51 protein-coding genes and 2 tRNA genes (2 of these 53 only partly in view) are annotated in these 57,206 nt (G+C 70.8%); 34 read left to right on the top strand and 19 right to left on the bottom strand.

The window, feature by feature from the left end; translation table 11 throughout:
- Nucleotides 1-1,311: the 5' portion of an aminopeptidase N gene (gene pepN, locus ACWCPM_RS01005; protein WP_450974090.1), read on the bottom strand. Its footprint begins 1,266 nt before the window's first position; 1,311 of the gene's 2,577 nt are visible here — the first part of the coding sequence; its start codon is at nt 1,309-1,311; its stop codon lies off the left edge, out of view.
- Nucleotides 1,312-1,474: 163 nt separating this feature from the next.
- Here pepN and ACWCPM_RS01000 point away from each other — a divergent pair, with 163 nt between their 5' ends.
- A complete protein-coding gene (locus ACWCPM_RS01000; protein ID WP_450973989.1) occupies nt 1,475-2,113 on the top strand; it encodes a mycothiol-dependent nitroreductase Rv2466c family protein in 639 nt (212 codons plus the stop codon).
- Nucleotides 2,114-2,378: 265 nt separating this feature from the next.
- On the opposite strand, the gene ACWCPM_RS00995 is transcribed toward ACWCPM_RS01000, so the two are convergent.
- Entirely contained in the window at nt 2,379-3,758 is a 1,380-nt protein-coding gene (locus ACWCPM_RS00995) for an amino acid permease (protein ID WP_450973988.1), read from the bottom strand.
- Between the two features lie 307 nt (nt 3,759-4,065).
- Between ACWCPM_RS00995 and ACWCPM_RS00990 the strand changes: the two genes are divergently transcribed.
- Nucleotides 4,066-4,650 carry a biotin transporter BioY gene (locus tag ACWCPM_RS00990; RefSeq protein WP_450973987.1) on the top strand — a complete coding sequence of 195 codons (585 nt, stop codon included), beginning with the start codon at nt 4,066-4,068 and terminating at the stop codon, nt 4,648-4,650.
- A gap of 75 nt (nt 4,651-4,725) precedes the next feature.
- Here ACWCPM_RS00990 and ACWCPM_RS00985 read toward each other — a convergent pair whose 3' ends face one another.
- Nucleotides 4,726-5,436, bottom strand: coding sequence for a hypothetical protein (locus tag ACWCPM_RS00985; protein WP_450973986.1), 711 nt, complete (start codon nt 5,434-5,436; stop codon nt 4,726-4,728).
- A gap of 211 nt (nt 5,437-5,647) precedes the next feature.
- On the opposite strand from ACWCPM_RS00985, the gene ACWCPM_RS00980 reads away from it, so the two are divergent.
- A complete protein-coding gene (locus ACWCPM_RS00980) occupies nt 5,648-7,237 on the top strand; it encodes a protein kinase domain-containing protein (protein ID WP_450974089.1) in 1,590 nt (529 codons plus the stop codon).
- 39 nt (nt 7,238-7,276) lie between these two features.
- Here ACWCPM_RS00980 and ACWCPM_RS00975 read toward each other — a convergent pair whose 3' ends face one another.
- The gene (locus ACWCPM_RS00975; protein WP_450973985.1) at nt 7,277-8,755 is read right to left on the bottom strand and encodes an amino acid permease; all 1,479 of its coding nucleotides are present in this window, start codon (nt 8,753-8,755) and stop codon (nt 7,277-7,279) included.
- A 227-nt stretch (nt 8,756-8,982) separates the two neighbouring features.
- Here ACWCPM_RS00975 and ACWCPM_RS00970 point away from each other — a divergent pair, with 227 nt between their 5' ends.
- Together ACWCPM_RS00970 and ACWCPM_RS00965 are read left to right on the top strand one after the other, a co-directional pair.
- Nucleotides 8,983-9,471, top strand: a complete 489-nt coding sequence (locus tag ACWCPM_RS00970) for a ribose-5-phosphate isomerase (protein ID WP_450973984.1) — start codon at nt 8,983-8,985, stop codon at nt 9,469-9,471.
- Nucleotides 9,472-9,534: 63 nt separating this feature from the next.
- Entirely contained in the window at nt 9,535-10,344 is an 810-nt protein-coding gene (locus ACWCPM_RS00965) for an Fpg/Nei family DNA glycosylase (protein WP_450973983.1), read from the top strand.
- Between the two features lie 28 nt (nt 10,345-10,372).
- Here the strand turns inward: ACWCPM_RS00965 and ACWCPM_RS00960 are convergent, their stop codons facing one another.
- The gene (locus tag ACWCPM_RS00960; RefSeq protein ID WP_450973982.1) at nt 10,373-11,626 is read right to left on the bottom strand and encodes a GNAT family N-acetyltransferase; all 1,254 of its coding nucleotides are present in this window, start codon (nt 11,624-11,626) and stop codon (nt 10,373-10,375) included.
- A gap of 174 nt (nt 11,627-11,800) precedes the next feature.
- Here ACWCPM_RS00960 and ACWCPM_RS00955 point away from each other — a divergent pair, with 174 nt between their 5' ends.
- The 7 genes from ACWCPM_RS00955 (at nt 11,801) to ACWCPM_RS00925 (ending at nt 22,564) form a co-directional block, all read left to right on the top strand.
- Entirely contained in the window at nt 11,801-12,985 is a 1,185-nt protein-coding gene (locus ACWCPM_RS00955) for a PP2C family protein-serine/threonine phosphatase (RefSeq protein ID WP_450973981.1), read from the top strand.
- Between the two features lie 417 nt (nt 12,986-13,402).
- A complete protein-coding gene (locus ACWCPM_RS00950) occupies nt 13,403-13,858 on the top strand; it encodes an HD domain-containing protein (protein WP_450973980.1) in 456 nt (151 codons plus the stop codon).
- An 85-nt stretch (nt 13,859-13,943) separates the two neighbouring features.
- Nucleotides 13,944-14,243 carry a hypothetical protein gene (locus ACWCPM_RS00945; protein WP_450973979.1) on the top strand — a complete coding sequence of 100 codons (300 nt, stop codon included), beginning with the start codon at nt 13,944-13,946 and terminating at the stop codon, nt 14,241-14,243.
- 76 nt (nt 14,244-14,319) lie between these two features.
- Nucleotides 14,320-15,675 (top strand): type VII secretion integral membrane protein EccD, encoded by a 1,356-nt coding sequence (gene eccD, locus ACWCPM_RS00940; RefSeq protein ID WP_450973978.1) that lies wholly within the window; start codon nt 14,320-14,322, stop codon nt 15,673-15,675.
- An 80-nt stretch (nt 15,676-15,755) separates the two neighbouring features.
- Entirely contained in the window at nt 15,756-17,120 is a 1,365-nt protein-coding gene (locus ACWCPM_RS00935) for a nucleotide-binding protein (RefSeq protein WP_450973977.1), read from the top strand.
- A gap of 34 nt (nt 17,121-17,154) precedes the next feature.
- Complete coding sequence (gene eccCa / locus ACWCPM_RS00930; protein ID WP_450973976.1) at nt 17,155-21,135, top strand: type VII secretion protein EccCa; 3,981 nt, start codon at nt 17,155-17,157, stop codon at nt 21,133-21,135.
- A 4-nt stretch (nt 21,136-21,139) separates the two neighbouring features.
- Nucleotides 21,140-22,564 carry a DUF6177 family protein gene (locus tag ACWCPM_RS00925; RefSeq protein WP_450973975.1) on the top strand — a complete coding sequence of 475 codons (1,425 nt, stop codon included), beginning with the start codon at nt 21,140-21,142 and terminating at the stop codon, nt 22,562-22,564.
- A gap of 71 nt (nt 22,565-22,635) precedes the next feature.
- Here the strand turns inward: ACWCPM_RS00925 and ACWCPM_RS00920 are convergent, their stop codons facing one another.
- Complete coding sequence (locus tag ACWCPM_RS00920; RefSeq protein WP_450973974.1) at nt 22,636-23,739, bottom strand: acyltransferase family protein; 1,104 nt, start codon at nt 23,737-23,739, stop codon at nt 22,636-22,638.
- A 398-nt stretch (nt 23,740-24,137) separates the two neighbouring features.
- On the opposite strand from ACWCPM_RS00920, the gene ACWCPM_RS00915 reads away from it, so the two are divergent.
- On the top strand, nt 24,138-24,332 hold the full coding sequence (locus tag ACWCPM_RS00915) for a hypothetical protein (protein ID WP_450973973.1): 195 nt from the start codon (nt 24,138-24,140) through the stop codon (nt 24,330-24,332).
- A 174-nt stretch (nt 24,333-24,506) separates the two neighbouring features.
- Here ACWCPM_RS00915 and ACWCPM_RS00910 read toward each other — a convergent pair.
- Nucleotides 24,507-24,577: transfer RNA gene (locus ACWCPM_RS00910), tRNA-Gly, on the bottom strand.
- 164 nt (nt 24,578-24,741) lie between these two features.
- Between ACWCPM_RS00910 and ACWCPM_RS00905 the strand changes: the two genes are divergently transcribed.
- The 5 genes from ACWCPM_RS00905 (at nt 24,742) to clpX (ending at nt 29,432) form a co-directional block, all read left to right on the top strand.
- Nucleotides 24,742-24,818: transfer RNA gene (locus ACWCPM_RS00905), tRNA-Pro, on the top strand.
- A gap of 170 nt (nt 24,819-24,988) precedes the next feature.
- The gene (gene tig, locus ACWCPM_RS00900) at nt 24,989-26,371 is read left to right on the top strand and encodes a trigger factor (RefSeq protein WP_450973972.1); all 1,383 of its coding nucleotides are present in this window, start codon (nt 24,989-24,991) and stop codon (nt 26,369-26,371) included.
- 220 nt (nt 26,372-26,591) lie between these two features.
- Complete coding sequence (locus ACWCPM_RS00895) at nt 26,592-27,200, top strand: ATP-dependent Clp protease proteolytic subunit (RefSeq protein ID WP_450974088.1); 609 nt, start codon at nt 26,592-26,594, stop codon at nt 27,198-27,200.
- Between the two features lie 77 nt (nt 27,201-27,277).
- Nucleotides 27,278-27,958 (top strand): ATP-dependent Clp protease proteolytic subunit, encoded by a 681-nt coding sequence (locus ACWCPM_RS00890; RefSeq protein ID WP_450973971.1) that lies wholly within the window; start codon nt 27,278-27,280, stop codon nt 27,956-27,958.
- 187 nt (nt 27,959-28,145) lie between these two features.
- On the top strand, nt 28,146-29,432 hold the full coding sequence (gene clpX / locus ACWCPM_RS00885; RefSeq protein WP_450973970.1) for an ATP-dependent Clp protease ATP-binding subunit ClpX: 1,287 nt from the start codon (nt 28,146-28,148) through the stop codon (nt 29,430-29,432).
- Between the two features lie 67 nt (nt 29,433-29,499).
- Here clpX and ACWCPM_RS00880 read toward each other — a convergent pair whose 3' ends face one another.
- A complete protein-coding gene (locus ACWCPM_RS00880) occupies nt 29,500-30,441 on the bottom strand; it encodes a hypothetical protein (protein WP_450973969.1) in 942 nt (313 codons plus the stop codon).
- A 136-nt stretch (nt 30,442-30,577) separates the two neighbouring features.
- Here ACWCPM_RS00880 and ACWCPM_RS00875 point away from each other — a divergent pair, with 136 nt between their 5' ends.
- The 11 genes from ACWCPM_RS00875 to ACWCPM_RS00825 all read left to right on the top strand — a co-directional run bounded on the left by ACWCPM_RS00875 (nt 30,578) and on the right by ACWCPM_RS00825 (nt 46,532).
- A complete protein-coding gene (locus tag ACWCPM_RS00875; protein ID WP_450973968.1) occupies nt 30,578-33,202 on the top strand; it encodes a valine--tRNA ligase in 2,625 nt (874 codons plus the stop codon).
- Between the two features lie 505 nt (nt 33,203-33,707).
- Nucleotides 33,708-35,228, top strand: coding sequence for a bifunctional tetrahydrofolate synthase/dihydrofolate synthase (folC, locus tag ACWCPM_RS00870; protein WP_450973967.1), 1,521 nt, complete (start codon nt 33,708-33,710; stop codon nt 35,226-35,228).
- 6 nt (nt 35,229-35,234) lie between these two features.
- Complete coding sequence (locus ACWCPM_RS00865) at nt 35,235-35,576, top strand: DUF4233 domain-containing protein (RefSeq protein ID WP_450973966.1); 342 nt, start codon at nt 35,235-35,237, stop codon at nt 35,574-35,576.
- A gap of 68 nt (nt 35,577-35,644) precedes the next feature.
- Entirely contained in the window at nt 35,645-36,058 is a 414-nt protein-coding gene (gene ndk / locus ACWCPM_RS00860; protein WP_450973965.1) for a nucleoside-diphosphate kinase, read from the top strand.
- Nucleotides 36,059-36,381: 323 nt separating this feature from the next.
- Nucleotides 36,382-37,401, top strand: coding sequence for a rod shape-determining protein (locus ACWCPM_RS00855; RefSeq protein ID WP_365452312.1), 1,020 nt, complete (start codon nt 36,382-36,384; stop codon nt 37,399-37,401).
- Between the two features lie 166 nt (nt 37,402-37,567).
- Nucleotides 37,568-38,602, top strand: a complete 1,035-nt coding sequence (gene mreC / locus ACWCPM_RS00850; RefSeq protein ID WP_450973964.1) for a rod shape-determining protein MreC — start codon at nt 37,568-37,570, stop codon at nt 38,600-38,602.
- 14 nt (nt 38,603-38,616) lie between these two features.
- Entirely contained in the window at nt 38,617-39,297 is a 681-nt protein-coding gene (gene mreD, locus ACWCPM_RS00845; RefSeq protein WP_450973963.1) for a rod shape-determining protein MreD, read from the top strand.
- Nucleotides 39,298-39,413: 116 nt separating this feature from the next.
- Nucleotides 39,414-41,690, top strand: a complete 2,277-nt coding sequence (gene mrdA / locus ACWCPM_RS00840; RefSeq protein ID WP_450973962.1) for a penicillin-binding protein 2 — start codon at nt 39,414-39,416, stop codon at nt 41,688-41,690.
- Nucleotides 41,687-42,886: a rod shape-determining protein RodA gene (rodA, locus tag ACWCPM_RS00835; RefSeq protein WP_450973961.1), complete on the top strand. Its 1,200-nt coding sequence runs from the start codon at nt 41,687-41,689 to the stop codon at nt 42,884-42,886. Before mrdA ends, rodA begins: the two co-directional genes overlap by 4 nt.
- Before the next feature lie 83 nt (nt 42,887-42,969).
- Complete coding sequence (locus ACWCPM_RS00830; protein ID WP_450973960.1) at nt 42,970-44,472, top strand: CYTH and CHAD domain-containing protein; 1,503 nt, start codon at nt 42,970-42,972, stop codon at nt 44,470-44,472.
- Between the two features lie 98 nt (nt 44,473-44,570).
- Nucleotides 44,571-46,532, top strand: a complete 1,962-nt coding sequence (locus tag ACWCPM_RS00825; protein ID WP_450973959.1) for a TIGR03960 family B12-binding radical SAM protein — start codon at nt 44,571-44,573, stop codon at nt 46,530-46,532.
- Between the two features lie 73 nt (nt 46,533-46,605).
- On the opposite strand, the gene arsM is transcribed toward ACWCPM_RS00825, so the two are convergent.
- The gene (gene arsM / locus ACWCPM_RS00820) at nt 46,606-47,382 is read right to left on the bottom strand and encodes an arsenite methyltransferase (RefSeq protein ID WP_450973958.1); all 777 of its coding nucleotides are present in this window, start codon (nt 47,380-47,382) and stop codon (nt 46,606-46,608) included.
- Between the two features lie 104 nt (nt 47,383-47,486).
- Between arsM and ACWCPM_RS00815 the strand changes: the two genes are divergently transcribed.
- The 5 genes from ACWCPM_RS00815 to ACWCPM_RS00795 all read left to right on the top strand — a co-directional run bounded on the left by ACWCPM_RS00815 (nt 47,487) and on the right by ACWCPM_RS00795 (nt 50,609).
- Nucleotides 47,487-47,864 (top strand): ArsR/SmtB family transcription factor, encoded by a 378-nt coding sequence (locus ACWCPM_RS00815; RefSeq protein WP_450973957.1) that lies wholly within the window; start codon nt 47,487-47,489, stop codon nt 47,862-47,864.
- Nucleotides 47,861-48,601 carry an aquaporin gene (locus tag ACWCPM_RS00810; protein ID WP_450973956.1) on the top strand — a complete coding sequence of 247 codons (741 nt, stop codon included), beginning with the start codon at nt 47,861-47,863 and terminating at the stop codon, nt 48,599-48,601. Before ACWCPM_RS00815 ends, ACWCPM_RS00810 begins: the two co-directional genes overlap by 4 nt.
- A 24-nt stretch (nt 48,602-48,625) precedes the next feature.
- A complete protein-coding gene (locus ACWCPM_RS00805; protein ID WP_450973955.1) occupies nt 48,626-49,048 on the top strand; it encodes an arsenate reductase ArsC in 423 nt (140 codons plus the stop codon).
- Between the two features lie 230 nt (nt 49,049-49,278).
- Complete coding sequence (gene ribB / locus ACWCPM_RS00800) at nt 49,279-49,917, top strand: 3,4-dihydroxy-2-butanone-4-phosphate synthase (RefSeq protein ID WP_450973954.1); 639 nt, start codon at nt 49,279-49,281, stop codon at nt 49,915-49,917.
- A complete protein-coding gene (locus ACWCPM_RS00795) occupies nt 49,917-50,609 on the top strand; it encodes an HAD family hydrolase (protein ID WP_450973953.1) in 693 nt (230 codons plus the stop codon). Before ribB ends, ACWCPM_RS00795 begins: the two co-directional genes overlap by 1 nt.
- A gap of 151 nt (nt 50,610-50,760) precedes the next feature.
- Here the strand turns inward: ACWCPM_RS00795 and ACWCPM_RS00790 are convergent, their stop codons facing one another.
- The 10 genes in view from ACWCPM_RS00790 to gvpJ are tightly spaced (at most 42 nt apart) and all read right to left on the bottom strand, a layout consistent with a single transcriptional unit that may run on beyond the window.
- On the bottom strand, nt 50,761-51,888 hold the full coding sequence (locus ACWCPM_RS00790) for a PP2C family protein-serine/threonine phosphatase (RefSeq protein ID WP_450973952.1): 1,128 nt from the start codon (nt 51,886-51,888) through the stop codon (nt 50,761-50,763).
- A gap of 42 nt (nt 51,889-51,930) precedes the next feature.
- Nucleotides 51,931-52,353 carry a gas vesicle protein K gene (locus tag ACWCPM_RS00785; protein WP_450973951.1) on the bottom strand — a complete coding sequence of 141 codons (423 nt, stop codon included), beginning with the start codon at nt 52,351-52,353 and terminating at the stop codon, nt 51,931-51,933.
- Nucleotides 52,337-52,606 (bottom strand): gas vesicle protein, encoded by a 270-nt coding sequence (locus tag ACWCPM_RS00780; RefSeq protein ID WP_450973950.1) that lies wholly within the window; start codon nt 52,604-52,606, stop codon nt 52,337-52,339. The genes ACWCPM_RS00785 and ACWCPM_RS00780 overlap by 17 nt, the downstream gene beginning before the upstream one ends.
- Nucleotides 52,603-53,475: a GvpL/GvpF family gas vesicle protein gene (locus ACWCPM_RS00775; RefSeq protein ID WP_450973949.1), complete on the bottom strand. Its 873-nt coding sequence runs from the start codon at nt 53,473-53,475 to the stop codon at nt 52,603-52,605. Before ACWCPM_RS00775 ends, ACWCPM_RS00780 begins: the two co-directional genes overlap by 4 nt.
- A gap of 3 nt (nt 53,476-53,478) precedes the next feature.
- On the bottom strand, nt 53,479-54,042 hold the full coding sequence (locus tag ACWCPM_RS00770) for a gas vesicle protein (protein ID WP_450973948.1): 564 nt from the start codon (nt 54,040-54,042) through the stop codon (nt 53,479-53,481).
- Between the two features lie 42 nt (nt 54,043-54,084).
- Nucleotides 54,085-55,263: an SRPBCC family protein gene (locus ACWCPM_RS00765; RefSeq protein WP_450973947.1), complete on the bottom strand. Its 1,179-nt coding sequence runs from the start codon at nt 55,261-55,263 to the stop codon at nt 54,085-54,087.
- Complete coding sequence (locus tag ACWCPM_RS00760; protein ID WP_450973946.1) at nt 55,256-55,732, bottom strand: hypothetical protein; 477 nt, start codon at nt 55,730-55,732, stop codon at nt 55,256-55,258. Before ACWCPM_RS00760 ends, ACWCPM_RS00765 begins: the two co-directional genes overlap by 8 nt.
- Nucleotides 55,729-55,983 carry a gas vesicle protein GvpG gene (locus tag ACWCPM_RS00755; protein WP_450973945.1) on the bottom strand — a complete coding sequence of 85 codons (255 nt, stop codon included), beginning with the start codon at nt 55,981-55,983 and terminating at the stop codon, nt 55,729-55,731. The genes ACWCPM_RS00760 and ACWCPM_RS00755 overlap by 4 nt, the downstream gene beginning before the upstream one ends.
- Before the next feature lie 42 nt (nt 55,984-56,025).
- Nucleotides 56,026-56,739 (bottom strand): GvpL/GvpF family gas vesicle protein, encoded by a 714-nt coding sequence (locus ACWCPM_RS00750; protein ID WP_450973944.1) that lies wholly within the window; start codon nt 56,737-56,739, stop codon nt 56,026-56,028.
- 3 nt (nt 56,740-56,742) lie between these two features.
- On the bottom strand, nt 56,743-57,206 hold the 3' portion of the coding sequence (gvpJ, locus tag ACWCPM_RS00745; RefSeq protein WP_450974087.1) for a gas vesicle protein GvpJ. Its footprint extends 1 nt past the window's final position; only the last 464 of its 465 coding nucleotides appear in the window; its start codon straddles the right edge of the window (only 2 of its three bases are visible, at nt 57,205-57,206); the stop codon is at nt 56,743-56,745.

The raw sequence follows: 57,206 nt of genomic DNA, 5'->3' as shown, positions 1-57,206 counted from the left end.
CAGCACCGACAGCAGGTCGGCGAGGCGCGTGTTGCCGTACGCGTGCCGCTTGAAGTAGCGCCGCGCGCCCTCCAGGAACGCCTCCTCGCCGACGTACGCCGTGAGCTGCTTGAGGACGCTCGCTCCCTTGGCGTAGGTGATGCCGTCGAAGTTCAGCTTCGCGTCCTGAAGGTCGCGGATGTCGGCGGTGACGGGGTGCGTGGACGGGAGCTGGTCGGCGCGGTAGGCCCAGGACTTGCGGCGGTTGGCGAAGGCGATCCAGCCGTCGGTGAAGCGGGTGGCGCGGACCAGCGAGAAGGAGCCCATGAAGTCGGCGAACGACTCCTTCAGCCACAGGTCGTCCCACCACTCCATGGTGACCAGGTCGCCGAACCACATGTGCGCCATCTCGTGCAGGATCACCGTGGCGCGGTGCTCGTACGAGGTCTGCGTGACCTTCCCCCGGAAGAGGTACTCCTCCTGGAAGGTCACCAGTCCCGGGTTCTCCATCCCGCCGAGGTTGTACTCGGGCACGAAGGCCTGGTCGTACTTCCCGAACGGGTACGGGTAGTCGAACCGCTCGTGGAAGAAGTCCATGCCCTGCTTGGTGAGACGGAAGATCTCGTCCGTGTCGAAGTAGGGCGCGAGGCCCTTGCGGCACAGCGCGCCGAGCGGGATCTCCAGCGTCGTGCCGTCGTCGAACTCACGGGTGTAGGAGTCCGTGACGTAGTGGTACGGGCCCGCCGCGACGCATGTGATGTACGTGGCGATCGGCTTGGTCTCGGCGAACCGCCAGACACCGTCCGCGAGTTGCCCGGCGCCGTTGCTCCACACCGTCCAGCCCTCCGGCGCCCGCACCTCGAAGCGGAACGGCGCCTTGAGGTCGGGCTGCTCGAAGTTGGCGAAGACCCGGCGGGCGTCGGCCGGCTCGTACTGGGTGTACAGGTACACCTCGCCGTCCTCGGGGTCGACGAAGCGGTGCAGGCCCTCACCGGTACGGGAGTAGGCGCACAGCGCGTCGACGATCAGCTCGTTGTCGGCGGCGAGGTCCTCCAGCAGGATCCGGGAGCCGTCGAAGACCTCGCTGGGGTCGAGGTCCCGGCCGTTCAGCGAGACCGCGGTCACGTCCGGCGCGATCAGGTCCGCGAAGCTCGCCGCACCGGGCTCGGCGCAGCGGAACCTGATCGTGGTCACCGAGCGGAAGGTGCGCGGCCCGTCGCCGGACGCCTCGCCGAGCGCGGAGCGCACGTCGAGCGACACGTCGTACCCGTCGACGGACAGCAGGGCGGCCCGCTCCCGGGCCTCGTCACGGGTCAGATTCTCACCGGGCACGGGCGGCACTCCCTCGGGTTCGTCGGACGCGGGTTCGTCGGACACGGCTGAACAGGACTGATCCTCCCATGTGCTGCTGACGCGGGGCAGCCGGGAATGGTCCGGCGCGTGGCGGTGTTCCTGCGGGAGTTCCCGGGAGATTCACTTCCTCATGAGGAGAGAAATGTCGGACAAAACCCCCGTCGACTTCTGGTTCGACCCGCTCTGCCCCTGGGCCTGGATGACGTCCCGCTGGGTGCTGGAGGTGGAGAAGGTGCGCGACATCGAGGTGCGCTGGCACCTGATGAGCCTCGCGGTCCTGAACGAGAACAGGCTCGACGAACTCCCCGAGGAGTACCGCGAGATGCTGGCCACCAAGGCGTGGGGGCCGGTGCGTGTCGTCATCGCGGCCCAGCAGGAGCACGGCCCCGAGGTGCTCGGCGGTCTCTACACCGCGCTCGGCACCCGTATCCACAACGAGGGTCAGGGCCCGGAGAAGGAGGCGGTCGCCGCCGCCCTGAAGGAGGTGGGCCTGCCCGAGTCCCTCATGGAGCACTGGGACGCCACCCCCTACGAGCCCGAGTTGCGCGCCTCGCACCAGGAGGGCATCGACAAGGTCGGCCAGGAGGTCGGCACGCCCGTCATCTCGGTTCCGGGGCCCGGCGGCACGGAGGTCGCCTTCTTCGGTCCGGTCGTCACCCCCGCCCCCCGGGGTGAGGACGCCGCCCGCCTCTGGGACGGCACCCTCGCCGTGGCCTCGGTCCCGGGCTTCTACGAGCTCAAGCGCACCCGCACCCAGGGCCCGGACTTCAGCAACCTCTGAGCCTCGGCTTCCGAGTCTCTGATTCTCTGATTCTCTGAGCCTCCTCGGCCCCTGAGCCTCCTCCGGCTCACCGAAAGCCCCCGCGAGTCACGTCCTCGCGGGGGCTTTCGTCTTTCCGCCTGCCGACGTGAAAGGTGAGAAGGCGATCACGGGGCAGGACGAGCGGCGGGCCGCCCCAGTCTTACTGCAATGAGTATGCAACTACAACCTAGCAAGAAGAAGGCCCCCGTGTGTGGACGCGGGGGCCTTCCGGGGTATCGCGGCGTCAGCGCCGGGCGCGTGACCGCTGCCAGGCGTAGCCGACGGCCGCCAGCACCAGCGTCATGGCGCCCGTCGAGTAGAGCTGCACCCGTGTGCCGGGCTCCCTGGCCATCAGGACGAAGATCGCGACCATGCCCGCCAGCGCCACCCAGGTCAGCACCGGGAACGCCCACATCCGTACGACCAGCTTCCCCGGCGCCTCCCGCTCCAGCCGGCGGCGCAGCCGCAGCTGTGAGACGGCGATGAACATCCAGACGACCAGGATCACGGCGCCGATCATGTTCAGCAGCCAGGGGAAGACGTCGTCCGGCCGCCAGTAGCTGAGCACCACGCACAGGAAGCCGAACACCGACGACGCGAGCACCGCGTTGCGCGGGACGCCGCCCGTCACCCGGCCCAGCGCCTTCGGCCCCTGGCCCCGCTTCACCAGCGAGTACCCGATGCGTGAGGCGCCGTAGATGTTGGCGTTCATCGCGCTCAGCAGCGCGACCAGCACCACGACGTTCATCAGCTGCCCGGCGCCCGGGATGCCGAGCCGGTCCAGGGTGGCGACGTAGGGGCCGTCCTCGACGACCGCCTTCGAGTCCCACGGCACGAGGGTGACGACCACCGCCATCGAGCCGATGTAGAACAGCGCGATGCGCCACATCGCCGTGCGGACCGCGCTCGCCACGCCCTTCACCGGGTCCTCCGACTCGGCCGCCGCGATGGTGACCGTCTCCAGGCCGCCGTACGCGAACACCGAGGCGAGCAGGCCGATCACCAGGCCCTCGCCGCCGCCCGGCAGGAAGTCCGTGAGATTGCTCGTGCCGGGGGAGTCCGTGCCGGGCAGGACGCCCGCGATCGCCAGCACGCCGAGCACCAGGAACAGCGAGATCGCGACGACCTTCAACGCCGCGAACCAGAACTCGAACTCACCGAAGTTCTTCACGGCCGCGAGGTTCATGCCGCAGAACACCAGCATGAACAGGGCCACCCACGCCCACTCCGGCGTGCCGGGCAGCCAGCCGCTGACGATCTTGGCGGCGCCGATCCCCTCCAGCCCGACGGCCGTGCACAGCAGGACCCAGAACGCCCACCCCGCGGTGAACCCGGCCCACGGCCCGATCGCCCGCTCGGCGTGCGCGGAGAACGAGCCCGAGGACGGATACGCCGCCGACATCTCGCCGAGCATCCGCATCACCAGCATCACGAGGATGCCGGAGATGACATAGGCGACGACGATCGACGGACCGGCGGCGGCGATGCCCGCCCCGGAGCCGACGAACAGCCCGGCGCCGATCACGCCACCGAGGGCGATCATCGACAGATGGCGCTGCTTGAGTCCGTGGGAGAGGGCCGCGTCCGCCTGTGGCGGGGCCTCTGTGGGGGTGGTGCGGGACATGGGAGCGACTCGTCCAGTACGTGAGGGGATAAGAAGGACAATCATCCGGAGTGTAAAGGCCGGGTCAGGATTTCCTCCCGGCCGCCCATTTGGCGAGACCCTACAGAGCGCGCTCCACGCTTCCCGTGAGAGCCACCCGCCTCCACCTCAGTGACTGTTATCACTCCGGTCCGCGTGTAATCACCACTCTTTGTGAGGAGCCCACCACAGCGACGTCCGTCCCTTTGTCGGGCGGTGACGGTGGTCGGCCCTGGTGCCCTGGGTTAGCGTCACGGTGTCCCGAACCGCCCTCACTCGCGGAGTCCCCATGAGCACCGCTGCCGCAGCCCCCGCCCGCCCGGGCCAGGTCCTCGCCGACCTGCTTCCCGCCTCCCGCGTCCGCGACGTCGCGCTCGTCGTCGGTGGCGCCGTGCTCACCGGCCTCGCCGCCCAGCTCGCCGTGCCGGTCCCGGGCAGCCCGGTGCCGGTCACCGGCCAGACCTTCGCCGCGCTGCTCGTCGGCACCGCCCTCGGCGCCGGACGCGGCTTCCTCTCCCTCGCGCTGTACGGGCTCGCCGGCGTCGCCGGGATGCCGTGGTTCGCGGAGGCCGGCTCCGGCGCCGCCGCCCCGTCCTTCGGTTACGTCATCGGCCTGCTGCTCGCCGCCACCGCCGTCGGCGCGCTGGCCCGCCGGGGCGCCGACCGCTCGCCGTGGCGGACGGCGGGCGTGATGCTGCTGGGCGAGGCGATCATCTACGCGGTGGGCGTTCCGTACCTGGCCCTCGCCACCGGCATGTCCGCCTCCGCCGCGATCGCGGCCGGGCTCACGCCGTTCCTGATCGGGGACGCGCTGAAGGCGGCGCTCGCGATGGGCCTGCTGCCGGCCGCCTGGAAGCTCCTCGACAGGCGCTGACGGCCGAGTGGTCCCACGCAGGGCCGGGGCGCGCGACACCGCGCACCCCGGCCCTCCGCGTCTTCCGGGCCGCCGTCACGCAGGCCGGCGCCGTGACCACCACACTCCCGCGGCCCCCGCCGCGACCAGCGCGAGGCCGGCGGCGCCGAGCGGCAGGACGTCACGGGCGGGGCCGGTCCTGGGCAGTTCGTCGCCGCCCGGTGCCACCGGCTTGTTGTCGGTGCCGAGCAGCAGGGGGGTGGCCGGGGCGTTCGGCGACGGGTTCGTCGTGCCGAACGGGACCGGGCCCTGCTGCCAGAACGTCCTGCTCCCGTCGCCGTTCTGCACGGGCAGACAGATCTTGCCGGTCTTTCCGAGGTCGTAGGTCGCGTCGACGGCGTACGACTTCGACGCACCCGCCGCCAGGTCGTCCAGCGAGCAGGCGAAACCGCTGTTGGAACCCTCCGGCAGGTCGCCCTCCGGAATCGCGGAGCAGCCCTCGACATTCGTGACCGTCAGCCCGTCGAAACCGACGACCAGAAGTTTGACCGGACCGCTGTCCTGCGTCCCTCCGTTCTTCACCGTGGCGGTGATCGCCGTTTCCTTCGAATCGTTGTGGACCGAGATCTTCTCGGGCAGCAGCGTGGTCAGTTCCACTCCCGCCGGCGCTTTGTCGACGGCCTTTCCGCCTTTGTCGCTCCCCGGCCCCTGGTCGTCCGCCCCGGCCGTGCCGGAAAGGATCAGCACGGCCGAGAAAGATGCCGCCACCAGCGATCCGGTGATGGTCGCCCCATGAAATGAACGCATGTTCGCCCCCCTTGCCTGCGCCTGAATTCGCAGTACTTGAAGAGGTACCACAAGATTTCTCCGCACTATGCTGGTACGGCCTGACGTGTGGCTGTTGGGGCGTAATTGAGGGGGGTGCAGCGAATTGCCGGGAAATACGCGAAGTTCCGGTGTTCCGGGGTTACTGGTGGCAGGGCGCTATCGGTTGGCCGAAAGCATCGGTCAGGGGGGAATGGGGCGGGTGTGGCGAGCCGCCGACGAAATGCTCGACCGGCCGGTCGCGGTCAAGGAGATGCGCATCGACGGCCTGGACGCCGAGGACGCCCGTACCCGCCGCGAACGCACCCTGCGCGAGGCGCGGGCCACCGCGCGGATCGACCATCCCCACGTCGTGCGCGTCTATGACGTCGTGGACGAGGGGGAACGCCTGTGGATCGTCATGGAACTGGTGGCCGGGCGCTCGCTGGAGCAGATCACGGCCGAGGACGGGCCGCTCGGTCCGGGCGAGGCGGCGCGGATCGGGCTGGGGCTGGTGGAGGCGTTGCGCGAGGTGCACGCGCGCGGGGTGCTGCACCGCGACATCAAGCCGGGGAACGTGCTCGTCGAGGCGGCCGGCCGGCGGGTCGTGCTCACCGACTTCGGCATCGCCGCGATCCAGGACACCAAGGCGCTGACCATGGCCGGGATGCTGGTCGGCTCGCCCGACTACATGGCCCCCGAGCGGATCTCCGGGCGCCCGCAGGGCCCGCCGTCGGACGTCTGGTCGCTCGGGGCGACGCTGTCGGCGGCACTGGCCGGCCAGTCCCCCTTCTCCCGGCACACGACGCTGGCGACACTGCACGCGGTGCTCTACGAGGAGCCCGAAATCCCGCCGTCGGCCGGACCGCTGGGGCAGGTGCTGGGCGCTCTGCTGCGCAAGGAGCCGGACCTCCGGCCTGGCCTCGACGCGCTGGAGGCGGCGCTGCGCGCGGTGGCGTCGCCGGGACCCACACCGACCCCGACCGTGCCGGAGGCGGTGCGGGAGCGGCCGACGCCGGTGCTCGTGACGCCCTCGCCGCCCGGGCGCCGGCCGGCGGGCGGTGTCTCGCCGGAGCGGGCGCGGGCCGTGACCGAGCGGCGCCCGGCGCCGGGCGCCGCGGAGACACCGCCGGGCGGTGAGCCGCCGGGAACCGCGGTGCCGTCCGGACCCACCGGACGCCGGACGGCACGGACGGCGGTCGCCGCCGCGGCCGGTGTCCTCACGGCCGCCGCGGTGGCCGGGATCGTCTGGGCGGCGACGACCCCGGACGGCACCCGGGCGGACGGCAGGCCCTCGGCCTCCTCGGCCGGCGCCTCCGACACGGCCCCGGCGCCCGCCTCCACCTCTCCCACGGTCGCCGGTACCTCGCGGCCGCCGAGCCTGCCCCCCGGTGCCCGCGTGGAGGCGGGCGGGTACGCCTGGGTGACGCCCGGGGGCTGGCGGCGGGACGTGAGGACGGGGGCGGAGGTGCACTACACGTCACCCGAGGGCACCCAGGAACTGGTCGCCAAGTCCTCGCTGGCCCGGGGGGACCTCATGGACAGCTGGCGCACCTCCGAGCGCAACGCGCACCAGGGGCGGGACTACCGCAAGATCCGGCTGGAGGAGACCACGTTCCGCGGCCACCCGGCGGTGGTCTGGGAGTACGCCTTCACGCTGGACGGCGTCCCCTGGCGCGCCCGGCTGCTCGGCTTCGACGCGGGAGGGAAGTCGTACCAGATCAACACCTGGTACCAGCCGGCCGGGGAGGACGGCGCGCTCGCGGTCTACGAGGACGTGAAAAAGAGCTTCACGCCGCTGTGAGGGGACACAGCGGCGTGAAGCTCTTTGGCAGGGCCGTGCCTAGTCGCGCACCTTGGCGGGCCGCGCGGCGGTCTCGACGGGCTTGCGCCCGCCGACCCGCCGGCGTACCACGGCGGCGGCGAGCACCAGGGCGGCGACGAGCAGCGACAGCAGCACGGTCCTGCGTCCGTCGTGTTCGGTGTCGGTCAGCATGTAGCCGAGCACGAAGACGATGAGCGCGGCGGTCGCCCAGGTCAGGTACGGGTACAGCCACATCCGCACGACCAGCTTCTCGGGCGACTCCCGCTCGATGATCTTCCGCATCCGCAGCTGGGAGAAGCAGATCACCAGCCAGACGAACAGGGCGACGGCGCCGGAGGAGTTCACCAGGAACAGGAAGACCGAGTCCGGGAACCTGTAGTTGAAGAACACGGCGACGAAGCCGAAGACGACGGAGACGAGGATCGCCGTGCGCGGCACCCCCCGGCCGGTCGTCCGGGCGAAGGACTTCGGCGCGTCACCGCGCCGGCCGAGCGAGAAGGCCATGCGCGAGGCGGTGTAGAGGCCGGAGTTGAGACAGGACAGCACCGACGTCAGCACGATGAAGTTCATGATCTGACCGGCGTGCGGGATGCCGAGGGAGTCCAGCGCGGCGACGTACGAGCCGTCGTCGGCGATGGACTTGCTGTCCCACGGGAGCAGGGTCACCACGACGAAGATCGAGCCGAGGTAGAAGACGGCCACACGCCAGATGATGCTGTTGGTGGCCTTGGTGACGGCCCGCTGCGGGTTCTCGGACTCACCGGCGGCCAGCGTGGCGATCTCGCTGCCCATGAAGGAGAAGACGACGAGCAGCACACCGGTGAGGATCGCGCCCGGCCCGTTGGGCAGGAAGCCGCCGTGTCCGGTCAGGTTCGCCAGTCCCGCCTGTTCGCTGTCCACGCCCGGGAGCAGGCCGAAGACGGCCAGACCGCCGATGACGACGAACGCGGCGATCGCGACGACCTTGATCCCCGCGAACCAGAACTCGAACTCGCCGTACGACCCGACGGAGACGAGGTTGGTCGCGGTCAGCACCACCATCACGATCAGGGCCCAGGCCCACTGCGGGACGGCCGGGATCCAGCCCTCCAGGATCACCGCGCCGGCGGTCGCCTCGACCGCCAGCACGACGACCCAGAAGAACCAGTACAGCCAGCCGATGGAGAACCCGGCCCAGCTGCCGAGCGCCCGGTCGGCGTGCGCGGAGAACGAACCCGAGGTCGGGTTGGCGGCCGACATCTCACCGAGCATGCGCATCACCAGCACCACGAGCGTGCCGACGAGAGCGTAGGAGAGAAGGATGCCGGGACCGGCGGTGGCGATACCGGACGAGGACCCCACGAAGAGTCCGGCGCCGATGACACCGCCGATGGCGATCATCGACAGATGGCGGTTCTTGAGCCCTGCCTGGAGACCGGATCCGGAACCGGGATCGCCGGTTCCCTCGGGGCCTCCGGGGCCGCTTCCGGCCTTAGTCAGGGTCGGCTGCGAAGTCATGGGACGGATTTCCTTTGCGCCGGGTGAGCAATTCCCCCGTACGAGCGGCGTACGAGTCGTACGAGCGGCGTACGAGTCGGACCAGTGAATCTGAGGTGAACTGATTCTTGAACCTTTGATTCTGGATCGTTACTTGAGGTTTTCCTGAGGATCGGTGGCGTTGCTCACATTTTTCGGTCCCGCCACCCGACCCTGCTGCCCCGCCCGCCGCATGTCACACTCGTCCCATGCGCGTGTATCTCGGCTCCGACCATGCCGGTTTCGAACTGAAGAACCACCTCGTCGAGTGGCTCAAGGCGGCCGGCCATGAGCCCGTCGACTGCGGCCCTCACGTCTACGACGCCCAGGACGACTACCCGCCGTTCTGCCTCCGCGCCGCGGAGCGCACCGTCGCCGACCCCGGCGCCCTCGGCATCGTCATCGGCGGCTCGGGCAACGGCGAGCAGATCGCCGCGAACAAGGTCGAGGGCGTCCGCGCCGTACTCGCCTGGAGCGCGGAGACGGCCGCGCTCGGCCGCGAGCACAACGACGCCAACGTGATCTCCATCGGCGCCCGCATGCACTCCCGGGACGAGGCGACGAAGTTCGCCGAGACCTTCCTGAACACGCCGTTCACCGGCGAGGAGCGCCACGCCCGCCGTATCGCGATGCTGGCCGCGTACGAGACCGCGGGCGAACTGCCGCCGATCCCGGCGCACCACCCGCAGCAGGACTGAGCCGGCGGGACCCAGTCAGCAGCACCGAGACCCCTCCCGGGGGGCTGGAAGGAACCGCGGGACGTGCCAGAGGGCCACACGATCCACCGGCTGGCGCACGACTACGCCGCCCGCTTCTCCGGCACGGCCCCCCGGGTCACCAGCCCCCAGGGCAAGTTCTCCGACGCCGCGGACCTCCTCGACGGGGCCGTCCTCACGGCGACCGAGGCCCACGGCAAGCACCTCTTCCTGCGCTTCCGCGACGCCGACTGGGTCCACATCCACCTGGGCCTGTTCGGCAAGGTCACCTTCGGTGACGCGCCCGCCCCGCCGCCCACCGACACCGTCCGCCTGCGTCTGTCCGGCGACACCGGGTACGTCGACCTGCGCGGGCCGACCACCTGCGCCCTCGTCACCGGCGAGGAGAAGCGGGCGATACACGACCGGCTCGGCCCCGACCCGCTCCGCGACGACGCCGACCCCGGCGCCGCCCTCCGGCGGATCTCCCGCAGCCGCAGCACGATCGCCGCGCTGCTCATGGACCAGAAGGTCATCGCCGGGGTCGGCAACGTCTACCGCGCGGAGGTCCTCTTCCGGCACGGGATCGACCCGTACCGCCCGGGGCGGGACATCACGCCCGCCGAGTGGGACGCGATCTGGAGCGACCTCGTCGGCCTCATGCGCGAGGGCGTGCGGAACAACCGCATCGACACGGTCCGCCCCGAGCACACCCCCGAGGCCATGGGCCGCCCACCGCGCGTCGACGACCACGGCGGCGAGGTCTACGTCTACCGCCGGGACCGGCGGCCCTGCCACCTCTGCGGCGACGAGATCCGCACCGCCGGCCTCGCCGCCCGCAACCTCTTCTGGTGCCCCGGCTGCCAGCGCGCCTGACCCGGCCCCCCGGCCCGCCCCCGGCCCCTCAGAAACCGTGCGGCAGCCAGGGCGCCACGGTGCTCCCGAACCCGACCGCGGCCTCCGCCAGCGCCCCGGTCCGGATCTCCCGCACCCGCCCGGCCGCCGCCAGCGCCCCGAGGCCCACCCCACCGAGATAAGCGGCCCCCAACTCCCGCACGGACAGGGCGAGATCGGCCGCGTCCGTGGTCCGTGCGCACGACGCGCCCTTGGAGTCCCCGGTCAGCCGCCAACGCCCCGCGTTCCAGGGACAGAAGTCGTCCTCCACCTCGAACACGACGTCCACCGGCACCTGGTACGTCCGGGCCTGAAGCGCCGCCTGGAGATCCACCAGCCGCAAGAAGAGCGAGTCCCGCGACCGCGGCCGGCACCGCCGGCGGTCGGACACCTGGTACTGCCACCCCTCGTCGGCCGGCCGCCCCCGCACGGACAGCGTCGTCGTCAGGTCGACCCCGAACAGGAACCGCCACAACGCGCCCTCCGTCGCCGGATCGAGGCCCGCCAGGTCCGTCAGCACCACCGTGCCGTCGTGCCCCGCCTCACCCCATCCGAGCTTGACCCGGAAGCGCGCGTACCCCGAGACCTCGCCGTCCCGCTCGGCGACGACGCACTGCAACGGTGACGCCCCGTCCCGCTCGCCCTCCGGATCGAGCAGGCCCAGCCGCTCCCACCCCGGCCGCCGCGCCAGCATCCCGGGCCGCGACGGCACCAGCCGGGCGTAGACGCCCTCGCACACGTCGAGGACCTCGGCGGGTGCCGCGTACCGCAGCCGTACGTCATCGGCGGCGGCCGGCACCGACAGCCTTACCCGGCCGGTGTCGATGTCCGCGCTGAGCCCGTAGGTCGCGGCGCCGTACCCGAACCGGCCGTAGATCGCCGGCTCCGACGCGGTCAGCACCGCCAGCGGTTCACCCCAGGACCGTACGTCGTCCAGCTGCCGTCGCATCATGGACGTCAGCACCCCGCGCCGGCGGTGCGTGGCCGCCACCCCGACCATCGTCACGCCCGCCGTGGCCACCGACGCCCCGCCGGGCACGGTCAGCCGGAACGAGAACGCCCCCGCCGTCCCCACGCAGGCGTCGCCCTCCCAGACGCCCAGCGAGCGGTCGATCTCGGTGAGCGCGTTCCACAGCTCCCGCTCCTCGGTGGTCTCCGGCACCCCGCCGAAGGAGCGGATCAGGGTGTCGTACCAGGGATCCCAGTCGTCCGGTCGCAGCACGCGCGGCTCGCTGTCCGAGCCGGTCGGGAAGTCGGTTGCCATGAGGCCATGCCTACCAGGGCGCACCGGGGAGCGGCGAGGGAATTTTCCCCGACTTCGCCGGGACGGCGGCGGGCCGGCCTTCCGTGAAGTTCACTGTGGAGTCGAACCCCGGACGGGGGACAACCGGGACCTCCCGTGCCAAGCGGCTGGTCCGATGGATAGGGTCCCGAACTGATGACAGCAGGACGAGAGCCGCGCACCGCGGCCGAGACGCTCACGGCCCGGTTGAAGATGCGCTGGCACCGGGTCCGCGTCGGCCTGCGCAGAAGCGCCGTCGACTACTTCCGCGGCGACGGCTCCGACTGGATCGCGCTGGCCGGTCTGCTGCTCACCATTCCCCTCATCACCGCCGGTACGCTCGCCAACTCGGTGTGGTGCACCCCGGCCGTCCTGGTCCTGCCGATCGTCGCCGGTGGTCTGCTGCTGCGCCCGGCCAGCCTGCTCGGCCTTTATGCGGCGGCCGCCACCGCCCTGATCGTGGAGTCGATACAGCTCGGCCCCTACACGGAGGGCCCGTCCCGGGTGACGCCGGGGGTCGTCCTCGTCGTCGCCGCGTGCGGCTTCTTCGGTCTGCTGATCGCCCAGTTCCGCAGCCGCGTCGGCGTGCCGTGGCGGCGCGGCGGCACGATGCTGTTCGACCTGCGGGAACGCATCCGGGTCCAGAGCGAGCTGCCGGCGCTGCCGCAGGGCTGGCACCACGAGATGGCGCTGCGGCCGGCGGGCGGCCAGTCCTTCTCCGGCGACTTCGTGGTCGCGGCCCGTACGAACGGCGGCCGCACCCTGGAGGTCGTCCTCACCGACGTGTCCGGCAAGGGCATGGACGCCGGCTCGCGCGCCCTGCTGCTGTCGGGCGCCTTCGGCGGCCTCCTCGGCAGTCTGCCCCCGCACGCCTTCCTGCCCGCCGCGAACGGCTATCTGCTGCGCCAGGACTGGCAGGAGGGCTTCGCCACCTCCATCCACCTCGTGCTGGACCTCGACACCGGCGACTACGAGTTGTACTCCGCCGGCCATCCGCCCGGGCTGCAGCTCAGCGCGGGCAGCGGCCGCTGGGAGGAGAAGGCCGCCGAGGGCCCGCTGCTGGGGGTGTACGACGGCGCCCACTTCGACCCCGTGAAGGGGTCGCTCAGGACGGGCGACGTACTGATGCTGTTCACCGACGGCCTGGTGGAGACCTCCGACCGCGACATCGTCGAGGGCATCGACCGCCTCACGGGCGAGGCGGACCGCTACGTCCCCGCCGGCTTCCAGGGCGCCGCCTGGCACCTCATCGAGGCGGTCGCGAAGGACGTCAACGACGACCGCGCCCTGCTGCTGATCTGCCGCCAGGGCCCGACTGCCCAGTCCGCCGCCGCCCACTGACCGTCCCGCGGGGGATGGTCATGGATCTGTGTCCCCTCTGCGACTGCCGTCACCTCTCGATCGCGTGAGCAGGGTCGGGTGTGCATGCGCGGTTCCAGGGGTTGTCGGCGTATCACCAGGCGCCGGAGGCGGAGCAGTTGTGAGGAGGGGGCCCTCCTCATGTGCAGGTTCTGCGGAGGTTCGCCCGCTGTGGGGGTCGCCTTCCGTGCCCATCGCGGGCTCGTCGTCCTCATGGGTGCAAGAGGACGGACGGACCCCTGTGCATGACCTGTGGGCCGGCCGTGCACCGGACCCGGGGACACATCGTGACGGGGCTGTCGGGAGGGGATTGAAAAGCCGCGAGGGGCCGCCGCATCCGGCTGTACGCATGGCGCGTCCATGTCTTATGTTGCGGAAGCGAAGTCAGGGGGGAGCCGCATGCCGCAGGAGATGAGTCTGACCGAGGTCGAGGCCGTCGCCCGCACCGCGCACGCCGGGCAGACGGACAAGGCCGGACGGCCGTACGCCGAGCATCTGTCGGCAGTCGCCGAGGGGGTGCGCGCCCGCGGCGGGGAGGACGACCTCGTCGCCGCCGCCTGGCTGCACGACGCGGTCGAGGACGGCGCGTTGAGCGAGGAGTGGCTGACGCGCGCCGCGCTGCCGCAGCGCACCAAGGACGTCGTACGGGCCGTCACCAAGCGGCCGGAGGAGGATCCGCAGGCGTACGCGCGCCGGATTCTCGCCACGCCCGGGGCGCGGCTCGTGAAGGCCGCGGACCTCGCGCACAACGCCGACCCGGACCGCCTCGCCGTGCTCGACGAGCACACGGCGCGGCGGCTGACGCACAAGTACGCCACCATGCGCGCCCTCCTCGGGCTCGCCCCCGGCGACTGACGACCGCACGTCCCCATGCGCCACGCGCACGAAGAACACGAACACGAAGAACACGAAGACCTCTACGGCACGGGACGACGACTGAATGGCACGGGACTACGACAGCCAGCTGCTGGAGTCGGTGGCGGTACGCCGGCGCCGGATGCGCGACGCCCTGCTGTTCGGCGCGCAGCGCGCCCGGCGCACGGCCGACGAGCGGCTCGGCAAGATCTTCGCGGGCATCGCCATCGCCGCCGTTCTGTGCGCCGGCTGCATCGGCTGGTCCTTCGTCCAGTCCACCCTCGCCAAGCAGCGGGCCGAACAGGAGAAGCAGCGCCAGCAGCAGGAGCAGATGTACGACCCGTCGCCCGGCAGGTCCGCCGACGGCGGTGAGGAGAAGCAGTGAACCCGGAGTGCGTGACCGACGTGGGGACGTTTTCCGGCGCCGATGGCCGAAACGACGCGATGATAGGTTCCGGTGAGTGGTGAGTACATCAACGACGTCACGGACCCGACTGAGCCGGGTCACCCTGGTCGGTGAGCGACGACGGGCCGACATCGTTCTGCCGTCGGACACACCGATCGGCCAACTGCTCCCCGACATACTGCAGTTGCTCGACGACCGGGCCGCCACCCGTCCTCACACACGGCAACTCATCGGCACCGACGGCTCGGTGCTCCCACACGAGGCCACACTGTCCTCGGCCGAGGTCCCGGACGGCGCCGTACTGCGCCTGGTGCGCGCCCACGCCGCACCGCCCGCCCCGGTCGTGCACGACGTCACCGACCAGGTCGCCGACGACCTCGACCTGCGCGCCTGGCGCTGGCGTCCGACCGCGCGCCGGGCGAGCGCGGGCGTGGCCACCTTCGCCTTCGCCGTGGCGGCGGCGGTGCTGGCCCGCCGGGAGTTCGGGCCGGAGTCCGTCGCGACCACGCTCCTGGCCGTGACCGCCGTCTTCCTGATCGCCGGCGCGGTGGCGGCGAGGACCGGCGGGGGCAACGTGGCACTCGCCAGCGCCCTGCTCCTCGCCTCCGGCGGGCTCGGCGTGCTCGCCGCGTGGACCACGGCCGACGCCTACGACTGGCCCGGCACCGCCCGGCTTGCCGGGGTCGTCACCGCTCTGGTGCTCACCCTCGTCCTGCTCGCCTTCTTCTCACCACTGGGCCGCGGCGGCCTCATCGGTGCCGGCACGGCCGCCGTGATCACCCTCGTGTGGGAGGCCGTCGCCGCCGTGCAGGACCGGCCCGAGCGGATCGGCGCCGTGATGGCGGTGTTCTCCGTGGTGCTGCTCGGCCTGCTGCCCCGGCTCGCGCTGATGGCCTCCGGCCTCACCGGGCTCGACGACCGCCGCTCCACCGGCACTTCGGTCAGCCGGCACGAGGTCGGCAACGCGCTCGCCGCCACCCACCGCGGTCTCGCGCTGGCCACCGTGGTCACCGCCGCCTCGGCCGCCGCCGGCGGTTGGCTGCTGACCACGGGTGAGGACCCGGCCGCCTGGTCGGTGGTGCTGGCCTCGCTCACCGCGGTCGTCCTGCTGTCCCGGGCGCGGGCCTTCCCGCTGGTCGCCGAGGTCGTGGCACTGTTCGTGGCGGCGGGACTCCTCGTCGTACGGCTCGCGGTGCTGTGGCTGGACCACGCGGGCGGTGCCGGTGCGCTCGTCGTACTGGCCGCCGCGGCGCTGCTGCCGCTGCTGGTCCTCGCGATCGAGCCGCCGGAGCACGTCCGGGTACGGCTGCGGCGTCTGGCCGATCTGGTCGAGTCCCTCGGAGTGATCGGGCTCTTCCCGCTCGCCATCGGGGTGTTCGGCATCTACGGGCAACTGCTCAACAAGTTCTGAGGCTTCGAACACCAGACGCCGACGCGCGTCGCTCCGGGCGGGACGACGAAGCGGGAGCGCCGCGGGAGGGAAAGGGCGACATGCCGAGCGGGGACAACTGGCAGGGCGATGTCCTGCGCGACCTGAGGGCCGGCGCGGCCGGACAGCGTGCCGCGCAGCCGGGCGCCCGGTCCGGGGAACAGCCCGGCGCGCGGCCGGACCAGGCGCACCCACCACAGGAACAGCCGCAGCTGCAGCAGCCGTCGTCAGGCGTGCCGGGCCCCCACCCCGGCACCGGCCCGGCGTACGGCCACCCCCAGGCACAGCCTCCCCAGGCACACAACCCCCAAGGCCGGCAGCCCGACCCCGCCTACGGCCACCCCCAGCAGCAGCCCGCCCCCGAGGTCCCGCAGCAGCAGGCACCGTACGGCCACGCCCCGCAGCAGCCCGCCCACGGCCACCCGCAGCACGCCGGCCAGGGGCACCCCGAGGCCCAGCAGCAGCCCGCGCCCGCCCCGGCCCGCCGTGCCCCGGCCTCCCGCGCCACCCCCGACACCCGTCCCGTCGTCGACAGGCGGATCGCCGAAACCGGCCTCAAGCCGCGCCGCGGCGAGCCGTTCGGCACCCGCGCCCTGCGCGCCGTCCGCCGTACCGTCTCCTCGTCCGCCGCGCGCGAGGTCGCCGAGACGACGGCCACCGCCGAGGTGCTCCAGCAGACCGTCACCACCGGCCGGCAGATCGCGGTCACGTCCATCCGCGGCGGCTCCGGCAAGACGACCGTGGCCGCCCTGCTCGGCACCACGTACGCGCACTACCGGCAGGACCCCGTGCTCGTCGTCGAGGCCGACCCGGCGCTCGGCTCGCTGCCGCTGCGGCTCGGCGCGGAGAACCTGCGCTGGACCACCGGCGACCTCGCCGACGTCGTCGAACCGCAGATGTCGCTGCTCGACGTCACCGGCTACCTCGTCCAACTGCCCGACAACGCCTGGCTGCTGCCGGGCAGTCAGGGCCAGGTCGGCGCCATGCTCGACACCCGCGCCTACGAGCGCGTCATGGTGTCGCTGCGCCGCTACTTCGGGGTGACCGTCGTCGACTGCGAGACGCTGCCCGCCGAGGTGGCCCGCACGGCGCTGTCGGCCGCCCAGGCCCGCGTGCTGACCGTGCCCGCCACCCTGGAGGGCGTCGCCAGCACCCACGCGGTGCTCCAGTGGATGCGCGGACTTCCCCGCGACATCACCACCTCGACGGTCGTCGTGCTCACCGAGACGGTGCCGCACGCCGGTGTCGACCTGGACAAGGCCGCCGAACCACTGAAGGCGACCGGCGCGAGCGTACGCGTCCTGCCCTACGACCGGCATCTCGCGGCGGGCGGCGCCATCCGCACCGACCTGCTCGCGCGGGCCACCCGGCAGGCCGCCGCCGGCCTCGCCGCCGAGGTCTTCCAACTGTCCCAGAAGCGCCGTTGAGCTCCCCGAAAGGGAACCCCCAGAGGCAAGGACGATGAGCACCCGACTGATCCACCGCCCGGCCCGGACCACCCGTCCCCCTGCCGCCCCCGCGTCGCGCACCATAGAGGCCCCGCCCAACCTGCCCGACGGCAAGACGGGTTCGATCGCGACCTCGCTGCTGCCCGTCGCCGGTGTGATGTCGTCCGTCGTGATGATGACGGTCGTGCGCAACAGCCAGTTCGCGGCGCTGGGCGCGATCATCCTCGTCGTCACCATCATCGGCTCGCTGATCCTGGTGTTCTCCCAGCGCGGCAAGGCCCAGCGCACCCGCCGCACCCAGCGCGAGGCGTATCTCGCCTACCTGGAGGACCTGCGGGAGGAACTGTCCGACGAGGAGCGCGAGCGCCGGGAACGCGCCCAGGTGCTCAACCCGCCGCCGGACGCCCTCTACGACATCGTGCGCGACCCGGCCCGGCTGTGGGAACGGCGCCGCATGGACGGCGACTTCCTGCGCGTGCGCGTCGGCACCGGCGAGATGCCGGTACGCGACCTGCGGATCGGCGACCAGGGCTCCTCCGTGCTCACCCCGCCCGACCAGTTCATGCTGAACGAGGCGTCCGCACTGGTCTCGCGCTTCGGCACCGGCACCGAACTCCCGCTCACCGTCCCGCTCGACCGGGTCGGCAACATCAGCGTCATCGGCCGTCGCGAGGACACCCTCAGGGTCGCCCGCGCGCTGCTCGTGCAGGCCGCCGCCACCCACGCCCCCGACGACGTGGCGATGGCGCTGGCCGCGCCCGGCGACCGGATCGGCGACTGGGAGTGGGCCAAGTGGCTGCCCCACATGCTCGACGGAGAGCAGTTCGACGGGCCCGTCGCCGCCCGCCGGATCGCCCCCTCCGTGCCCCAGCTGGCCCGGCAGATCGGCCCCGAGCTGCGCCGCCGCGCCTCCTACGCGGCCGAGGTGCGCCGCGGACTGTCGGGCCGGGACGCGCTCGCCATGTCCTCGCGGCTGATCGTCGTCGCCGACGCGCACGGCGACGACGCCGTGGACCTGCCGCGCCCCGACGACGCGGTCGGCCTGCGCGAGATGGGCGTCAGCGTGCTCCACCTGCTCGACGAGCGGGTGCGGGAACCCGGCAGCGTCGGCGTCCGCATCACCGTCGACGGCGAGCACGTCGTCATCGAGGACCTGCGCGAGAGCGAGCCGATCAGCGCCCACGGCACCGTCGACGAGGTCGGCACCGCCTTCGCCGAGGGCCTGGCCCGGATGCTGGCCCCGCTGCGGCTGTCCGCCGACTCCATGGGCGCCGACGCCCCGCTCACCGGCCCCGTCGACTTCGCCGAACTGCTCGGCATCGACGACGTGGCCCGCCTGGACCTGGACCGGCTGTGGGCGCCGCGTGGCGAACGGGCGTTCCTGCGCGTGCCGATCGGCATCAGCGACTCCCGCGAGCCCGTCCTGCTCGACCTCAAGGAGTCATCCGAGCTCGGCATGGGCCCGCACGGCCTGTGCGTCGGCGCGACCGGCTCCGGGAAGTCCGAGCTGCTGCGCACCCTCGTGCTCGCGCTGGTCGCCACCCACCCGCCGGAGGACCTCGCCCTCGTCCTCGTCGACTACAAGGGCGGCGCCACGTTCGCGCCCTTCGCCGACCTGCCGCACGTGGCCGGCGTCATCACCAACCTGGAGAACCAGGCGGGCCTCGTCGAGCGCGTCCACTCCTCCCTGGCCGGCGAGGTCAAGCGCCGCCAGCAGGTGCTCAAGAACGCGGGCAACGTCGCCGACATCGGCCACTACGCCGCCCTGCGCGCCGAGAAGCGCCCCGACCTGGAGCCGCTGCCGCACCTGTTCGTGGTGATCGACGAGTTCGGCGAACTCCTCACCGCCAAGCCCGACTTCATCGACCTGTTCCTGTCCATCGGCCGGATCGGCCGGTCCATCGGCGTGCACCTGCTGCTGTCCAGCCAGCGCATCGAGGGCGGCAAGCTCAAGGGCCTGGACACCTACCTGTCCTACCGGCTGGGTCTGCGCACCTTCTCCGCCGACGAGTCCCGCACCGTGCTCGACACCACGGACGCCTTCCACCTGCCCCCGCTGCCCGGCTTCGGCTACCTCAAGGTCGACACCAGCCACTACGAGCGGTTCAAGGCGAGCTACGTCTCCGGCGGCTACACCGGCCCCGTGCAGCGCGACACCGAGGACACCGGACCGCTCGCCCTGGCCTACGACGCGTACAACTCGCTCGGCGAGGAGTCCGCCGCCGCCCCCGTGGAGAAGCCGCAGATGCGCCGCCGGGAGACCGGGCCCACCGAGATGGGCGTGATGATCGACCAGCTCCAAGGCGCCGGCGCGCGACCCGTGCGGCAGATCTGGCTGCCCCCGCTGCCCGCCGCCGTCGCCCTCGACAAGGTCGCCGGCCCCGTCGAGGTCGGCCCGCGCGGCATGCAGTTGGCCAAGCGGAGCGGCCCGCTGCGGGTGCCGCTCGGCGTCCTCGACGACCCCACCAAGCAGTGGCAGGGCCAGTGGTACCTGGACCTCACGCTGGCCGGCGGCCACGCGGCCGTCATCGGCGGCCCCGCCTCAGGCAAGACCACCCTGCTGCGCACCCTCGCCCTCTCCCTGGCGCTGACGCACACCCCGCAGGAGGTCGGCGTCTACGGCCTCGACCTGGTCGGCGGCGGTCTGCAGGCGCTGTCCGGGCTGCCGCACGTCGGCGGCATCGCCGGCCGCGCGGACCGGGAGCGCGCCGCGCGCACCATCGAGTCGGTGCGGGCCATGCTCGACCAGCGGGAGGAGCTCTTCCGCGTCCACTCCGTCGACTCGCTCGAACAACTGCGCACCCTGCGCGCCGCGGGCCGTGTCACCGAGCTGGCCTCCACGGAGATCGTGCTCCTCATCGACGGCTTCGGCGCGCTGCGCGACGACTTCGAGGAACTGGACGACGCGGTCGCCGACATCCTCAAGCGCGGCAGCGGCTACGGCATCCACGTCGTCGCCGGCATGCTCCGCTGGAACGACGTGCGCATCGCCACCCAGTCCCAGTTCGGCACCCGCGTCGAGCTGCGCCTGAACGATCCCGGCGAGTCCAGCATCGAGCGCAAGCTCGCCCAGACCCTCTCTCCCGAGGAGAAGGGCCGCGTCCTGACCGACGGCAAGCTGTTCGCCCAGGTCGCCCTGCCCCGCACCGACTCCCTCGCCGACACCGCCGACCTCGGTGCCGTCCTGGAGCGAGCCGCCCGCACGGTCCGCGCCACCTGGTCCGGCGACGTCGCCCAGCCGGTGCGCGTACTGCCGCACGTCCTGGAACCCGACCTCCTGCCCACCCCGGCCGCCGAGCCGCGCCGCGTCCCCATCGGCCTGGACCAGACCCAACTCGCCCCGGTACTGCTGGATCTGTTCCACCACGACCAGCATCTGCTGATCATGGGCGACAGCGAGTGCGGCAAGACCAACCTGCTCAAGGTGATCACCCAGGGCCTGATGGAGCGCCACAGCGAGGACGAACTGGTCTTCGGCGTCTTCGACCCGCGCCGCGGACTGCGCGGCGCGATCCCCGAGGAGTACCGGGGCGGCTACGCCTACAACGCCAAGCTCAGCGCGGGCCTCGCCGCCGGCATCGCCTCCGAACTCGACAAGCGGCTCCCCGACGAGGACGGCGACGGCGCCGACCTGGAACCCGGCAGCTTCTCCGGCCCCCGGATCGTGATCCTCGTCGACGACTACGACGTGCTGACCACCGCCGGCCAGCAGCCGCTGGCGCCCTTCGTGCCGTACATCCCCTCGGCCGTCGACATCGGCCTGCACTTCATCCTGACCCGGCGCGTCGCGGGCGCCTCGCGCGGTCTGTACGAGCCGATGCTGCAGAGCCTGCGCGAGTCGGGCGCCTCGGCGCTGGTGATGGCGGGCGACCGCAGCGAGGGCCAGCTCTTCCCGGGCGTCTACGCGAGCGCGCAGCCGCCGGGCCGGGGCACGCTGCTCCGTCGCGGCGAGCCCACCCGCCTCATCCAGACCGTCTACGCGGGGACCAGGTGAACCCATGACCAAGGACGTCATCGCTCTGACGAAGAAGATGCCCGACCCGCTGAGCGTGCTCGCGGGCCTGCTCTCCGGCGGCCCCGACAAGCTGGTGGGCGCCGAGGGCGACGGAGCCGTGGTGCGCCTCTGCGACGAACAGGGCCGTCCGCTCGTCACCGTCGAGGCACCCCTGCTCGTGCAGGTCCGCGGCGAGGCCGAACGGCTGCTCGGGGCGCGCGAGCCGGAGGCGCCGTACTGGTGGACCGAGGCCCGCGCCACCACCGGCGTCAAGGAGGCCGAGGAACTCGCCGGGACCTTCGCCGCCCGGCTCGCCACCCTCGTCGGCGGCACCGCCTGGCCCCGCGAGGCCGCGCGGTCGATGGGCGTGGTCCGGACCGACGGTATCGGCGTCGTACCGGCCCGGGCCGCCGCCCAGCCCGCCGTCGACGTCCTCACCGACAAGGTCGCCGTCGTCATCCAGGACCGCCCCGTCGTGGCGATGACCGCGTGGCTCGCGGACGCCTTCCGGGCCGCCGCCGACGCCGGACGCGGACTGCAGATCGTCACCCCGGCGGGCACCCGGATGTCCCCGGCCGTCCGCAACGCCCTGCCCGGCTGGCCCTCGCGCTGGGTGGTGCAGGACGAGCGTGACGGCTACTACGACGGCCTGTCCGGAGCCGTCCTGCGCTGGGACAACGGCCTCTTCGTCACCGTCGAGTCCCCGGAGGCGACCCCCGAGGACCCGCGCACACCGATCGCGCGCACCTTCGGGGAGGGCGTCCAGGACTCCGGCGAACGCCAACTCGCCCTCTCCTTCCGTACGGTCCACCCGGCCGACGACCGCCTGGTGCTCGGCGGCGCCGTCGAAGCCGTGTGGCGGACGATCACCGGGGAACCCCCGGCCGGCTGGGGCACCGAGGAACCCGCCAACCTGCCCTGGTCACTGCGGCAGCTGACCGACGTGGCCCACGAGCGCGCTCCCGAACCGACCTGGCTGGTCGTCGTCGGCACGCCCGAGCGTCCGGGTCTCGCGACCGTGCGGATCACCCGGACCGAGGCCGGCGTCGAGGAGGACGTCACCATGGCGTTCGGCTACGGCGCGCACGAGGACGTGCCGGACGAGACGGTGCCGGCCGCGGCGGAGGCCCTCGCCACCCGGCACGACCTCCAGTCGATGCTGGTGCAGATCCGCCGGGCCCGCCGCGACCTGTCCGTACCGCCCCGCTTCGAGGGCCCGGGCGTGCCGTACGCGTTCGTCCTGGGCGCCGAGGAGGTCCGTACGATGCCCGGTGACCGGGCCCGGCGCACCCCGCTCGCGGAGCGCCCGCGCGAACTCGGCCCGCGCACCCGCCCGGCGCTGTACTACCCGCTGCCCGGCGACCCTTCGGACCTGTCGGGCTGGCAGGACTTCGAGCGCCTCATGCGGCATCTGAAGGGCGCGTCCTGAGTCCGACCGGTTCATGCACACGGGGCGGGCCTCCCACCGCCGCAGGCGCGGTGGGAGGCCCGCCCCGTACTTCACGCCACCGGCGCCTTCTCCGTGGCCTTGGCCTCGGCCCGCTCCGCCGCCTTCCCCGCGGCCCTCTCCCGCTCCCGCGCGCTCTCGGCCGCGTCCTGCCGGAACGCCCATGCCATCCTCGGCTCCACCGCGAACCGGAAGACGCGCCGCACGGGCCCGGTGCACAGCAGCGTGACGGCGGCCGCCGCGAGCACGCTCACGAGGATCTGGCCGGACGGCCGGTGCAGCCACTCGGGCTCGAACCAGCCGCGGTAGCCGCCGGCCTTCACCAGGAAGCCGTGCAGCAGATAGCCGTACAGCGTGCCCGCGCCCAGTGCCGTGAACCACATCCGCCGGCCCGGCACCCAGGCGAAGAAGCAGGCGGTCAGCACCAGCGAGCTGCCGAACATGGCGAGCACCATCACCGGTCCCACCCACCACGGCGCGCCCATCTGCTGTGCGGCGTCGCGGTGGTAGAACCACCCGGTGCCCATCCGAGGGACCGTCCACCAGGCGACCGCCGACGCGACCGCGAAGACCGGCAGCGCCAGGATCCGCACCGACCGCCGGCGCACCATCCGGAAATGCTCCGGCTTCACGCACAGGCCCAGCACGAAGTACGGCAGGAACTGGAGCACCCGCTGGAGATCGAGGTCCTCACCGATCGACGGGGTGAGGGAGGCCAGCATGGCGATGCCGAGCGCGAGGGGCAACGGCCAACGCACCAGATTCCACAGGGGAGTGGTGAGCCGCCAGACGAACAGCGCGACCAGGAACCAGGTCAGATACCAGGGGTCGAGCAGACTGATGTTTTGACCCGGATCGTCGTCGACGACACGCTTGAAGAGGGGATAGGCGGTCTCGAAGATGATGTACGGCACAGCGACGCCGGTGACCAGTCTTTTCAACCGGTCGGGGCGCATGTCGAAACTGCGCGAGAAGTACCCGGAGATGATGATGAACGCCGGCATGTGGAACGCGTACACAACGCGGTACACGCTCTCCAGGATCCGGCTGTCCCCCTTCAGCGGCTCCCATGCGTGAGCCACCGCCACCAGGACGATCGCCAGATACTTGGCGTTGTCGAAGAAGGCATCGCGCTGTTTGACCTGTGCCTGAGACATCTGAGGCACCTTAGCCCCGTCCGCGGGCTCCCGTAAAACTCCCCACGTCATTCCGGGTTCAGTCGTACGTCACCTTTGTTCAGGCGCTGAGAAACCCAGGAAATCCGAGAAAACGGGCAATTTGAAATAACCCCGTGCATGCCGTGGGGCGGCGATGTGTGGGTGTGGAAACGATCAGGTTGAATTTCCGCGACCTCGGCGCGTCAATTCCCTTGCGGGGCGCGCGCGATGGGCGCTCGGGGCGTGGCGGAGTGCGCCGGGGTGCGGCGCTGGTGTGGCCGGGGTTACGTCACGCGCCGCATAGGGGAAGCCTGTTGGTGGCACGATGGTTCTGGCGGGGGTTGCGCGGGCATGTGGCCCCGGCCGGGAGAGCGGACCGACCGAGGGTGTGATCAGTTGTGGCCATTTCACTGTCAGTGGTGCTGCTGTTGGCGATCATCCTGGTGGTGATGATGCGAGGGGGCTCGATCAAGGCGGGGCCCGCCATAGTGGCGATACTGTTCGGCTTCTTCCTCGCCTCGACGGGGATGGCTCCGTCGATCAGTCGCTTTCTCGATTCGATAGCCGACACGATCAACTCGATCAACTTCTGACGGCAGTCCCGATCGGCTACGGGCGGCCGGATCGCTTCGGGCGGACGGATCGGCTTCCGGGTGCGCCCCGGGTGGCGGCGGCTCGACCGCTCCGGCCGGCCGCCTGCGGCCGGTCCCGGAACGCCTCAGGGCCTGGCAGGAGGCTGAACCTCCTGCCAGGCCCTGAGCCGACAGAGCGGGCGACGGGAATCGAACCCGCGTAGCCAGTTTGGAAGACTGGGGCTCTACCATTGAGCTACGCCCGCGCACGACGCGCCGCAGGACGGTAGCCCGCAGCACTGCAGGCATCGTAGCGGGTCGGCCACCCTCACCGCACACCCCGTTCCGTCCGCACGTCCGCGGCGCAGCGCCGTCGGGAAATGCGGCAGCCCCTCTGCCTGCGGGCATGTACCCTACGTGTCGCACCAGACGGGGTGTGGCGCAGCTTGGTAGCGCGTCCGCTTTGGGAGCGGAAGGCCGTGGGTTCAAATCCCGCCACCCCGACCAGTCACCCGATCACCCCACGTGATCGCCTTTTGGGCCGTGTAGCCGCTGCCGTTACTATGCAAGCTGCACGCCCGTGTGTCTCATCACCGATAGTCCTCCGGGCGGCCACTCCGCCGGGCCCGTCGGGCGCCGGCAGAAACCCGAGAAGCCAGCCACAAGGAGACCGAACCGTGAAGAGCGCCGTGGAGAACCTGAACCCGACCCGGGTTCGGCTCACTGTCGAGGTGCCCTTCGAGGAGCTCAAGGACAGCCTCGACGCGGCGTACAAGAAGATCAACCAGCAGGTCACGGTGAAGGGCTTCCGCAAGGGCAAGATTCCCGCCCGGGTCATCGACCAGCGGTTCGGCCGTGGTGCCGTGCTGGAGGAGGCCGTCAACGACGCGCTTCCGAAGTTCTACACGGAGGCGGTCAACGAGGCCGAGCTCAACGTGCTGGGCCAGCCCGAGGTCGACATCACCGAGCTGAAGGACAACGAGCTGCTGTCCTTCACCGCCGAGGTGGACGTCCGCCCGGCCATCGAGATCCCGGACTACTCCGGTATCGAGGTCGAGGTCGACGCCGTCGAGGTCACCGAAGAGGACATCGACAAGTCGGTCGAGCAGCTGCGCGAGCGCTTCGCCTCCACCACCCCGGTGGAGCGCGCCGCCGAGGACGGCGACGTCGTCACCGTCGACCTGGAGGCCAAGGTCGGCGGCGAGGTCCTGGAGGACGGCGTCGCGAACGGCGTCACCTACACCATCGGCTCCGGCGAGCTGCTGGACGGCATCGACGCCGCCGTGACGGGCGTGGAGGCCGGTGGCGAGGCCACCTTCACCTCCGAGCTCAAGGGCGGCTCCGCGGCCGGTCAGGAGGCCGAGGTCACCGTCAAGGTCACCCAGGTCGCCAAGCGTGAACTGCCCGAGCTGGACGACGAGTTCGCGCAGCTCGCCTCGGAGTTCGACACGCTGGACGAGCTGAAGGCCGACAGCCGCAAGCGCCTGGAGAACATGAAGCAGTTCGACCAGGCCACGCAGGCCCAGGAGCGCGTCCTGGAGAAGCTGCTGGAGCTCGTCGAGGTGCCCGTCCCCGAGAAGCTCCTCGAGGACGAGATCAACACCCGCAAGCACAACCTGGAGCACCACCAGCTCGGCCAGATGGGCCTCGACCTCGCGAAGTACCTGGAGATCCAGGGCAAGACCGAGGAGGAGTTCGACACCGAGACCAGCGAGGCCGCGGTCAAGGGCATCAAGACCCAGTTCGTCCTCGACGAGCTGGTCAAGCAGGAGAAGCTCAACGTCAGCCAGGACGAGCTCACCGAGCACCTGATGCGCCGTGCCGCCTCCTCCGGCATGTCCCCCGACCAGTTCGCCCAGGCCGTCGTGGAGCAGGGCCAGGTTCCGCTCCTGGTCGGCGAGGTCGCCCGCGGCAAGGCCCTCGCGGTCGTCGTCGAGGCCGCCACGGTCAAGGACACCAACGGCGAGATCGTCGACCTCGAGGACGAGGAGGACGACGAGGTCGAGGCCGCCGAGGCCGAGACCGAGCAGTCCGCCGAGGTCACCGAGGGTGACAAGTAGGACCACGCGGCGTAGACAGCCGTAGGAAGGGCCCCGGGACCATCGTGCCCGGGGCCCTTTTGCCGTACGAGCACCCCCGGCCCACGCCGCTACGCCCCCGGCGAACACTCCCGTCTCCGGGATTCCCCGAAGGGACCCGCGCGTTAGGGTCCATGAATACGACACGTGAGACGGCCCCAGCGCCGTCGGAAGACGAGCAGGTGGATACGTGACGAATCTGATGCCTTCGGCCGGCGAGCCCTCCATCGGTGGCGGCCTCGGCGACCAGGTCTACAACCGGCTGCTCGGCGAGCGGATCATCTTCCTCGGCCAGCCGGTCGACGACGACATCGCCAACAAGATCACCGCACAACTGCTGCTCCTTGCCGCCGACCCGGACAAGGACATCTACCTCTACATCAACAGCCCCGGCGGCTCGATCACGGCCGGCATGGCGATCTACGACACCATGCAGTTCATCAAGAACGACGTGGTCACCATCGCCATGGGCCTCGCGGCCTCGATGGGCCAGTTCCTGCTCAGCGCGGGCACTCCCGGCAAGCGCTTCGCGCTGCCGAACGCCGAGATCCTGATCCACCAGCCCTCCGCCGGTCTCGCCGGCTCGGCCTCGGACATCAAGATCCACGCCGAGCGGCTGCTGCACACCAAGAAGCGCATGGCCGAGCTGACCTCCCAGCACACGGGCCAGTCGGTCGAGCAGATCACCCGCGACTCGGACCGCGACCGCTGGTTCGACGCCTTCGAGGCCAAGCAGTACGGCCTCATCGACGACGTCATCCCCACGGCTGCCGGCATGCCGGGCGGCGGCGGCACCGGCGCGGCCTCCTAGCGGCCTCCAGGGCCCTCCGGGGCCCGTAGCCGCCCAGGAGCCCCCAGCCACCGCCCCAGCCCCTTTCAGGAGACACCGTGAACGACTTCCCCGGCAGCGGCCTCTACGACCGCACGCGCGCCGAGTACACCGGCCCGCAGGCCGAGTCCCGCTATGTGATCCCGCGCTTCGTGGAGCGCACCTCCCAGGGCATTCGCGAGTACGACCCGTACGCGAAGCTCTTCGAGGAGCGCGTGATCTTCCTCGGCGTCCAGATCGACGACGCCTCCGCCAACGACGTCATGGCGCAGTTGCTGTGCCTGGAGTCGATGGACCCCGACCGCGACATCTCGGTCTACATCAACAGCCCCGGCGGCTCCTTCACCGCGCTGACGGCGATCTACGACACGATGCAGTTCGTCAAGCCGGACGTCCAGACGGTCTGCATGGGCCAGGCGGCGTCCGCCGCGGCCGTCCTGCTGGCCGCCGGCACGCCCGGCAAGCGCATGGCGCTGCCGAACGCGCGTGTCCTGATCCACCAGCCGTACAGCGAGACCGGCCGCGGTCAGGTCTCCGACCTGGAGATCGCCGCGAACGAGATCCTGCGGATGCGCGCGCAGCTGGAGGAGATGCTGTCCAAGCACTCCACCCAGTCGATCGACAAGATCCGTGAGGACATCGAGCGCGACAAGATCCTCACCGCCGAGGACGCGCTGGAGTACGGCCTGATCGACCAGATCATCTCCACCCGCAAGATGAACAACCCGACGGTCCGCTGACGCGGATCGGGTAATGTACGCCGCTCCTTGGCACGGTGTGACACTGTGCGTGGCAAGGTGCACGTCAAAGTGAACCGTGCCAAGGGGGGCCCGAACGGGGGGCTCGGCAAGGTACCGTCGGACATAAGGCAGCACCAGGAGACGCCGGACCCGTCCGGTCGTCTCCCAGGCGAAGGGGAAGCACACCGTGGCACGCATCGGTGACGGCGGCGATCTGCTCAAGTGCTCGTTCTGCGGCAAGAGCCAGAAGCAGGTCAAGAAGCTCATCGCAGGCCCCGGTGTGTACATCTGCGACGAGTGCATCGATCTCTGCAACGAGATCATCGAGGAAGAGCTCGCGGAGACCAGCGAGGTGCGCTGGGAGGAACTGCCCAAGCCCCGCGAGATCTACGAGTTCCTCGAGGGGTATGTGGTGGGCCAGGAGGCGGCGAAGAAGGCCCTCTCCGTGGCCGTCTACAACCACTACAAGCGCGTCCAGGCCGGGGAGAACGGCGGCGCCCAAGGCCGCGACGACGCCATCGAGTTGGCGAAGTCCAACATCCTGCTGCTGGGCCCCACGGGCTCGGGCAAGACGCTCCTCGCGCAGACCCTGGCGCGCATGCTGAACGTCCCGTTCGCCATCGCCGACGCGACCGCGCTGACGGAGGCGGGCTACGTCGGCGAGGACGTCGAGAACATCCTGCTGAAGCTGATCCAGGCGGCCGACTACGACGTCAAGAAGGCCGAGACCGGGATCATCTACATCGACGAGATCGACAAGGTCGCGCGGAAGAGTGAAAACCCCTCCATCACAAGGGACGTGAGCGGCGAGGGCGTTCAGCAGGCCCTGCTGAAGATCCTGGAGGGCACCACCGCCTCCGTGCCGCCGCAGGGCGGACGCAAGCACCCGCACCAGGAGTTCATCCAGATCGACACGACGAACGTGCTGTTCATCGTGGGCGGCGCCTTCGCCGGACTGGAGAAGATCATCGAGTCCCGGGCGGGCGCCAAGGGCATCGGCTTCGGCGCGACGATCCGCTCGAAGCGCGAGCTGGAGGCCAAGGACCAGTTCCAGGACGTCATGCCCGAGGACCTGGTCAAGTTCGGCATGATCCCCGAGTTCATCGGCCGGCTGCCCGTCATCACCTCGGTGCACAACCTCGACCGCGAGGCCCTGCTCCAGATCCTGGTCGAGCCGCGCAACGCCCTGATGAAGCAGTACCAGCGCCTCTTCGAACTCGACGGCGTGGAGCTGGACTTCGAGCGCGAGGCCCTCGAAGCCATCGCCGACCAGGCCATCCTCCGCCAGACCGGCGCGCGCGGCCTGCGCGCCATCATGGAGGAAGTCCTCATGTCCGTGATGTACGAGGTCCCGTCCCGCAAGGACGTCGCCCGCGTCGTCGTCACGGCGGACGTCGTCCACTCCCACGTCAACCCGACGCTGATCCCGCGCGACGCCCGCGGCCGCGGGTCGGGCGAGCAGAAGTCCGCGTAGCCCGCGTAGCAGCACAAGAGAAGGGGCCCCGGTCAACAGACCGGGGCCCCTTCTCGGTTGAGACGCGTCAGGCCTTGACGCGGATCTCGGGGCGGAGCTTGGAGGTGACGTCGACCGCGACGTCCTTCGTCACGCCCTTGGTGGTGTCACCGGGGGAGACCATGACGATGGTGCTGTAGTCGGCCCAGGCGCAGAACCAGTCCGTCTTCTCCTTCTTGGTGGCCGGGTCGGTGCCCTTGGCCGCCTGGCACTTCATGTACGCGCCGTCCAGGTCGACCGTCTCGGGCTCGCCCACCAGCTCGGTCTTGGGGGTGCTGGGGTCGCTGGAGGTGTCCTCCTCGGCCGACTTCTTGAAGTTGGCGAAGAAGGTGTCGAGGGCCGACTCCGGGTCCGCGATGTCCCCGTAGGCGCCGGCGAACGTCAGACCCTTGGCCGTGGCGAGCTCGCTCGGGTCGGGCGCGGTGCTGGGGTCGGAGGGGTCGTAACCGGTCAGGTCCGCCGTCGAGTAGATGCCGAGCACCGTCTTGGCGTTCTTGACGCCGCTCTTCTCCAGCTCGGCCACGGAGTCGTCGCCGGCGCTCGCGCCTTCGTCGGAGAAGCGCTTGTATTCGGAGAGCACGGTCTCCGGCGTCGCCAGCTTGTGCGCGCCGTCGTCCTGGACACCCGCCGCGCCCCCGCCGATCACGAAGTACGCGCCCACCGCGATGGCCGCCACGACCGCGACCGCGCCGATGATGAGACCGGTCTTCTTCTTGCCGCCGCCCGCGGCCGGAGGCATCGGGGCGCCGTAGGGGGCCTGTCCGTAGGGCGGCTGGCCGTACGGCGGGGTCTGGGGCGGGACGCCCTGCTGCGGGTAGCCGTATCCGGGCTGCGGCTGCTGGCCGGGCTGCTGGGGGTAGCCGTAGCCGGGCTGGGGGGCCTGCGGCTGCTGGCCGTACGGACCCGGCTGGCCGTACGGACCGGGCTGCTGGGGCTGCCCGCCGTACGGGCCCGGCTGGTTGTAGCTCATTCCTGGGTTCCCCTCCAGATGCTTATGTGTTCACGACATCCTGGCGCAGTCACAGGGAACTCACCGCATCAGGGCCCTCACCGTTACACAAGAATCGTGTTTCGGGACCACCCGGTGACACCCCTAAACTGGGCGGGTGACCGAGAACGCTCAGCAGCAGCCACCAGCGCCCCACACCGAACTGCCGACCCAGTACGCGCCGGCCGACGTAGAGGGGCCGCTGTACGAGCGCTGGGTGGAGCGGGGTTACTTCGAGGCGGACGCGAAGAGCGACAAGCCGCCGTTCACCGTCGTCATCCCCCCGCCGAACGTCACGGGCAGCCTGCACCTCGGGCACGCCTTCGAGCACACGCTCATCGACGCCCTGACCCGCCGCAAGCGGATGCAGGGATACGAGACGCTGTGGCAGCCCGGCATGGACCACGCGGGCATCGCCACGCAGAACGTCGTCGAGCGGGAGCTGGCCAAGGAGGGCAAGTCCCGGCACGACCTGGGCCGTGAGGCGTTCGTCGAGCGCGTCTGGCAGTGGAAGGCCGAGTCCGGCGGGCAGATTTCCGGGCAGATGCGCCGCCTCGGTGACGCCGTCGCCTGGTCGCGCGAGCGCTTCACCATGGACGAGGGCCTGTCCCAGGCCGTCCAGACCATCTTCAAGCGGCTCTACGACGACGAGCTGATCTACCGGGCCGAGCGCATCATCAACTGGTGCCCCCGCTGTCTGACGGCGATCTCGGACATCGAGGTCGAGTACCAGGACGACGACGGCGAGCTCGTCTCCATGAAGTACGGCGACGGGGACGACACCATCGTCGTCGCCACCACCCGCGCCGAGACGATGCTCGGCGACACCGCCGTCGCCGTCCACCCCGAGGACGAGCGCTACCGGCACCTCGTCGGCAAGCTCATCAAGCTGCCGCTGACGGACCGTTCCATCCCGGTCGTCGCGGACGAGCACGTCGACCCCGAGTTCGGCACGGGCGCCGTCAAGGTGACCCCGGCGCACGACCCGAACGACTTCGAGATCGGCCAGCGGCACGACCTGCCCGCCATCACGGTCATGGACGAGCACGCCGTCATCACCGCCCACGGCCCCTTCCAGGGCCTGGACCGGCTGGAGGCCCGCTCCGCGATCGTCGCCGCGCTGCGCGCCGAGGGCCGGATCGTCGCCGAGAAGCGGCCCTACGTCCACTCCGTCGGCCACTGCTCGCGCTGCAAGACCACCATCGAGCCGCGCCTGTCGATGCAGTGGTGGGTCAAGGTCGGCCCGCTCGCCAAGGCCGCCGGTGACGCGGTCCGCGACGGCAAGGTCAAGATCCACCCGCAGGAGATGGAGAAGCGCTACTTCGACTGGGTCGACAACCTCCACGACTGGTGCATCTCGCGGCAGTTGTGGTGGGGCCACCGCATCCCGGTCTGGTACGGCCCGAACGGCGAGATCGTCTGCGTCGGCCCCGACGAGGAGCCGCCGAGCGGTGAGGGCTGGCGCCAGGACTCCGACGTCCTCGACACCTGGTTCTCGTCCGGCCTGTGGCCGTTCTCCACGCTGGGCTGGCCCGAGCGGACCGAGTCGCTCGCGAAGTTCTACCCGAACTCCGTCCTGGTCACCGGCTACGACATCCTCTTCTTCTGGGTCGCCCGGATGATGATGTTCGGGCTGTACGCGATGGACGGCACCCCGCCGTTCCACACCATCGCGCTGCACGGCATGGTCCGTGACCAGAACGGCAAGAAGATGTCCAAGTCCTTCGGGAACGTGGTCAATCCGCTGGACTGGATGGACAAGTACGGCAGCGACGCCCTCCGGTTCACGCTGGCCCGCGGCGCCAACCCCGGTGTCGACGTCCCGATCGGCGAGGACTGGGTCCAGGGCTCGCGCAACTTCGCCAACAAGATCTGGAACGCCACGCGCTTCGCGCTGATGAACGGCGCGACGGTGGACGGTCCGCTGCCCGACGCGTCGGCGATGTCCTCGACCGACCGCTGGATCCTCTCCCGCCTGAACTCCGTGGTCTCCGAGGTCGACGCGTACTACGAGGACTACCAGTTCGCGAAGCTCTCCGACGCCCTGTTCCACTTCGCCTGGGACGAGGTCTTCGACTGGTACGTCGAGCTGTCCAAGACCACCTTCCAGGCGGGCGGCGCGGCGGCCGAGGTCAGCAAGCGGGTCCTCGGCGAGGTCCTGGACGTCACCCTGCGCCTGCTGCACCCCGTTGTCCCCTTCGTCACCGAGACCCTGTGGACCACGCTGACCGGCGGCGAGTCGGTCGTCGTCGCCGAGTGGCCCGCCGACAGCGGCTTCCGTGACGCGCACGCGGAGCGGGAGATCGAGACGCTCCAGTCGGTGATCACCGAGGTCCGCCGGTTCCGCGCCGACCAGGGGCTCCAGCCCGGCCAGCGGGTGCCGGCGCGCCTGAACCTGGGCGGCACGGCGCTGGCTCCGCACGAGCCGGCCGTCCGCCAGCTGCTGAGGCTCCAGCCCGAGGGCGAGAACTTCGCGGCGACGGCGACGCTGCCGGTGGCGGGTGTCGAGGTCGCGCTGGACCTCTCCGGCGTGATCGACGTCGCGGCGGAGCGCAAGCGGCTCGCCAAGGACCTCGCCGCCGCCGAGAAGGAGAAGGCCCAGGCCACGGCGAAGCTCGGCAACGAGGCGTTCCTGGCCAAGGCTCCGGACCAGGTCGTGGACAAGATCCGCGCGCGCCTCGCCAAGGCCGAGGACGACATCGCCCGCATCCAGTCCCAGCTGGAACGCCTGCCGCAGGGCTGAGCACCGCTACGCGAGCGAAGGCTCCCGGCGCCCTGACGGCGCCGGGGGCCTTCACGTTTTCCGGCGCCATGACGGTCCCGGGGGCCTTCACGTTTTCCGCCCCCGGAACGCCCGGCTCGGTGAGGCACCGGTCACGCGTGCCGGTCTCTGGGGCGCGGGTGCTGGGTGGGCCAGGGTTGCGTGAGGGCGGTGGCGTCGTCGTGCGGGTGCGGGTCGTGGGGGCTGGCCGCGCAGTTCCCCGCGCCCCTGAGGTGGGCACGCGGCCCGGCGCCACGCAGCGCCCGCGAGCCAGAGGCCGGCACGCAAACCGGCGCCACGCAGCACCCGCACCTCCAGAGACCCACACGCGAACCCGCACCTCACGTAACCCTGGCCCTCACGCACCCCCCGTCCTCGCGCAACCCCGGCCCACACGCACCCCCGTCCTCACAGCCCCCCGGATACACCGCCCCGTAGGGGACAAGCCACCGCACGCACCACCCGCCCCCCTCCGTAGACTGGGCCCGTGAGTGACCTCCCCCCGCACGACAGCGGCGACCAGTCCGACCCCGGCGAGTCGTTCGACGAGATCATCGCCGCCGAGACCGAGCGCGACCCCGACCTCGCGGTGATCGAGGCCGGCAGCCGCACCCTGCGCACGCAGGGCGGCCGGCCGGAGTCCGACGTACCGGCGCGCCCCGAGGACCCCGAGACCGACAAGGCACTGCGGGAGGTCGAGTCGGACCTCGCGACACGCTGGGGCGAGACCAAGCTGGAGCCGTCCGTCACGCGGATCTCCGCGCTGATGGACGTGCTGGGCGAGCCGCAGCGGGCGTACCCCTCGATCCACATCACGGGCACCAACGGCAAGACGTCCACCGCCCGCATGATCGAGGCCCTGCTGGGCGCCTTCGATCTGCGGACGGGCCGGTACACCTCGCCCCACGTGCAGTCCATCACCGAGCGGATCAGCCTCGACGGCGCACCGATCGCCGCCGAGCGCTTCATCGAGACGTACCAGGACATCAAGCCGTACGTCGAGATGGTCGACGGCCGGCAGGACTACCGGCTGTCGTTCTTCGAGGTGCTGACCGGCATGGCCTACGCCGCCTTCGCCGACGCGCCCGTCGACGTCGCGGTGGTCGAGGTGGGCATGGGCGGGAGCTGGGACGCCACCAACGTCATCGACTCCGACGTCGCCGTCGTCACGCCGATCGACCTCGATCACACCGACCGGCTCGGCGGCACGCCCGGCGAGATCGCCGGCGAGAAGGCCGGGATCATCAAGCCCGGCGCCACCGTGATCATGGCCCAGCAGCCGGTGGACGCCGCCCAGGTGCTGCTGAAGAAGGCCGTGGACGTGGACGCGACCGTGGCCCGCGAAGGGCTGGAGTTCGGTGTCGTGTCACGTCAGGTCGCCGTCGGCGGGCAGCTGCTGACGCTGCGCGGGCTCGGTGGCGAGTACACCGAGGTGTTCCTGCCCCTGCACGGCGCGCACCAGGCGCACAACGCCGCCGTCGCGCTGGCGGCGGTCGAGGCGTTCTTCGGCGTCGGCGCGCAGCGGCCCGAGTCGCTGTCCCTCGACACGGTGCGCAAGGCCTTCGCCGCCGTCGCGTCGCCGGGGCGGCTGGAGGTCGTACGGCGCTCGCCCACCGTCGTGCTCGACGCCGCGCACAATCCGGCGGGCGCCCGGGCCGTGGCCGAGGCGGTCGGTGAGGCGTTCCAGTTCAGCCGGCTCATCGGGGTCGTCGGAACCAGCGCCGACAAGGACGTGCGCGGGCTGCTGGAGGCGTTCGAGCCGGTGTTCGCGGAGGTCGTCGTCACCCGGAACTCCAGCCATCGCGCGATGGACGCCGACGAACTGGCGGGCATCGCCGTCGAGGTGTTCGGCGAGGACCGCGTCCAGGTGGAGCCACGGCTGCCGGACGCGCTGGAGGCCGCGATCACCCTGGCCGAGGAGGAGGGCGAGTTCGCGGGCGGCGGTGTCCTCGTCACCGGATCCGTCATCACCGTCGGCGAGGCCCGACTGCTCCTGGGAAGGGGCTGACCCACGATGCGTACGCTCTGCGCTTCCACCCTGATCGGCGAGTTCTTCGTCGTCGGCTTCGCCGGTCTGGTCGCGATGAAGGACCCCGACCTGGCCATGTCGACGGTCTGGACGGTCAGCGGCATCGCGATGTTCCTGTGCCTGGTGCTGTGCGGCCTGGTCACCCGGCCGGGCGGCGTCGCCATGGGCTGGGTGCTCCAGCTCGGACTCATCGCTTCCGGAATCTTCGTCCCCACGATGTTCTTCCTGGGGGCGATGTTCGCCGCGCTGTGGTGGGCTTCCGTCCATTACGGCAGGAAGATCGACGAGGCCAAGGCCCGCTTCGCCGCCCAGGCTGACACTGCGTGACGAAGGCCCGGCCGGGCACTGTACCCTCATCTCCCCGCACATCGCGTGATCCAAGAAGGAGCCCAGTCGTGACCCAGCGCACCCTCGTCCTGCTCAAGCCCGACGCCGTCCGTCGTGGCCTGACCGGCGAGATCATCAGCCGCATCGAGCGCAAGGCCGGCTGGCAGATCACCGCGCTGGAACTGCGCACCCTGGACCAGGACACCCTGGAGCAGCACTACGGCGAGCACAAGGGCAAGCCCTTCTACGAGCCGCTGGTCCAGTTCATGTCGTCCGGCCCGGTCGTGGCGCTGATCGTCGAGGGCGAGCGGGTCATCGAGGGTGTGCGCGCGCTGGCCGGCCCGACCGACCCGATCGCCGCGGCGCCCGGCTCGATCCGGGGCGACTACGGCGTCATCGTGCGGGAGAACCTGATCCACGCGTCCGACTCCGAGGAGTCGGCCGAACGCGAGGTGAAGATCTTCTTCCCCGGTCGTTCCTGACGCGCCGCCGACGAAGCGGAACGAATTCACCCCGTGTCCTTCTGAGGGACCGTCACCTTTTCGAACCGTCTGACCTGGGGCGGCCGCGCGTTTCCGGTCGTCCCGCCGCATAACCGTGCCGATCGGGGGAACGAGTGCCCCCGATGGCCCGTCTCCACAAGCGAGGCGGCGCGCCATCTGATGACAATGGCGAAGACCCTCGCGCAGTGTCCGGGAAGGCGCGTCTACGATGGAAGCCTTCACGTCACAGCACCCACCTCGCCTACCTGACAAGCCCTCAAAAGCTCCGTGGGAAGGCCAGACGAATCCTGATGGGGAACTCAATGTCGTTCATCGGCCGTGACATGGCTGTCGACCTCGGGACCGCCAACACGCTGGTGTACGTCAGGGGTCGCGGGATCGTACTCAACGAGCCGTCCGTCGTCGCGATCAACACCAACACCGGTGGCATCCTCGCGGTCGGTGCCGAAGCGAAGAAGATGATCGGGCGCACGCCCGGCAACATCGTTGCCGTACGTCCGCTGAAGGACGGCGTGATCGCCGACTTCGAGATCACCGAGCGGATGCTCCGCTACTTCATCCTGAAGATCCACAAGCGGCGCTATCTGGCTCGCCCGCGGGTCGTCGTCTGTGTGCCCTCGGGCATCACGGGCGTCGAGCGCCGCGCCGTCATCGAGGCGTCGTCCCAGGCCGGCGCCCGTCAGGTGCACATCATCGAGGAGCCCATGGCCGCGGCCATCGGCTCCGGCCTGCCGGTCCACGAGGCCACGGGCAACATGGTGGTGGACATCGGCGGCGGCACCACGGAGGTCGCGGTCATCTCCCTCGGCGGCATCGTCACCGCCCAGTCCATCCGCGTCGCGGGCGATGAGCTGGACAACGCGATCATCCAGCACATCAAGAAGGAGTACTCGCTCCTGCTGGGTGAGCGCACGGCCGAGCAGATCAAGATCACGATCGGTTCGGCGTACGACCTCGACTCCGACGAGCACACCGAGATCCGCGGCCGGGACCTCGTCTCCGGACTGCCCAAGACCGTCGTCATCTCGGCCGCCGAAGTGCGCAAGGCGATCGAGGAGCCCGTCAACGCGATCGTGGACGCGGTGAAGACGACGCTCGACAAGTGCCCGCCGGAGCTGTCCGGCGACATCATGGACCGCGGAATCGTTCTGACCGGCGGCGGTGCGATGCTGCGCGGCCTGGACGAGCGGCTGCGCCGCGAGACCGGGATGCCGATCCACATCGCCGAGGACCCGCTGGACAGCGTGGCGCTCGGGTCCGGCAAGTGCGTCGAGGAGTTCGAGGCGCTGCAGCAGGTCCTGGACGCCCAGCCGCGCAGATGAGGTAACTCTTCGATTCCGCCGTACGGGACCATCGCCTCTCGTACGGCGGATCGTTGATATAGAGGCATAAGCTGCCACAAACAGCCCGTGGGAATCCGGCGTCCGGATTCCCAGCGGGCCGACCCGATTTCCCGGATTCCTATGAGGAAGGGCACGGCCGCCGCACGTGAGGGACACACGAGAGAGCCGGCTGCTCCTGGTGCTGCTGGTCGCCATCGCGTTCGCGCTGATCACGGTGGACATTCGCGGCGGGGAGGATTCACCGGTCGACGGTGCCCGTGGTGCCGCGGCCGCCGCCTTCGGCCCGATCGAGAACGGCGTGTCGTCGGCGGTCGACCCGGTGGGCAACGCCATCGCGGCGGTCCGTGACTCCGGCGAGCGGCACGACCGGCTCGCCGAACTGGAGCGGCAGAACGCCGACCTGAAGGCCAGGCTCGGCAGCGACGACCGCAACCGCAGCCGCCTGAAGCAGCTCGACAAGATGCTGAAGATCGCCGGCGAGGGCCAGTACGGCATCAAGGGCGCCCAGGTCATCGCCATAGGAGCGGCCCAGGGCTTCTCCTGGACCATCACCATCGACATCGGCGCCGACGACGGCGTCACGCGCGACATGACCGTCCTCAACGGCGACGGCCTCGTCGGCCGCGTCACCACCGTCGGCCCGAACACCGCGACCGTGCTGCTCGCCAGCGACCCCGACTTCACCGTCGGCACCCGCATGGAAGGCAGCGACGAACTCGGCTTCGCCTCCGGCCAGGGCGACCGCCCGCTGCGCGTCGAACTCCTCAACGGCAAGGCGCAGATCAAGAAGGGCGACCGCCTGGTCACCTTCGGCTCGCAGGCGGACAAGCCGTTCGTGCCCGGCGTCCCCGTCGGCGTGGTCTCCCGCGTCGACCCCTCCGGCGGCGGCCTGACCCGCACGCTGTACGTCACGCCGTTCGTCGGCTTCAGCAAGCTCGACATCGTCGGTGTCGTCGTCCAGACACCGGAGCGGGACCCGCGCGACACGGTGCTGCCCGCGAAGCCCAAGCCCACACCGACGCCCACCGTGACGGTGACCGTCACCCCGGGCGTGGAGAACGCCGACGGGTCCGCCGAGGGAGACGCGGCCACGGACGGCGACGCGGCCACCGACAACGACGCGTCCACCGACGGCCCGTCACCCGACGACGGCCAGTCCCAGCAAGAGGAAGAACAGTAGGGGGAGCTGTACCCATGCGCTTCAACAGGATTCTGCTCTCCTCCACACTGGTCGTCGTCGCCCTGGTGCTCCAGGTGAGTGTCCTCGCCCGGCTGCACCTCCCGGGCGCCGTCCCCGACCTGGTACTGCTCACCGTGCTCGCCCTCGCACTGGTCTACGGCCATGTCGGGGGTGCCCTGATCGGCTTCGGCGCCGGGCTCCTCGCCGACCTCGCCCCGCCCGCCGACCACGCCGCCGGCCGCTACGCGCTCGTGCTCTGCGTCATCGGCTACCTCGCGGGCCTGGTCAAACCGGAGAACGGCCAGCTGAAGTCGGCCACCGGCCCGATGGCCGTGGTCGTCGCCGCCGCGGTCGGCAGCACTCTGCTGTACGCCGGGGTCGGCGCCCTCGTGGGGGACACCGCCGCCCGTCACGTCGGCCTGCCCGGCCTGCTGTTCACGGCCGCCCTGTACGACCTGCTGCTCGCCCCCTTCGTCGTCCCCGGGCTGATGGCGCTCGCCCGGCGCGCGGACAACAACCCGCTGGAGGCGGCCGGTTCGTCGGCCAAGGCGACCGACATCTCCTCCGGCTGGCTCTCCACCGGCACCGGACTGCGCATCGGCGGTCAGCGCGGCGGGTTCGGGGGCCTGAAGGTGAAGGCGGCCAGAGCGCGGGTGGCCAGGGCCGGGCGCATCAAGGGGGTCAAGCGGCTGTGAGCGCAGGGCATTTCACCCGAACGGGGGAGCTCAGGAGGAACCCGGCCTCGCGGGTCGGCCGTTCAACACTCGTACCCGCACGCACGTACGCGCTCTGAGAGGGGGAGGCAGCCGCAGTGACCAACATTCCCGAGACCGGACGGACCCCACGGGTCCAGATTCGTCTTGTCGTCATCCAGATCCTCGTCCTCTCCCTCCTGGCCACCCTGGGCGGCCGGCTGTGGTACCTGCAGATCCGCGAGGGCGAGGCCTACGCCAAGGAAGCCTCGGGCAACCACGTCCAGCAGGTCGTCGAGCCCGCCGTGCGCGGCTCGATCCTGGACGCGCGCGGAGTGGCCCTCGCCGACAACGAGACACGGCTGGTGGTCTCCGCCTCCCGCACCGACCTGCTGAAGATGAAGGACGACGGCAAGGGCGTCCTCACCAAACTCGCCGGAGTGCTGGGCATGACGCCCAAGGACGTCATGGCGAAGGTGCGGCTGTGCGACTCCGAGACGCCGCAGCCGTGCTGGAACGGCTCGCCCTACCAGCCGATCCCCATCACCGACGAGGCCACCCCGCGCCAGGCCCTGCAGATCCGTGAGCGCGCCGAGGACTTCCCCGGCATCACCGCCGAGCCGCAGGCCGTCCGACGGTACGCGAGCCCCGGCGCGGCCAACAGCGCCCAGGTGCTCGGTTATCTCTCCCCGGTCACCGACCAGGAGATCCAGCAGGCCCAGAACAGCGACTCGCCCTACCTCCGCTCCGACCAGGTCGGCCGCAGCGGCCTGGAGCGGACGTACGACAAGGAACTGCGCGGCAAGGCCGGCGTCACCCGCTACGAGGTGGACAACCTCGGCCGGGTCATCGGCGAGGCCGAGGCGGACGCCGCCCAGCCCGGTTCCAACCTCGTCACCAGCATCGACGCCCGCGTCCAGCGCGTCGTGGAGTTCGAGCTGAACGAGGCGATGAAGGCGGCCCGCAAGGAGTGGGACCGCAACACCAACGAGCGGTACAAGGCCGATTCCGGTGCTGCGGTCGTGATGGAGGCCAGGACGGGCCGGATCGTCGCCATGGCCTCCAACCCGTCGTACGACCCCAACGCCTGGGTCGGCGGCATCTCCGCCAAGGACTACGCCCGGCTCACCGGCAAGAAGTCCAACTACCCGCTGCTCAACCGGGCCATACAGGGTCAGGCAGCGCCGGGCTCCGTCTTCAAGGTGGTCTCCACCGCGGCCGCCGTCCAGGCCGGCTACGAGTTCGACGGCCGCTACAACTGCTCCAGCGCCTACTCGGTCGGCGGCCAGGTCTTCAAGAACTTCGAGTCGCAGAACCACGGCCCGATCAGCCTGGGCCGCGCCCTGGAGGTCTCCTGCGACACGGTCTTCTACCAGCTCGCACACAGCGAGTGGAAGAAGGACGGCGGCATCAACCCCAAGAAGGGCCAGCCCAAGGACCACTTCTACAAGGCCGCCCATCAGTTCGGCCTCGGCAAGGAGACCGGCATCGACCTGCCCAACGAGGTCACCGGCCGCGTCCCCGACCGCCAGTGGAAGCAGCAGTACTGGGAGGCCAACAAGGACGCCTGGTGCAAGACGGGCAAGAAGGACGGCGACTACGTCCAGCGCATCTCCTACGAGAACTGCCTCGAAGGCAACAAGATGCGCGCCGGTGACGAGATCAACTACTCCATCGGCCAGGGCGACACGCTGGTCACGCCGATCCAGATGGCGACGATCTACGCGGCCATCGCCAACGGCGGCACGCTCTACGACCCGTCCGTCGGCAAGGCGATCATCAGCCCCGACGGCAAGCGGATCTCGGAGATCAAGCCCAAGGCGCACGGCAAACTGCCGGTCACCCGGCAGACGCTGGCCCAGATGGACGAAGCGCTGGAGGGCGTCGCCACCCGGGGTACGGCGGCGTGGCGGTTCGGCGGCTGGCCGCAGGACAAGATCGCGATGCACGCCAAGACCGGTACGGCGGAGGTCTACGGCAAGCAGACCACCTCATGGTTCGCCACCTACACCGACGACTACGCGATCGTGATGACCATCTCCCAGGGCGGTACGGGTTCAGGAGCCTCGGGCCCGGCCGTGCGCAACATGTACGACGCGCTGTACGGCATCGCGGACGACGGCACCATCAACGAGAAGAACGCCCTGCTGCCCACCCCGCAGAAGAACCTGCCGAAGATCCAGGCCGACGGCTCGATCATCGCGCCGAAGGTCTCCAAGGACCCCGCGAAGGACCAGCAGGCCAGCCAGAAGGCCCCAGTGGACGAGGGCGGGCAGGTGCAGACGGCGGCGACCGTGCCGCCCTCGCCCGAGGGCAACCGCAACACCCGGCGGCGGCCGCGCCGCCGGGGTTGCCGCAGCCGCCGCGGATCGCTCAGCCGAAGGATGCTCACATGACGGGCGCGAACAGCTTCCAGGTCTCCGGATACGGACCCGAGCGCGCCGGCTGGACCCGGCTGTTCGCCCGCGACTCACTGGCCCGGCGGCTCGACTGGCCGATCCTGCTGTCGGCGCTGACGCTGTCCCTGATCGGCGCCCTGCTGGTGTACTCGGCGACCCGTAACCGCACCGAGATCAACCAGGGCGACCCGTACTACTTCCTGGTACGGCACCTGCTCAACACCGGCATCGGCTTCGCGTTGATGATCGGCACGGTCTGGCTCGGACACCGCACCCTGCGCGGCGCGGTGCCGGTCCTGTACGGCGCGTCGGTCTTCCTGGTCCTGACGGTGCTGACCCCGCTCGGTACCACGGTCAACGGCGCCCACTCATGGATCGCCGTCGGCGGCGGCTTCTCGCTCCAGCCCTCGGAGTTCACGAAGGTCACCATCATCCTCGGCATGGCCATGCTGCTGGCCGCCCGGGTGGACGCGGGCGACAAGCCGTACCCCGACCACCGGACGGTCCTGCAGGCGCTCGGCCTGGCCACGGTCCCGATGCTGATCGTGATGCTCATGCCCGACCTCGGGTCGGTCATGGTGATGGTGGTGATCGTGCTGGGCGTGCTGCTCGCGTCCGGGGCGTCCAACCGATGGGTGTTCGGGCTGCTCGGTGCCGGTGCCATCGGCGCGATCGCGGTCTGGCAGCTGCACATCCTCGACGACTACCAGATCAACCGCTTCGCCGCCTTCGCCAACCCGGACCTCGACCCGGCCGGCGTCGGCTACAACACCAACCAGGCACGCATCGCCATCGGCTCGGGCGGCCTGACCGGCTCCGGCCTCTTCCAGGGCTCGCAGACCACCGGGCAGTTCGTCCCGGAGCAGCAGACGGACTTCGTCTTCACCGTCGCGGGAGAGGAACTCGGCTTCCTCGGGGGCGGCCTGATAATCCTCCTGCTGGGCGTGGTGCTGTGGCGGGCCTGCCGGATCGCGCTGGAGACGACCGAGCTGTACGGCACGATCGTCGCGGCCGGGATCGTCGCCTGGTTCGCCTTCCAGTCCTTCGAGAACATCGGGATGACCCTGGGGATCATGCCCGTGACCGGTCTGCCGCTGCCGTTCGTGTCCTACGGAGGATCGTCGATGTTCGCGATCTGGGTGGCCGTGGGGCTGCTCCAGTCGATCCGGGTGCAGAGACCGATGTCGGCGTAGAGGCCGAAGTTCGTATGAAGTTTCTCCCGGTTCAACCCTCTGGTCATCTGCCGCCGTGCCCCGACTCGCACTAGATTCGGGGCATGGCGGATACGAAGCGTGAGATCGAGCGCAAGTACGAGTCCGACGACAGCGGACTGCCCGACCTGACCGGCGTCGCCGGCGTGGCGGCCGTCCTCGACCAGGGCGTCGCCGAGCTGGACGCCACGTACTACGACACCGTCGACGAGCGACTCGCAGCCGCCTCGATCACCCTGCGCCGCCGTACCGGCGGCTCCGACGCCGGCTGGCATCTGAAGCTCCCGGTCGCCAGCGACGTCCGCGACGAGATCCGCGAGCCGCTCTCCGACCATGTGCCGTCCACCCTGGGCGCCCTCGTCCGTTCCCGGGTGCGTGACGCCGAGCTCGCGCCCGTGGTCCGGCTGCGCTCGACCCGCGACGTACGCCACCTCGTGGACGTCCACGGGAAGCTGCTCGCCGAGCTCTCCCTGGACGCCGTACGGGCCGAGCGGCTCACCGTGGACGGCGGGAAGGCCAAGTGGACCGAGATCGAGGTGGAACTCGCCGACGACGGCGACCCGGCGTTCCTCGACAAGGTCGAGAAGCGGCTGCGCAAGGTGGGCGTGCGCCCGTCGGAGTCCCCCTCGAAGCTGGCCAGGGCACTGGCGGAGACCGGCGGAAAACGCCGGCCCCGCAAGGAGGACCGGGCCGAGCCGGTCACCGCGGGTGACCACGTACTGGCCTACGTGCGCGCCCAGCGGGACGTGATCGTCGCACTCGATCCCGCCGTCCGACGGGACGTGGAGGACTCGGTGCACCGTATGCGGGTCGCCACCCGCCGGATGCGCAGCACCTTCAAGTCGTACCGCAAGGTCCTCGACCGGGCCGTCACCGACCCGGTCGGCGCCGAGCTGAAATGGCTGGCCGGCGAGCTGGGCGCGGGCCGCGACCAGGAAGTGCTGGCCGAGCGGATCAGCGCGGTCATCGAGGAACTGCCGCCGGAGCTGGTCGCCGGGCCCGTCCGCAAGCGGCTGCGCGCCTGGTCGAAGACGCGCGGCCAGGACTCTCGCCGCCAGATCACCGACGTACTGAACGGGCAGCGCTATCTCGCCCTCCTGGCCTCGCTGGACGCCCTGCTGGCCGATCCGCCGCTGAGCGAGGCGGCGGCGGGGAAGCCGTCGAAGGTGCTCACCAGGGCCGTGAACGATACCTGCGACACGTTGGCCGGACTGGTCGAGCAGGCCCTCGGCACCCCGGCCGGGCACGAACGGGACCTGGCACTGCACGAGGCCCGCAAGAAGTCCAAGCGGGCGCGCTACGCGGCGGAGGCGGCCGTCCCCGCGCTCGGCGGTCCGGCGTCCACGCTGGTGTCGTCGCTGAAGGACCTCCAGACTCTGCTCGGCGATCACCAGGACAGTGTGATGAGCCGCCTGGCCCTGAAGGACCTGGCCGAGCAGGCGCATGCCGCCGGGGAGAACGCCTTCACCTACGGCCTGCTCCACGCCAGGGAGGAGCGGCGGGCGGCCGTGGTGGAGGAGGAGCTGCCGGGTGTGTGGAAGGGGATGAGGGGGACGGTCGGGCTCTGAGCGTGCGGAGGGGCGTCCCGGCCGCGTTAGGCTTGATGGTCACCCCGCCCCCAGCCTCCGGCCGGGGGTACCCCCAGTCAGCTCACGAAAGTCCCGCGATGTCTGCCGAGTCGGTTTTCCCGCAGCTCGAAGCCCTGCTCCCGCATGTGCAGAAGCCGATCCAGTACGTCGGTGGAGAGCTCAACTCCACCGTCAAGGACTGGGACGCCTGTGATGTCCGCTGGGCGCTCATGTACCCGGACGCGTACGAGGTGGGTCTGCCCAACCAGGGCGTCATGATCCTCTACGAGGTCCTCAACGAGCGTGCCGGGGTCCTCGCCGAGCGCACCTACAGCGTGTGGCCCGACCTGGAGGCGCTGATGCGGGAGCACGGCGTCCCGCAGTTCACGGTGGACGGCCACCGCCCCGTGAAGGCGTTCGACGTGTTCGGCATCAGCTTCTCCACGGAGCTGGGCTACACGAACCTGCTGACCGCGCTGGACCTGGCGGGCATCCCGCTGGAGGCCAAGGACCGGACGGTCGACGACCCGATCGTCATGGCCGGCGGCCACGCGGCCTTCAACCCCGAGCCGATCGCCGACTTCATCGACTGCGCCGTGATCGGCGACGGCGAGCAGGCCGTCCTGGAGGCCACCGACATCATCCGCGCGTGGAAGGCGGAGGGACGCCCCGGCGGGCGCGAGGAGCTGCTGTTCCGCCTGGCGCGGACCGGCGGGGTGTACGTGCCCGCCTTCTACGACGTGGAGTACCTGCCGGACGGGCGCATCGGGCGTGTCGTACCGAACAAGTCGGGCGTGCCGTGGCGGGTGTCCAAGCACACCGTGATGGACCTCGACGAGTGGCCCTACCCGAAGCAGCCGCTGGTGCCGCTGGCGGAGACGGTCCACGAGCGGATGTCCGTCGAGATCTTCCGCGGCTGCACGCGCGGCTGCCGCTTCTGCCAGGCCGGCATGATCACCCGCCCCGTGCGGGAGCGTTCGATCACCGGCATCGGCGACATGGTCGAGAAGGGCCTGAAGGCGACCGGCTTCGAGGAGGTCGGACTGCTGTCCCTGTCGTCGGCCGACCACAGCGAGATCGGCGAGGTCGCCAAGGGCCTCGCGGACCGCTACACGGAGGACAAGATCGGCCTGTCGCTGCCGTCGACCCGTGTGGACGCGTTCAACATCGATCTGGCCAACGAGCTGACCAGGAACGGCCGCCGGTCGGGACTGACCTTCGCGCCCGAGGGCGGCTCGGAGCGGATCCGTAAGATCATCAACAAGATGGTCTCCGAGGACGACCTGATCCGGACCGTCGCCACGGCGTACGGCAACGGCTGGCGGCAGGTGAAGCTGTACTTCATGTGCGGCCTGCCCACCGAGACCGACGACGACGTGCTCCAGATCGCCGACATGGCGACGCGAGTGATCCAGAAGGGCCGCGAGGTCTCCGGTGCGAACGACATCCGCTGCACGGTGTCGATCGGCGGTTTCGTACCCAAGCCGCACACCCCGTTCCAGTGGGCTCCCCAGCTCTCCGCCGAGGAGACGGACGCCCGCCTCGAGAAGCTCCGCGACAAGATCCGCGGCGACAAGAAGTACGGCCGCTCCATCGGCTTCCGCTACCACGACGGCAAGCCCGGCATCGTCGAGGGCCTGCTCTCGCGCGGTGACCGCCGCATCGGCGCGGTCATCCGCGCGGTCTACGAGGACGGCGGCCGCTTCGACGGCTGGCGCGAGCACTTCTCCTACGACCGCTGGATGGACTGCGCGGGCAAGGCGCTGCCGCAGTTCGGCGTGGACGTCGACTGGTACACGACCCGCGAGCGGACGTACGAGGAGGTCCTGCCCTGGGACCACCTGGACTCCGGCCTCGACAAGGACTGGCTGTGGGAGGACTGGCAGGACGCCCTCGACGAGACCGAGGTCGAGGACTGCCGCTGGACTCCTTGCTTCGACTGCGGGGTGTGTCCGCAGATGGACACGCAGATCCAGATCGGCCCGACGGGCAAGAAGCTGCTGCCGCTGACGGTCAAGAACGCGGCGCCCGCGCCCGCGGCGAGCGGTCACGCGCACTGAGTCCGGGAAGTTCCGGGAGTTGACGTCCGAGCCCCCTCCTCGAACGGGAGGGGGTTCGGACGTGTCCGGGGTGTCAGTCCCCGAAGCCCTGGCCGCGGCCGGATGCCGCCTTCGTCGCACGGACGATCGCGGAGTGCATGCCCTCGGCCACCGTGTGCGTCGGAATGATCTCGACGTCCGAGAACCCGGCCGCTTCCAGACCCGCGCGGTACTCCTCGAAGGAGAGAGCCCCCGCGAGGCACTCCATGTGGTTGCCGCGCTCCCTGCGCCGGGCCGGGGTCAGTGAGTCCTCGGCGACGACGTCGGACACGCGGATCCTGCCGCCCGGCTTGAGCACCCGGTAGGTCTCGGCGAAGACGGCGGGCTTGTCGGTGGACAGGTTGATCACGCAGTGGGAGATCACGACGTCGAGGGTGCTCGCGGGCAGCGGAATCGCCTCGATCGTGCCCTTGAGGAACACCACGTTCGTCGCGCCGGCCTTCTCGGCGGTCGTGATGGCGAGGGCGAGCATCTCGTCGGTCATGTCGAGCCCGTACGCCGTGCCGGTGGGGCCCACGCGGCGGGCCGAGAGCAGGACGTCGATGCCGCCGCCCGAGCCGAGATCGAGGACGCTCTCACCCTCGCGCAGACCGGCGACGGCGGTGGGGTTCCCGCAGCCGAGGGAGGCGGCCACGGCCTCGGCCGGCAGGGTCTCGCGCTCGTCGGCGGCGTACAGGGCCGAGCCGAAGTTCTCGCCGGCCTCGACGGGTAGGGGTCCGCAGCACACGAAGCCGCCTTCGGTGACCTGCACGGCTGCTGCCGCGTAGCGCTCGCGGACGGCTTCCCGTGGGTCGGTGGACTGATCGGACATGGATCGCTCCTGGGTGAGCGGGCGTGGCGCTGCTCTGAACGGCTTGTATCGACGTTTGTTGAATCAACCTTGCGACTTGGATCGAAAGGCGTCAACATAGAAGCATGTCGAATCAGGGGCTGAAGATCCTCGGCCAGGACGATGAAGACGATTGCTGCGCAGGGCTCGCGGCAGCGCCTCTGGAAGAAGAGCAGGCGGCCGACCTGGCGAAGCTCTTCAAAGCCCTGGGTGATCCGGTGCGTCTCCGACTGATGTCGATGATCGCTTCACGAGAGGGCGGCGAGGTGTGCGTCTGCGAGCTGACCCCCGCCTTCGACCTGTCCCAGCCGACGATCTCGCACCACTTGAAGCTGCTCCGGCAGGCGGGCCTCATCGACTGCGAACGTCGTGGCACCTGGGTCTACTACTGGGTTCTGCCGGCCGCCCTCGACCGCCTGGCCGGGTTCCTGGCCATGCCGCGGGCGGCAAGGGCTTCCCTGTGAGCGCGCCGCTCGTCCGTCGTGTCGCGGCTGAGGCGGTGGGGACCGCGGCCCTGGTGGCGGTGGTCGTCGGCTCCGGTATCCAGGCGACACGACTCTCAGGTGACATGGGGGTCCAGCTGCTGGCCAACTCGATCTCCACGGTCCTCGGTCTGGCCGTGCTGATCGCACTCCTCGGGCCGGTCTCCGGCGCGCACTTCAACCCGGCGGTCACCCTGGCGGCTTGGTTCACCGGTCGTCAGAGCGGGGACGGGCCGAGTCCGCGGGAGGTGGCCGCGTATGTCCCGGCGCAGATGGTGGGTGCCGTCGCCGGCGCTGTCCTGGCCGACGCGATGTTCGCCGAACCTCTGGTGAGGTGGTCCACCCACGACCGCTTCGCCGGGCACCTGTGGCTGGGGGAGGCGGTGGCGACCGCCGGACTGGTTCTGCTGGTCTTCGGTCTGAACCGGACGGGCCACGGGCGATTCGCCCCGGTGGCCGTGGCCTCCTACATCGGGGCCGCCTACTGGTTCACCTCCTCCACCTCCTTCGCCAATCCGGCGGTGACCGTCGGCCGGACGTTCACCGACACTTTCGCCGGGATCGCGCCCACCTCCGTCGCGCCGTTCATAGCGGCTCAGCTGGTGGGGGCCGCCGTCGGCCTCGGTCTGGTCGCGCTGGTGTTCGGGCCCGCCGCTTCCGTCGGGACGGAGGCCGTCGTGCCGCAGGACGGCACCGCTCCCGCCGTATCTCCTCGCTGAACCGTCTTCCAAGGAACCTCCGTCATGAGCGAATCCACTCCTCGCCCCTCCGTTCTGTTCGTCTGCGTCCACAACGCGGGGCGTTCCCAGATGGCCGCCGCCTTCCTCACCCACCTCGCAGGGGAGGGGGTGGAGGTCCGCTCGGCCGGCTCCGCCCCTGCCGACACGGTCAATCCGGCGGTCGTGGAGGCGATGGACGAAGTCGGCATCGACATCTCCGCGGAGACGCCGAAGATCCTGACGGTCGAAGCCGTCCAGGCGTCCGATGTCGTCATCACGATGGGATGCGGCGACACGTGTCCCGTCTTCCCGGGGAAGCGGTACCTCGACTGGCGACTCGACGATCCGGCCGGCCAGGGTGTCGAGGCTGTTCGTCAGATCCGCGACCAGATCGATCGGCGCGTCCGCGACCTGCTGGACGACCTGGTCGGTGAGCGCCGCTCGTGAGTGCGGCGTCGGCGCGGTGGGCCGGCGCGTCCTGAGAGCCCCTTCCCGGGCGGGAGGGGGCTTCTCGGTGTGCGCAGGGGGTGCGCCCGGCGTGGGCCGGGGGCGTTCTCGTGAGGCCGCAGTGATTCGTGCGCCGCCGTGGGATTCCTCAAGTGCGCAGGTGGGGCCACCGATTGATCCAGCAGGAACGTTGAGTCAGGAAAGGGCTGGTTCCTGTGACATCAGTTTCGGTGCCGCGTCCGGATGCGGACTTCGGCACGGTGGCGGCCGCCATCGAGGAGTTGCGGGCGGGCCGGCCCGTGATCGTGGTGGACGACGCGGATCGTGAGGACGAGGGCGATCTCGTCATGGCGGCGCAGTTCGCGACCGCCGAGGCGCTGGGCTTCTTCGTGCGCTGGACCAGTGGGCTCATCTGCGTGCCCATGGCGCCCGAGGTCGCGGACCGGCTGGACTTGCCGCTGATGGTGCCGGCTGCCTGTGGTGTGGAGGCGACGGCGTACACCGTCTCTGTGGACGCGGTCGGAGTGGGCTCGGGGATCTCGGCCGCGGACCGCGCGCTGACCGTCCGGACGCTGGCCGAACCCGGCTGCCGTCCGGACCGGCTGCTGCGCCCCGGGCACGTGTTCCCCCTGCGTGCCCGTGCAGGGGGGATCAGCGAGCGGCGTGGGCACACGGAGGCGGCTGTCGATCTCATGCGTCTTGCCGGGCTGACCCCGGTCGCCGTGCTCAGTGAGGTCTGTGAGGACGACGGTTCGGTGGCTCGGCCGGAGCGGCTGCGGGCGTTCGCGGACGAACACGGGCTGGTGCTGCTGTCGATCGAGCAGTTGTCGGGGGCGCTGCCGCGGCGTCCGGATGCGACCTCGGTGTGATGCCGGTGCGGCGGGCGACGGTCTTCGACCTCGACGACACATTGATCGACAGCGGTGCGGCGTGGGGGCGGGTGTGCGCCGCCTTCACCGCACGTCATGGATACCGGTGGGAGGCCCAGGACGACGCGGCGCTGCACGGCAACGGCGGGTGGGCGTCGTATGTGGCGGGGCTGTGCCGTGGCGCGGTGAGCAGCGCCGAGGTGGTGGACACGTGCACCGCCGCGATGGTCGGCGAATGTGCCGCGGGGCGTGTGCGCGCGCTTCCTGGCGCGGTGGAGCTGGTGCGCGCGGCGGGACGGTACGGGCTGGTCGGTGTGGCCACCGCCAGTCCCCGGCGGTTCGTGCTGGCGGTCCTCGGGGGGCTGGGTCTGGCCGGGGAGATGAGCGCCGTGGTGTGCGGGGAGGACGCGGTGCGGGTCAAGCCCGCGCCGGACCCGTATCTGCGTGCGGCGGCCGGGCTGGGCCTGCCGCCGGAGCGGTGTCTGGCGGTCGAGGACTCTCCCGGTGGCATCCGCTCGGCCGCGGCCGCGGGGATGACCGTCCTCGCCGTCCCTCGCGCGGGGACGGAGCTGGCCGCCGACGTGGCCGCGCTGGCCGCCGCGCGGGCCGTCAGCGCGGTCGACGCCGTGGGCCTGCTGCCCGGGTTGCTCGCGGCCCGGCCGGCGCCGCTGGTGCACGGAGGCGCTCCGTAGGGCACCGGTCGGCCGCGGGCCGAGAACGGCCGGAGGCGTACAGGTGTTGTGGCCACGGACATTCCGCCCCGGGACGGAATGTCCGTGGCAGGGCGTCCGTGGTCGGTTACGGGAAATCTGTCGTCCAAAGCGGGGAACCGGCCGCCGTGGCTCAGATCTCGATCCGGTCGGCGAGGATCATCGCGACGTCGTCCGTCAGGTCGTCCCCGGTGTGCTGGAGCAGTGCCGCGTGCAGGTGCTCCAGGAACGCCTGAGGGGAGGTGTCCGGGCGTATTTTCTCCATGGTCTGCGGCAGGGCGAAGAATTCGCCGTCCCGGTCGCGCGCCTCGATCACGCCGTCGGTGTAGAGCAGCAGGCGGTCGCCGGGGACGAAGGGATAGCTCTCCGGCTTGACGGCGAGGTCGGGCGTGAGGTCCTCGAAGCCGAGCGGCGGCACGGGCGTGGGCGGCATCAGCGGTGTCGCTCTGCCCCGGTGCAGCAGGAGCGGCGGCGGGTGCCCCCGGTTGATCAGGTGCACCACCGGCTCGTCCGGCGGCACCTGCGCGACGAGCGCCGTGACGAACCCCTCCAGCGCCACCGCCTCCTCGTAGGCGTGCGGCACGGCGGCCTCCCGGTCCCGTGCGGCGGCGCAGCGGTTCATGACCTCGGCCAGTTCGTCCTCGTAGTACACCGCTTCCCGGAACGCGCCCAGCACCACGGCGACGGCTCGCACCGCGGACAGCCCCTTGCCCCGTACGTCCCCCACGATCATGCGGACCCCGTACGGGGTCTCCACGGCCTCGTACAGATCGCCGCCCACCCGCGCCCCGGTACCGGCAGCCAGGCACAGGCTTCCGGCCGCCACGGGCCCCAGTCGTGCGGGCACGGGTCTCAGTACGACGTCCTGGGCCGCGATGGCGATTTTGCGGACCTGGTCGAGTTCCTTCTCCCGGCGCGTCTGTACGGCGCCGCTCGCTATCAGGCCGGCCACGGAGACCAGGCCGAGCGCCAGGAAGTTGGTGTAGACCTGCAAGGTCTCCCATGCGTCGTTGTAGGTCGCGGTGGTCACGCTGATCGCCAGTGCCAGAGTGGCGGCCGCGGCGGTGCCCTTGGGTCCCATCGTCACGGCGGCCAGCGCCGGGACCGCCGTCAGGAGAGGCCCCGTGTACATGAACTGCGCGGGCGTGAACTCGATGACCAGCACGGCGAGTGCGATCAGGAAGGGCACGCACTGCAGCAGGGTGAAAAGGACCCGGCCGCGTGCTCCTGGCCGCGGGGGTGAGCGCCAGAGCGACTTCATGCACCAAGCGTGCCTTGCCGAGGCGTTCGGCTCCACTCGCGCTCAGGGCGGCGGTGGCGGCAGGAGGGGGCCCAGGGGGCCCAGATCGAGGTTGAGGTCGTCCATGGTGAGGTCGTAGCGGCGGCACAGTTCGGTCATGCGGTCGTGGAGGATCATCAGCGTCAGGCCCAGCCGCTCCTCCTGCTGCTCGGTGAGGCCGCCCTGGTCGACGCGGTGCAGGGCCTGGCGCTCCATGAGCTGGCGGATCAGCTCCACGATCGTGAGCACGAGTTTGACCAGATCGCGCTCCACCGTCTCCGGGTCGGTCCGTAGGCGGTGGGCGGTCGGGGAGCCGCCTTCACCGTCGTCCAGGGGCGGTGGCACCTCGTCCGGCCGTGCCGGGAGCAGGGCGAACGCGCGTGCGGCGGCGTCGGCCACCTCGTCCAGGCGGCCGGGGCCGGGCGTGCGGTCAGCGGGGTGCGTCATGGCCGGCACCGCCGCCCTCGGCTTCGGTGAGCGTCTCCGCCGCGGGAGGCGCGGGCGCCGGGAGCACGACGTCCCACTGCTGTTCCTGAACGGCGACGATCACCGCACGCAGCGAGATTCTCACCAGGTCGATGTCCGCGATCGACAGGACGATGTCACCGGTGAGCACCACTCCGCCGCTCAGCAGCCGGTCGAGCAGGTCGATCAGGGCCACCTGGCGCTGGGCGAGCGGGGGATCCTCGTAGGCGGTCACCGGTGCCGCGCCTCCTGCGGGGCGGTGGCGCCGGGGGCGTCGGCATGGCTCTCCGGTGTCTGAGTCCTCGCCGCCTCGGTCTCCGGCACCTGGGCGAACGAGTACGGCACCCAGGGCCCGGTGATCTCGACGCGTACGCCCGGGAGTCCTTCCGAGGCGTCCAGGACGCGCTCGCGGAAGTCCTCGCCCCGGTCGCGCGGGACGAGATAGGCGTCGTTGGCGATGTTCTCCCCGGACGTGCCGGCCAGGCGGCCCTGTTGCGGGCGGTGCCGGGCGCGGGCCACGGCGAGGGTCCCGGCCTGCCCCTCGATACGGCGGACGGCCTCAGTGGCGGACGACCAGGCGTCCTCACGCGCGTGCCGCTGCTGCCTGCGCTGCCGCAGATAGGCGCGACCGGGATCGGGTTCCTCCGCGGCGCCGTCCGGGGGAGGGGGCGCGGTCGGCGCGGCGGCTGGGGAGGAGGTGTCGGCGTAGACCTTCACGCCCCATTCGACATGGTCGGCGAGCCGGTCCAGGAGAGCGGTGAGGGTGAGTTCCCGCTCGGCGAGCATGTCGCGGACCCGGGTGTCGTCGAGGTACACCGTCGCCAGCCGCAGCGGCAGCACGGTGCCGTGGGTGCCCAGCGCCTCGACCACGTGGTGGTGGGCGCGGGCCACGTTCTCCAACCAGTCCAGGTCCTCCAGATGGGCCTTGAGGGCGGCTTCGGAGAAGTCCTCCCCGGGCACCGGGCTGACGGCCGCGGCCAGTTGGCCGTGGTGCACCAACGCGACAGGCGCGTCCGAGACCCCGTGGACGCCGGTGATCGCGTCGTGCGCGCGGGAGGCGCCGGGGCGCAGCACGCCGTACACGTAGCTGAGTCGGTCGTCCATGGGTCAACTCCGGCCGTCGTCGTCCTCGGCGGTCATGCGCCGCCTGCGCCGGGGCTCGGCGCCGGGGTCGCGGTCCTGATCATGGTTTTGATCACGGTCGCCGCCGCGCTCACGGTCGCCGCCGCGCTCACGGTCGCGCTCACGGTCACGGTCGCGCTCACGGTCGCCGCCGCGCTCACGGTCGCGAGCTCGGCGGTGGCTGCCGGTGGTGCCCTCCGGCAGTTCCGCCGACTCCGCCACGCGCCGGCGCAGCTGCGTGACCTCGTCGCGCAGACGGGCGTTCTGTTCTTCGAGGTCGCGGGTGCCGTCGGCGCGGGACGACAGGGCAGGGTCGCGCTCCCACCAGTCGATGCCGATCTCCTTGGCCTTGTCCACCGAGGTGACCAGCAGGCGGAGCCGGATGGTGAGCAGCTCGATGTCGAGCAGGTCGATCTTGATGTCGCCGACGATGACGATGCCTTTGTCGAGCACGCGTTCGAGTATGTCGGCGAGGTTGGCACTGGTTCCCTGGTTGTACGGCTGAAGCGTCCGCGCGGGGGAGGGGCCGGCACGTGGGGGCTCGGTCACGGCGTCCTGACCTCGTTCCTGGAAGCGGCACGGCGCCGCCGGCTACCTGCTGCGGCTGCGACGGCTCTCGGCCGGGGGCTTCTCGTCGCGTCCCTCGGGCTCTTCGTCCTCCTCGTAGGCGTCCGACTCCTCGTCGTAGTCGTCGTAGGCGGCGTCCTCTTTGTCGTCCTTTGCGTTCTTCCGGCTGTCCTCGTCGGCCTCGTCGCCCTCGCCGCCCGAGCGGGGCTCGCCCTGGGACCGGCCCTCGTCCTCGTCCCGCACGTCGTAGCGGTCCTCGGGCTGCGGCTCGGCCTCCTCGTCCTCGAATGCTTCGGAGTCCTCGGCGTCCGCCTCGTCGCGGGGGTGCTCCTGCTCCTGCCCGCGGGCCTCGCGTCCTTCTCCCTCCGCCTCCTCGTCCGGGCCGCTGACCACCTCCCCCTCGCGGATCTCCCCACGCCGGCTGCCCGTGGCCTCGCCGCGCAGCATCACGAACTTGCGGAAGAGCTTCAGATCGAGCCGGGTGCGGCGGCCCTGGGCCCGCCAGACGTTGGTGGTCTTCTCGACGAGTCCCTTGGGGAAGTAGTCCAGGACCAGCAGGACCTTGGTGAGGTTCTCGCCCACCGGGTGGAAGGTGACCACACCCCGCGTGGTGCCCTGGGCGCCCTCGGAGGTCCACGCGATGCGTTCGTCGGGTACCTGCTCGGTGATCGTCCCGGTCCATGCCCGGCTCGCCTTGGCGATCTTGACCTGCCGCTGGGTCGTGGTGTCGTCCTTCTGCTCCACGCCGACGACGCCTTTGGAGAACCGGCCGAACTCCGTGAACTGCGTCCACTGGTCGTACGCCTCGCGCACCGGGACGCCGATGTCGATGTCCTCGATGATGGTCATGCTCCGGCCTCCGCCACCGTGCGACGCCCCGTGCCGGTGCCCGGCGGCCTCCTTGATCATGTCCGTGACGGTGTGCGTGGCGTGCGCGGCGGTGTCCTTGGCCTGGGAGGCGACCTGCCCGCCGAGCAGTTTGCCGCCCTTGCCCAGGACATGCACGAGAGGGCCGGGCCCCACGTGCGCGGAGCCGATCCGGGCCGCCGCGTCGCCCATCTTGTGTCCCACGCCGGTCAGCATGTGTTCCATGCGGGCCTCGGCGTAGTTGCCCAGTTCCTCCATCAGTTTGTTGGCGCCAGGGCTCTTCAGGAGTCCCGTACCCCCCTGTGAGCCGCCTCCGGACGTCTTGCTGTCAGTCATCGTCCGACTCCCTCACTCGCGAGGAACCGCCCGACCTGGAGGACGTCCCGCGCGACGCCCCGCTGCCGGCCTTCGGCTGCGACGAGGGCCGGTGTGCCGTCTTCTTGGCCCTGGGCCGTTCCCGCTCCTCCTCGTGTTCCTCGCGCAGCTCCTCCGGCTCGTCCCCCTCGGCCTTGCGGTGCCCGTTGTGTCCCTGCAGTCCGGTGGTGCGCTGGTGCAGGGCGTCGGCCAGGTGACCGGCCTGGGCGTTCATGACGGAGCCCACCGCGGCCTTGGTGGCACCGGCCAGTTCGTCGCGGGCCTGCCTGTTGAGGTTGCCGAGCACGGGCGCGAGGATCTCGGCGAGATCGCCGGCCTTCGCCCGTTTCACGGCGACCGCCATGGCCAGTCCGAGGACGCCCTTGAGGTTCTTCTTGCGGCCCATCAGATAGCCGCCGACGAGGGCGGCTGCGATCTTGGCGTTGCTCATGATGCCGACCTTCCGAGCTGGTACAGCCGGATCTCCTCCAGCCGCCCCAGCAGTTGCTCCTCGCGTGCCGCGAAGTCCTCCTCGTCGATACGGCCCTCCGTGCGAGCCCGCTCCAGGTCGGCGAGCGCCGCCTGGATCGGGGTGGGGTCGTAGTACTCGTTCTCCGCGGCCTGAACGACCTTGTCGAGCACCCAGCCCACGCCTCGCACCGGAGCGAAGGGCAGAGCCAGGGCCTCGAAGACCAGTCCCACGGTGCCTCCTTGTGTCGTGCGGCCGGGTGCCGTCGATGAGTGTCAGGCGAAGCTGTAGGGCGGCAGCGGACCGCGCAGCCGTAGCTCGGCTCCCTCCGGCAGTTGCCCGGTGAGCTCCCCGCAGGCGTCGGTGAACTCCTGGGACCTCTCGTCGTCCACCAGGAACGAGGCGTTGACGAAGTACTGCTCCGAGGACGGTGACAGGCTCTCCGCCTGAACGAACGGCCGCAGCGCGGTCACGACCCGGGTCGCGAGCGCCTCCTCACGGCCCTGCACCTCCTGGGCCACGAGCTGCCCGAGTTCCATCCGCTCCTCGGGTCGTCCGCCGCCCTCGCGGGTCGCCTCGTTCAGTGCCCGTATCCGGTCGGAGTCCTCGACGATCCGGCGCAGCAGCGCGTCCTCGTCCTGCACGCCCTTGACGTTGAACTCCACCCGGTCGGCGAGTTCGGCCAACCGCTGGGCGTATTGCTCGGCGCCCTGCTCCAGGACGAGACGTACGGCTTCGTCGTCCTGGGCGACGAACCCGAAACCCAGCGGCAGCGAGGTGCCGTCGGACCACAGCCGCTCCTGCACGGTGTTGTGCGCCTCCAGGTCCCTGCGGGCGACCGACAGCTCGGCGGGGGCCTCGCTGACCACCGCGCACAGCGAGTCGCCGTGCACCACCCGCAGTTCGGAATCCGCCTCGCCGACGCCCTTGAGGCCGTCGAGGCGCAGCGGATGCGATGCCTCGGTGATGGCGTAGACGTACAGGGACATCGCTCACTCCTCGGAGTCCTCGGAGGAACGCCGTCCGGATCCCCGCTCGGCGGGCCGGCGTTCCCGCTCCCGCCGCTCACCCCTGCCGCGCCGGCTTCGTTCCCCGCTCTCGCTCTCGTCGCCGCCGCCCTGGAGGGACTCCGTGAAGGCTTCCACGGCACCGGTCAGCGCGCCCTTGGTCTTGCCCTTGGCGCCGCCCTCGGTGACGCGTTCCATCACGTCGGGCAGCTGGGCCGGGGCCTTGCGGCCCGCTTCCAGGTCCAGCCGGTTGCATGCCTCGGCGAAGCGCAGATACGTGTCCACGCTGGCCACGACGATGCGGGCGTCGATCTTGGCTATCTCGATGCCGACCAGGGAGACGCGGACGAACGCGTCGATCACCAGACCGCGGTCCAGGACCAACTCCAGTACGTCGTAGAGGTTTCCGGAGCCCGAACTGGGGGCGGCCACCCCGCCGCCGCCCGGCA

The sequence above is a fragment of the Streptomyces sp. NPDC002309 genome, assembly GCF_053593375.1.
This window is presented reverse-complemented; position numbering and strand designations above follow the sequence as displayed.

Bases quoted from the DNA above. Each gene is read 5' to 3' on its own strand.
- ACWCPM_RS00945 (WP_450973979.1), top strand. From the start codon at position 13,944: ATGGCACGGGACTACGACAGCCAGCTGCTGGAGTCGGTGGCGGTACGC.
- arsM (WP_450973958.1), bottom strand. From the start codon at position 47,382: ATGTCCGATCAGTCCACCGACCCACGGGAAGCCGTCCGCGAGCGCTAC.
- ACWCPM_RS00760 (WP_450973946.1), bottom strand. From the start codon at position 55,732: ATGAGCAACGCCAAGATCGCAGCCGCCCTCGTCGGCGGCTATCTGATG.
- mreD (WP_450973963.1), top strand. From the start codon at position 38,617: ATGCGCTTCAACAGGATTCTGCTCTCCTCCACACTGGTCGTCGTCGCC.
- ACWCPM_RS00995 (WP_450973988.1), bottom strand. From the start codon at position 3,758: ATGTCCCGCACCACCCCCACAGAGGCCCCGCCACAGGCGGACGCGGCC.
- ACWCPM_RS00865 (WP_450973966.1), top strand. From the start codon at position 35,235: ATGCGTACGCTCTGCGCTTCCACCCTGATCGGCGAGTTCTTCGTCGTC.
- ACWCPM_RS00880 (WP_450973969.1), bottom strand. From the start codon at position 30,441: ATGAGCTACAACCAGCCGGGCCCGTACGGCGGGCAGCCCCAGCAGCCC.
- ACWCPM_RS00895 (WP_450974088.1), top strand. From the start codon at position 26,592: ATGCCTTCGGCCGGCGAGCCCTCCATCGGTGGCGGCCTCGGCGACCAG.
- ACWCPM_RS01000 (WP_450973989.1), top strand. From the start codon at position 1,475: ATGTCGGACAAAACCCCCGTCGACTTCTGGTTCGACCCGCTCTGCCCC.
- ACWCPM_RS00815 (WP_450973957.1), top strand. From the start codon at position 47,487: ATGTCGAATCAGGGGCTGAAGATCCTCGGCCAGGACGATGAAGACGAT.
- ACWCPM_RS00980 (WP_450974089.1), top strand. From the start codon at position 5,648: ATGGGGCGGGTGTGGCGAGCCGCCGACGAAATGCTCGACCGGCCGGTC.
- ACWCPM_RS00925 (WP_450973975.1), top strand. From the start codon at position 21,140: ATGACCAAGGACGTCATCGCTCTGACGAAGAAGATGCCCGACCCGCTG.
- ACWCPM_RS00990 (WP_450973987.1), top strand. From the start codon at position 4,066: ATGAGCACCGCTGCCGCAGCCCCCGCCCGCCCGGGCCAGGTCCTCGCC.
- ACWCPM_RS00985 (WP_450973986.1), bottom strand. From the start codon at position 5,436: ATGCGTTCATTTCATGGGGCGACCATCACCGGATCGCTGGTGGCGGCA.
- ACWCPM_RS00935 (WP_450973977.1), top strand. From the start codon at position 15,756: ATGCCGAGCGGGGACAACTGGCAGGGCGATGTCCTGCGCGACCTGAGG.
- ACWCPM_RS00830 (WP_450973960.1), top strand. From the start codon at position 42,970: ATGGCGGATACGAAGCGTGAGATCGAGCGCAAGTACGAGTCCGACGAC.
- ACWCPM_RS00955 (WP_450973981.1), top strand. From the start codon at position 11,801: ATGACAGCAGGACGAGAGCCGCGCACCGCGGCCGAGACGCTCACGGCC.
- ACWCPM_RS00785 (WP_450973951.1), bottom strand. From the start codon at position 52,353: ATGACGCACCCCGCTGACCGCACGCCCGGCCCCGGCCGCCTGGACGAG.
- ACWCPM_RS00825 (WP_450973959.1), top strand. From the start codon at position 44,571: ATGTCTGCCGAGTCGGTTTTCCCGCAGCTCGAAGCCCTGCTCCCGCAT.
- ACWCPM_RS00795 (WP_450973953.1), top strand. From the start codon at position 49,917: ATGCCGGTGCGGCGGGCGACGGTCTTCGACCTCGACGACACATTGATC.
- ACWCPM_RS00790 (WP_450973952.1), bottom strand. From the start codon at position 51,888: ATGAAGTCGCTCTGGCGCTCACCCCCGCGGCCAGGAGCACGCGGCCGG.
- ACWCPM_RS00765 (WP_450973947.1), bottom strand. From the start codon at position 55,263: ATGACTGACAGCAAGACGTCCGGAGGCGGCTCACAGGGGGGTACGGGA.
- ACWCPM_RS00950 (WP_450973980.1), top strand. From the start codon at position 13,403: ATGCCGCAGGAGATGAGTCTGACCGAGGTCGAGGCCGTCGCCCGCACC.
- ACWCPM_RS00975 (WP_450973985.1), bottom strand. From the start codon at position 8,755: ATGACTTCGCAGCCGACCCTGACTAAGGCCGGAAGCGGCCCCGGAGGC.
- eccCa (WP_450973976.1), top strand. From the start codon at position 17,155: ATGAGCACCCGACTGATCCACCGCCCGGCCCGGACCACCCGTCCCCCT.
- ACWCPM_RS00775 (WP_450973949.1), bottom strand. From the start codon at position 53,475: ATGGACGACCGACTCAGCTACGTGTACGGCGTGCTGCGCCCCGGCGCC.
- ACWCPM_RS00805 (WP_450973955.1), top strand. From the start codon at position 48,626: ATGAGCGAATCCACTCCTCGCCCCTCCGTTCTGTTCGTCTGCGTCCAC.
- ACWCPM_RS00970 (WP_450973984.1), top strand. From the start codon at position 8,983: ATGCGCGTGTATCTCGGCTCCGACCATGCCGGTTTCGAACTGAAGAAC.
- ACWCPM_RS00750 (WP_450973944.1), bottom strand. From the start codon at position 56,739: ATGTCCCTGTACGTCTACGCCATCACCGAGGCATCGCATCCGCTGCGC.
- rodA (WP_450973961.1), top strand. From the start codon at position 41,687: ATGACGGGCGCGAACAGCTTCCAGGTCTCCGGATACGGACCCGAGCGC.
- ACWCPM_RS00855 (WP_365452312.1), top strand. From the start codon at position 36,382: ATGTCGTTCATCGGCCGTGACATGGCTGTCGACCTCGGGACCGCCAAC.
- ACWCPM_RS00960 (WP_450973982.1), bottom strand. From the start codon at position 11,626: ATGGCAACCGACTTCCCGACCGGCTCGGACAGCGAGCCGCGCGTGCTG.
- ACWCPM_RS00920 (WP_450973974.1), bottom strand. From the start codon at position 23,739: ATGTCTCAGGCACAGGTCAAACAGCGCGATGCCTTCTTCGACAACGCC.